The sequence below is a fragment of the Deinococcus planocerae genome (assembly GCF_002869765.1).
Taxonomy (GTDB): Bacteria; Deinococcota; Deinococci; order Deinococcales; family Deinococcaceae; genus Deinococcus; species Deinococcus planocerae.
The window spans coordinates 1-55675 of sequence record NZ_PNOR01000004.1 but is presented as its reverse complement, the minus strand read 5'-3'; the positions used below and the strand labels follow the sequence as shown (position 1 = coordinate 55675).

Annotated in this window: 51 protein-coding genes, 11 tRNA genes, 1 other RNA gene and 1 pseudogene (1 of these 64 cut by a window edge); 41 read left to right on the top strand and 23 right to left on the bottom strand. The window is 70.4% G+C overall.

What is annotated here, in order from left to right; all coding sequences use genetic code 11:
• The 7 genes from zwf to A7B18_RS03105 all read left to right on the top strand — a co-directional run.
• Window positions 1-456: the 3' end of a glucose-6-phosphate dehydrogenase gene (zwf, locus tag A7B18_RS03135; RefSeq protein ID WP_102125201.1), read on the top strand. Its footprint begins 1236 nt before the window's first position; 456 of the gene's 1692 nt are visible here — the last part of the coding sequence; its start codon lies off the left edge, out of view; it ends in the stop codon at window positions 454-456.
• Between the two features lie 103 nt (window positions 457-559).
• Entirely contained in the window at window positions 560-1516 is a 957-nt protein-coding gene (locus A7B18_RS03130) for a glucose-6-phosphate dehydrogenase assembly protein OpcA (protein WP_102125200.1), read from the top strand.
• A gap of 40 nt (window positions 1517-1556) precedes the next feature.
• On the top strand, window positions 1557-2234 hold the full coding sequence (pgl, locus tag A7B18_RS03125; RefSeq protein ID WP_102125199.1) for a 6-phosphogluconolactonase: 678 nt from the start codon (window positions 1557-1559) through the stop codon (window positions 2232-2234).
• A gap of 185 nt (window positions 2235-2419) precedes the next feature.
• Entirely contained in the window at window positions 2420-5203 is a 2784-nt protein-coding gene (locus A7B18_RS03120) for a M16 family metallopeptidase (protein WP_102125198.1), read from the top strand.
• Window positions 5204-5458: 255 nt separating this feature from the next.
• The gene (gene queG, locus A7B18_RS03115; RefSeq protein WP_102125197.1) at window positions 5459-6562 is read left to right on the top strand and encodes a tRNA epoxyqueuosine(34) reductase QueG; all 1104 of its coding nucleotides are present in this window, start codon (window positions 5459-5461) and stop codon (window positions 6560-6562) included.
• A 59-nt stretch (window positions 6563-6621) separates the two neighbouring features.
• Complete coding sequence (locus tag A7B18_RS03110) at window positions 6622-7002, top strand: nuclear transport factor 2 family protein (RefSeq protein ID WP_102125196.1); 381 nt, start codon at window positions 6622-6624, stop codon at window positions 7000-7002.
• Between the two features lie 149 nt (window positions 7003-7151).
• A complete protein-coding gene (locus A7B18_RS03105; RefSeq protein ID WP_102125195.1) occupies window positions 7152-8030 on the top strand; it encodes a glutaminyl-peptide cyclotransferase in 879 nt (292 codons plus the stop codon).
• A gap of 1 nt (window position 8031) precedes the next feature.
• On the opposite strand, the gene tmk is transcribed toward A7B18_RS03105, so the two are convergent.
• The 7 genes from tmk to A7B18_RS03065 form a co-directional block, all read right to left on the bottom strand.
• On the bottom strand, window positions 8032-8652 hold the full coding sequence (gene tmk, locus A7B18_RS03100; protein ID WP_102125194.1) for a dTMP kinase: 621 nt from the start codon (window positions 8650-8652) through the stop codon (window positions 8032-8034).
• A 97-nt stretch (window positions 8653-8749) separates the two neighbouring features.
• Entirely contained in the window at window positions 8750-9541 is a 792-nt protein-coding gene (locus A7B18_RS03095) for a Nif3-like dinuclear metal center hexameric protein (RefSeq protein ID WP_102125193.1), read from the bottom strand.
• Between the two features lie 504 nt (window positions 9542-10045).
• Window positions 10046-10122: transfer RNA gene (locus tag A7B18_RS03085), tRNA-Met, on the bottom strand.
• A gap of 34 nt (window positions 10123-10156) precedes the next feature.
• A tRNA-Ala gene (locus A7B18_RS03080) sits at window positions 10157-10232 on the bottom strand.
• Between the two features lie 37 nt (window positions 10233-10269).
• Window positions 10270-10956 (bottom strand): TrmB family transcriptional regulator, encoded by a 687-nt coding sequence (locus A7B18_RS03075; protein WP_102125313.1) that lies wholly within the window; start codon window positions 10954-10956, stop codon window positions 10270-10272.
• Window positions 10957-11175: 219 nt separating this feature from the next.
• A tRNA-Val gene (locus A7B18_RS03070) sits at window positions 11176-11250 on the bottom strand.
• A 16-nt stretch (window positions 11251-11266) separates the two neighbouring features.
• Window positions 11267-11342 (bottom strand) — tRNA-Ile (locus A7B18_RS03065).
• A gap of 105 nt (window positions 11343-11447) precedes the next feature.
• Between A7B18_RS03065 and A7B18_RS03060 the strand changes: the two genes are divergently transcribed.
• On the top strand, window positions 11448-12797 hold the full coding sequence (locus A7B18_RS03060) for a glycogen synthase (protein ID WP_102125192.1): 1350 nt from the start codon (window positions 11448-11450) through the stop codon (window positions 12795-12797).
• Here A7B18_RS03060 and A7B18_RS03055 read toward each other — a convergent pair.
• Window positions 12794-13504 carry an alpha/beta fold hydrolase gene (locus A7B18_RS03055; protein WP_102125191.1) on the bottom strand — a complete coding sequence of 237 codons (711 nt, stop codon included), beginning with the start codon at window positions 13502-13504 and terminating at the stop codon, window positions 12794-12796. The genes A7B18_RS03060 and A7B18_RS03055 overlap by 4 nt on opposite strands.
• A 67-nt stretch (window positions 13505-13571) precedes the next feature.
• On the bottom strand, window positions 13572-14075 hold the full coding sequence (locus A7B18_RS03050) for a DinB family protein (RefSeq protein WP_102125190.1): 504 nt from the start codon (window positions 14073-14075) through the stop codon (window positions 13572-13574).
• A gap of 36 nt (window positions 14076-14111) precedes the next feature.
• On the opposite strand from A7B18_RS03050, the gene A7B18_RS03045 reads away from it, so the two are divergent.
• Genes A7B18_RS03045 through A7B18_RS03040 form a run of 3 tightly spaced genes read left to right on the top strand, consistent with a single transcriptional unit; the run spans window position 14112 to window position 17200 of the window.
• The gene (locus A7B18_RS03045; protein WP_180969995.1) at window positions 14112-14861 is read left to right on the top strand and encodes an RNA methyltransferase; all 750 of its coding nucleotides are present in this window, start codon (window positions 14112-14114) and stop codon (window positions 14859-14861) included.
• Complete coding sequence (locus A7B18_RS21225) at window positions 14854-15423, top strand: hypothetical protein (protein WP_146009444.1); 570 nt, start codon at window positions 14854-14856, stop codon at window positions 15421-15423. The genes A7B18_RS03045 and A7B18_RS21225 overlap by 8 nt, the downstream gene beginning before the upstream one ends.
• 46 nt (window positions 15424-15469) lie before the next feature.
• Window positions 15470-17200 carry a sensor histidine kinase gene (locus A7B18_RS03040; RefSeq protein WP_102125189.1) on the top strand — a complete coding sequence of 577 codons (1731 nt, stop codon included), beginning with the start codon at window positions 15470-15472 and terminating at the stop codon, window positions 17198-17200.
• A gap of 123 nt (window positions 17201-17323) precedes the next feature.
• Here A7B18_RS03040 and A7B18_RS03035 read toward each other — a convergent pair whose 3' ends face one another.
• Window positions 17324-18115, bottom strand: coding sequence for an IS982 family transposase (locus tag A7B18_RS03035; RefSeq protein ID WP_102125188.1), 792 nt, complete (start codon window positions 18113-18115; stop codon window positions 17324-17326).
• On the opposite strand from A7B18_RS03035, the pseudogene A7B18_RS23065 reads away from it, so the two are divergent.
• Window positions 18030-18491 (top strand): annotated as a pseudogene (locus A7B18_RS23065) (SUKH-3 domain-containing protein); the annotation flags it as partial. The gene A7B18_RS03035 and the pseudogene A7B18_RS23065 overlap by 86 nt on opposite strands.
• Before the next feature lie 215 nt (window positions 18492-18706).
• Here A7B18_RS23065 and A7B18_RS03025 read toward each other — a convergent pair.
• A complete protein-coding gene (locus A7B18_RS03025) occupies window positions 18707-19945 on the bottom strand; it encodes an MFS transporter (protein WP_102125187.1) in 1239 nt (412 codons plus the stop codon).
• Window positions 19946-20081: 136 nt separating this feature from the next.
• On the opposite strand from A7B18_RS03025, the gene A7B18_RS22810 reads away from it, so the two are divergent.
• Window positions 20082-20213 carry a hypothetical protein gene (locus A7B18_RS22810; RefSeq protein ID WP_281260136.1) on the top strand — a complete coding sequence of 44 codons (132 nt, stop codon included), beginning with the start codon at window positions 20082-20084 and terminating at the stop codon, window positions 20211-20213.
• Window positions 20214-20256: 43 nt separating this feature from the next.
• Here A7B18_RS22810 and apaG read toward each other — a convergent pair whose 3' ends face one another.
• Entirely contained in the window at window positions 20257-20667 is a 411-nt protein-coding gene (gene apaG / locus A7B18_RS03020; protein ID WP_102125186.1) for a Co2+/Mg2+ efflux protein ApaG, read from the bottom strand.
• 36 nt (window positions 20668-20703) lie between these two features.
• Between apaG and A7B18_RS03015 the strand changes: the two genes are divergently transcribed.
• Window positions 20704-21753 carry a M42 family metallopeptidase gene (locus A7B18_RS03015; protein WP_102125185.1) on the top strand — a complete coding sequence of 350 codons (1050 nt, stop codon included), beginning with the start codon at window positions 20704-20706 and terminating at the stop codon, window positions 21751-21753.
• Between the two features lie 122 nt (window positions 21754-21875).
• Complete coding sequence (locus A7B18_RS03010) at window positions 21876-23129, top strand: TCR/Tet family MFS transporter (protein ID WP_102125184.1); 1254 nt, start codon at window positions 21876-21878, stop codon at window positions 23127-23129.
• 3 nt (window positions 23130-23132) lie between these two features.
• Here the strand turns inward: A7B18_RS03010 and dusA are convergent, their stop codons facing one another.
• Both dusA and A7B18_RS03000 read right to left on the bottom strand, forming a co-directional pair.
• Window positions 23133-24158, bottom strand: a complete 1026-nt coding sequence (gene dusA, locus A7B18_RS03005; RefSeq protein ID WP_102125183.1) for a tRNA dihydrouridine(20/20a) synthase DusA — start codon at window positions 24156-24158, stop codon at window positions 23133-23135.
• A gap of 55 nt (window positions 24159-24213) precedes the next feature.
• Window positions 24214-25464, bottom strand: coding sequence for a glucose-1-phosphate adenylyltransferase family protein (locus tag A7B18_RS03000; RefSeq protein ID WP_102125182.1), 1251 nt, complete (start codon window positions 25462-25464; stop codon window positions 24214-24216).
• A gap of 89 nt (window positions 25465-25553) precedes the next feature.
• On the opposite strand from A7B18_RS03000, the gene A7B18_RS02995 reads away from it, so the two are divergent.
• Window positions 25554-26279 carry an NUDIX hydrolase N-terminal domain-containing protein gene (locus A7B18_RS02995; protein WP_146009442.1) on the top strand — a complete coding sequence of 242 codons (726 nt, stop codon included), beginning with the start codon at window positions 25554-25556 and terminating at the stop codon, window positions 26277-26279.
• On the opposite strand, the gene A7B18_RS02990 is transcribed toward A7B18_RS02995, so the two are convergent.
• On the bottom strand, window positions 26276-26782 hold the full coding sequence (locus A7B18_RS02990) for a GNAT family N-acetyltransferase (protein ID WP_102125180.1): 507 nt from the start codon (window positions 26780-26782) through the stop codon (window positions 26276-26278). The two genes, A7B18_RS02995 and A7B18_RS02990, sit on opposite strands and share 4 nt — an antisense overlap.
• An 83-nt stretch (window positions 26783-26865) precedes the next feature.
• Between A7B18_RS02990 and A7B18_RS02985 the strand changes: the two genes are divergently transcribed.
• Window positions 26866-27117 (top strand): hypothetical protein, encoded by a 252-nt coding sequence (locus tag A7B18_RS02985; RefSeq protein WP_102125179.1) that lies wholly within the window; start codon window positions 26866-26868, stop codon window positions 27115-27117.
• A gap of 13 nt (window positions 27118-27130) precedes the next feature.
• On the opposite strand, the gene A7B18_RS02980 is transcribed toward A7B18_RS02985, so the two are convergent.
• From A7B18_RS02980 to topA, 4 genes are all read right to left on the bottom strand, one after another.
• On the bottom strand, window positions 27131-27472 hold the full coding sequence (locus tag A7B18_RS02980) for a hypothetical protein (RefSeq protein WP_102125178.1): 342 nt from the start codon (window positions 27470-27472) through the stop codon (window positions 27131-27133).
• Window positions 27473-27586: 114 nt separating this feature from the next.
• Window positions 27587-28801, bottom strand: coding sequence for a cyclic dehypoxanthinyl futalosine synthase (gene mqnC / locus A7B18_RS02975; RefSeq protein WP_102125177.1), 1215 nt, complete (start codon window positions 28799-28801; stop codon window positions 27587-27589).
• Between the two features lie 169 nt (window positions 28802-28970).
• Complete coding sequence (locus A7B18_RS02970) at window positions 28971-29324, bottom strand: hypothetical protein (RefSeq protein WP_245872720.1); 354 nt, start codon at window positions 29322-29324, stop codon at window positions 28971-28973.
• A gap of 1 nt (window position 29325) precedes the next feature.
• Window positions 29326-32274: a type I DNA topoisomerase gene (topA, locus tag A7B18_RS02965; protein WP_102125176.1), complete on the bottom strand. Its 2949-nt coding sequence runs from the start codon at window positions 32272-32274 to the stop codon at window positions 29326-29328.
• Between the two features lie 134 nt (window positions 32275-32408).
• Between topA and A7B18_RS02960 the strand changes: the two genes are divergently transcribed.
• A complete protein-coding gene (locus A7B18_RS02960; protein WP_102125175.1) occupies window positions 32409-32981 on the top strand; it encodes a YdcF family protein in 573 nt (190 codons plus the stop codon).
• A 370-nt stretch (window positions 32982-33351) separates the two neighbouring features.
• On the opposite strand, the gene murJ is transcribed toward A7B18_RS02960, so the two are convergent.
• On the bottom strand, window positions 33352-34935 hold the full coding sequence (gene murJ, locus A7B18_RS02955; protein WP_102125174.1) for a murein biosynthesis integral membrane protein MurJ: 1584 nt from the start codon (window positions 34933-34935) through the stop codon (window positions 33352-33354).
• A 96-nt stretch (window positions 34936-35031) separates the two neighbouring features.
• Between murJ and A7B18_RS02950 the strand changes: the two genes are divergently transcribed.
• The 8 genes from A7B18_RS02950 to A7B18_RS02915 all read left to right on the top strand — a co-directional run bounded on the left by A7B18_RS02950 (window position 35032) and on the right by A7B18_RS02915 (window position 41445).
• Window positions 35032-35121, top strand: a tRNA-Ser gene (locus A7B18_RS02950).
• Window positions 35122-35270: 149 nt separating this feature from the next.
• The gene (locus A7B18_RS02945) at window positions 35271-36191 is read left to right on the top strand and encodes an aminoglycoside phosphotransferase family protein (protein ID WP_245872719.1); all 921 of its coding nucleotides are present in this window, start codon (window positions 35271-35273) and stop codon (window positions 36189-36191) included.
• A gap of 234 nt (window positions 36192-36425) precedes the next feature.
• On the top strand, window positions 36426-38135 hold the full coding sequence (hflX, locus tag A7B18_RS02940) for a GTPase HflX (RefSeq protein WP_180969994.1): 1710 nt from the start codon (window positions 36426-36428) through the stop codon (window positions 38133-38135).
• A gap of 83 nt (window positions 38136-38218) precedes the next feature.
• On the top strand, window positions 38219-39133 hold the full coding sequence (locus A7B18_RS02935; RefSeq protein WP_102125172.1) for an endonuclease/exonuclease/phosphatase family protein: 915 nt from the start codon (window positions 38219-38221) through the stop codon (window positions 39131-39133).
• Window positions 39134-39187: 54 nt separating this feature from the next.
• Window positions 39188-40132: a diacylglycerol/lipid kinase family protein gene (locus A7B18_RS02930; RefSeq protein WP_102125309.1), complete on the top strand. Its 945-nt coding sequence runs from the start codon at window positions 39188-39190 to the stop codon at window positions 40130-40132.
• Between the two features lie 52 nt (window positions 40133-40184).
• Window positions 40185-40868, top strand: a complete 684-nt coding sequence (locus A7B18_RS02925) for a PHP-associated domain-containing protein (RefSeq protein ID WP_102125308.1) — start codon at window positions 40185-40187, stop codon at window positions 40866-40868.
• Between the two features lie 94 nt (window positions 40869-40962).
• Window positions 40963-41310, top strand: a transfer-messenger RNA (tmRNA) gene (gene ssrA, locus A7B18_RS02920).
• Window positions 41311-41359: 49 nt separating this feature from the next.
• Window positions 41360-41445 (top strand) — tRNA-Leu (locus A7B18_RS02915).
• 121 nt (window positions 41446-41566) lie between these two features.
• On the opposite strand, the gene A7B18_RS02910 is transcribed toward A7B18_RS02915, so the two are convergent.
• Entirely contained in the window at window positions 41567-42238 is a 672-nt protein-coding gene (locus A7B18_RS02910; RefSeq protein ID WP_146009441.1) for a hypothetical protein, read from the bottom strand.
• 456 nt (window positions 42239-42694) lie between these two features.
• On the opposite strand from A7B18_RS02910, the gene A7B18_RS02905 reads away from it, so the two are divergent.
• From A7B18_RS02905 to rsr, 8 genes are all read left to right on the top strand, one after another.
• Complete coding sequence (locus A7B18_RS02905; protein WP_102125170.1) at window positions 42695-43027, top strand: Asp23/Gls24 family envelope stress response protein; 333 nt, start codon at window positions 42695-42697, stop codon at window positions 43025-43027.
• A 37-nt stretch (window positions 43028-43064) separates the two neighbouring features.
• A complete protein-coding gene (locus A7B18_RS02900) occupies window positions 43065-44636 on the top strand; it encodes a DAK2 domain-containing protein (RefSeq protein WP_102125307.1) in 1572 nt (523 codons plus the stop codon).
• A gap of 446 nt (window positions 44637-45082) precedes the next feature.
• Window positions 45083-45157 (top strand) — tRNA-Gly (locus A7B18_RS21820).
• A 224-nt stretch (window positions 45158-45381) separates the two neighbouring features.
• Window positions 45382-45468 (top strand) — tRNA-Tyr (locus A7B18_RS02895).
• 8 nt (window positions 45469-45476) lie between these two features.
• Window positions 45477-45606, top strand: a tRNA-OTHER gene (locus tag A7B18_RS21815).
• A 21-nt stretch (window positions 45607-45627) separates the two neighbouring features.
• Window positions 45628-45762, top strand: a tRNA-OTHER gene (locus A7B18_RS21810).
• Window positions 45763-45877: 115 nt separating this feature from the next.
• Window positions 45878-45954 (top strand) — tRNA-Arg (locus A7B18_RS02890).
• A gap of 86 nt (window positions 45955-46040) precedes the next feature.
• Window positions 46041-47636, top strand: a complete 1596-nt coding sequence (gene rsr, locus A7B18_RS02885; protein WP_102125169.1) for an RNA-binding protein Rsr — start codon at window positions 46041-46043, stop codon at window positions 47634-47636.
• Window positions 47637-47690: 54 nt separating this feature from the next.
• Here the strand turns inward: rsr and A7B18_RS02880 are convergent, their stop codons facing one another.
• Window positions 47691-48674 carry an acetamidase/formamidase family protein gene (locus A7B18_RS02880; protein WP_102125168.1) on the bottom strand — a complete coding sequence of 328 codons (984 nt, stop codon included), beginning with the start codon at window positions 48672-48674 and terminating at the stop codon, window positions 47691-47693.
• Window positions 48675-48703: 29 nt separating this feature from the next.
• Between A7B18_RS02880 and murF the strand changes: the two genes are divergently transcribed.
• Window positions 48704-49984 (top strand): UDP-N-acetylmuramoyl-tripeptide--D-alanyl-D-alanine ligase, encoded by a 1281-nt coding sequence (gene murF / locus A7B18_RS02875; protein WP_102125167.1) that lies wholly within the window; start codon window positions 48704-48706, stop codon window positions 49982-49984.
• A 49-nt stretch (window positions 49985-50033) separates the two neighbouring features.
• On the opposite strand, the gene A7B18_RS02870 is transcribed toward murF, so the two are convergent.
• Complete coding sequence (locus tag A7B18_RS02870) at window positions 50034-50948, bottom strand: SDR family oxidoreductase (protein ID WP_102125166.1); 915 nt, start codon at window positions 50946-50948, stop codon at window positions 50034-50036.
• Window positions 50949-51156: 208 nt separating this feature from the next.
• Here A7B18_RS02870 and A7B18_RS02865 point away from each other — a divergent pair, with 208 nt between their 5' ends.
• The 6 genes from A7B18_RS02865 to A7B18_RS02840 form a co-directional block, all read left to right on the top strand.
• Window positions 51157-51477 (top strand): winged helix-turn-helix transcriptional regulator, encoded by a 321-nt coding sequence (locus A7B18_RS02865; protein ID WP_102125165.1) that lies wholly within the window; start codon window positions 51157-51159, stop codon window positions 51475-51477.
• A gap of 57 nt (window positions 51478-51534) precedes the next feature.
• Window positions 51535-52296 (top strand): hypothetical protein, encoded by a 762-nt coding sequence (locus A7B18_RS02860; RefSeq protein ID WP_102125164.1) that lies wholly within the window; start codon window positions 51535-51537, stop codon window positions 52294-52296.
• A 321-nt stretch (window positions 52297-52617) separates the two neighbouring features.
• A complete protein-coding gene (pilM, locus tag A7B18_RS02855) occupies window positions 52618-53799 on the top strand; it encodes a type IV pilus assembly protein PilM (RefSeq protein WP_102125163.1) in 1182 nt (393 codons plus the stop codon).
• Window positions 53792-54478: a fimbrial assembly protein gene (locus A7B18_RS02850; RefSeq protein WP_102125162.1), complete on the top strand. Its 687-nt coding sequence runs from the start codon at window positions 53792-53794 to the stop codon at window positions 54476-54478. Before pilM ends, A7B18_RS02850 begins: the two co-directional genes overlap by 8 nt.
• Entirely contained in the window at window positions 54468-55109 is a 642-nt protein-coding gene (locus A7B18_RS02845) for a type IV pilus inner membrane component PilO (RefSeq protein WP_102125161.1), read from the top strand. Before A7B18_RS02850 ends, A7B18_RS02845 begins: the two co-directional genes overlap by 11 nt.
• A partial coding sequence (locus A7B18_RS02840) for a hypothetical protein (RefSeq protein WP_219722086.1) occupies window positions 55106-55675 on the top strand: 570 nt, incomplete at its 3' end. The genes A7B18_RS02845 and A7B18_RS02840, both read left to right, overlap by 4 nt.

Here is a 55675-nt window from a genome sequence, read left to right as displayed (position 1 = left end):
TTTTACCTGCGGACGGGCAAGCGGCTGCCGAAAAAGGTCACCGAGATCGCCGTCGTCTTCAAGCGCCCGCCGCTGGGCATCTTTCCGGGCGGCCTGGAGCGCAACGTGCTCGCCTTCCGCATCCAGCCCGACGAGGGGGTGAGCCTCAAGTTCTCCTCCAAGTCGCCCGGGCAGGAGATGGTGCTGCGCGAGGTCGTCATGGACTTCCGCTACGACGCCTTCGGGGCGCAGCTCGAGAGTCCCTACTCCCGCCTACTGCTGGACGCCATGCTCGGGGACGCCACCCTCTTTCCGCGCGAGGACGAGGTGGATCACGCCTGGCAGATCGTCTCGGGCATCCTGGAGGCCTGGGACGGCACGGCGGCCCCCGAGTTCCCCAACTACCCCTCGGGCACCTGGGGCCCCGACGCGGCGGACGAGCTGATCGGGCCGGACCGGCGCTGGAGGAGGCTGTGAGGGGAGCGCCTGTGGCCCGCAGCCCGTGGCCCGTGGAAGAATGCGGGCCTCTCCCCCACAAGTCGCAGGCCACCAGCGACGAGCCCCAATGCAGAGGTGCCCCATGACCACCGCTACCGACCTCCGTCCCCTCGGCCCCGTGGACACCACCGTGCGGCGGGCGCAGGCCACCCTGGATGAACTGTGGGCGCAGACGGACGTGGAGACGCGGGCGTACACCGGCAATATCGTGGCGCTGACGGTGAAGAAGCACCGCGAGCGCGTGGAGGAGGCGCTCGCCGGGCTAGAGGGGCGCTACGCGGGGCGGCAGATCATCGGCGTGATGGACGGGCAGCAGGAGGTGGTCGTGCAGGCGAGCCTCGTGCCGCAGCGGGGCGGGCTCTACATCGAGCGGTTGACGCTGGAGGCGAGCCCCGAGCAGCTTCAGGGGGCGATCCTGCCCCTGCTGCGGCCCGCGACCGTCAATCACGTGTGGTGGGGGGCCGACACCAAGCCCGAGGGGGTGCTGCTGCGCGAGCTGACCGACATCGCCGATCAGGTCATCGCGGACAGCCTGACGCTCGACATTCCCCCGGCGCGGCACTACGCGCTCGCCGACCTGGGCTGGAGCCGTTCGGCGGGGTGGCGTGAGGCGCTGGCGCAGCTCTTCGACTCGCCCGACGCCGCGCGGCAACTGCCGAAGGTGGACCGATTGGTCGTGCGCTACGCGGGGAGGAACGAGCTGCCCGCCCGCCTCTTCGCGGGGTGGGTGGCGAGCACGCTGGGCTGGCGGGACCTGAGCGGCGCCGAACTCCGACCGGCCCGCTGCGGGCGTGAGAACGGCGACCTGTGCAGCGTCGAACTCATCGGCGAGGGGGTGCACTTCTCGCTGGCGGCCTCGGAGGGAGACATCGCCCGCACCCGCTGCGAGTGGCCGGACATGAGCCGCGCGACCGAGATCAACGTGCCGCGCATGACGCTTGCCGAGGGGCTGGCCCGCGTGATGGCCCGCCCCGAGCGCCGGGAGGTCTTCGAGCGCGCGTGGACGCTGGCGAAGGCGAGCCTGGAGGGGAAGGGATGAGGGACACGGGCAGCGGGGCGCGGGACGCGGGAGGAAGGCGGTGAACCTCCTCGTCTTCCCCACCCCGGAGGCGACCGCCCAAGCTGCCGCCGAAGCCTTCGCCGACGCCGCGCAGGAGGCGGTGAAGGCACGCGGCGCCTTCCACGTCGCCCTCTCGGGGGGCAGTACCCCGAAGTTGATGTACCGCGCCCTGCGGGAGATGGTGGCGGACGTGCCGTGGCGGGCTGTCCACGTCTACTTCAGCGACGAGCGGAGCGTGGGCCCGGAGAGCCCGGAGAGCAACTCCCGGCTTGCGTACGACGAGTTGTTGGCACACGTCCCGGTTCCTGAGACTCAGATTCACCGGATGGAGGGCGAGCGCCGACCACTGGAAGAGGCCGCGAGCGCGTACGCCGCCCTCCTGCCCGAACGGCTCGACGTGGTGCTGCTGGGCATGGGCGACGACGGGCACACCGCGAGCCTCTTTCCCGACACGGCGGCGCTGACCGCGGGGGGGCGGGTGACGGCGAACTGGGTCCCGAAGCTGGACACCGGGCGGCTCACCTTCACCTATGACGAGATCAACGCGGCTCGGGAGCGCTGGCTCCTCGTGACCGGGGCGGGCAAGGCGGACGTGCTGCGTCAGGTCGCGGCGGGTAAGGGCGACTCCCCGGTGGCGGGCGTGCGCGATCCGGTGTGGTTCGTGGACGAGGCGGCGGCGGGCGAGTTGGCGCGATAGGTCCGTGTTTCGACCGCGAGGAGGCTCGGGCCGCGTGCCTGAGCCTCTTCTCATTCAGAGTGGCCCAGCCTCCCCTCCCCGCGGCGGACGTGCCTTCCACCGGGAAGCTCATCTGCCGACACGGTAGCCTCCGGAGCAGACTCACCCCCAGCCCCCACCGAACGCGCCCCGTCCCCGGAGGACCCATGCGAACCCCTTCCCCGCGCCGCACCCTGCTCCTCACCCTCGCGCTGCTGACGGGCCCCGTCGCCCTCGCGCAGACGCCTCCCGCTGCACCCGCGCCCACCACGACGAGTGCGCCCGCTCCTCAACCCGCCCTCCCAGCGGGCGTGACCTTCGTGACCGAGGTCGAGGGCGTCCGCGAGTATCGCCTGCAAAACGGGTTGCGGGTGCTCCTCTTCCCCGACACGTCGAAGACGACCTTCACGCTGAACGTGACGTACCTGGTCGGCAGCCGCCACGAGGGCTACGGCGAGACGGGCATGGCGCACCTGCTGGAGCACATGGTCTTCAAGGGGACGCAGACGAGCGGCAACATCCTCGAAGGGCTCGGCAAGCGCGGCGCCGACTTCAACGGCACGACGAGCCAGGACCGCACCAACTACTTCGAGACGCTGACGAACACCGGGGATAACCTCGCCTGGGCCATCCGCATGGAGGCCGACCGCATGGTGAACTCGAAGATCAGTGCGGACGACCTCAAAACCGAGATGACGGTCGTGCGCAACGAGTTCGAGTCCGGCGAGAACAGCCCGCTGAGGGTCCTCCTCAAGCAGACCCAATCGGTCGCTTTTGATTGGCACAACTACGGCAACAGCACCATCGGCAACCGCTCCGACGTGGAGAACGTGCCGATCAGCCGCCTCCAGGCCTTCTACCAGCGGTACTACCAGCCCGACAACGCGGTGGTGACGCTCGCCGGGAACTTCGAGCAAGGCGCGGCGCTGCGGCTGATCGCCGGGAGCTTCGGCTCGATTCGCCGCCCGTGGCGCACCCTGCCGCCGCTGTACACGGTCGAGCCCCCGCAGGACGGCGAGCGCAGCGTCACCGTGCGCCGGGTGGGCGACGAGCAGATTCTCCTCGCGGCGTACCACATGCCCAGCATCCGCCACCCCGACATGCCCGCGCTGATGGTGCTCGACCAGATTCTCGCCGACGAGCCCGCCGGGCGGCTCTACCGCGCCCTGGTGCAGACCAAGCAGGCGACCGCCATCGGCAGCCTCACGAACAGCGCGACCGACCCGGGCCTGATGATGTACGGCGCCATCCTGGGCAAGGACGACAGGCTCGCCCCCGCCCAGGCGACCCTGCTCGCCACGCTGGAGGGGGCCAGCAAGACGCCCTTCACGGAGGAGGATGTGGCGCGCGTCCGCACCCGGGTGGTGAGCGGCTACGAGCAGCTCCTCACCAAGCCGGAGGAGGTCGGCGTGACCCTCTCCGAGTACATCGCGGCGGGCGACTGGCGGCTGCTCTTCAAGCTGCGCGACGACATCGAGAAGGTGACGCCCGCCGACGTACAGCGGGTGGCGGCGGCGTACCTGAGGCCCACGAACCGCACCCTGGGCACCTTCCTGCCGACCGCCCAGCCCGACCGGGTGACGATCACCCCCGCGCCGAGCGCCGCCGAAGTGCTCAAGGGCTACCAGGGACGGCAGGGCCTCGCGGCGGGCGAGACGATCCCCCCCGAGCCCGCCGCGCTGGAGGCCCGGGTCACGCGAGAGAAGGTGGCGGGGGCGGACGTGGCTCTTCTCCCCAAGAAGACGCGCGGCGAGCGGGTGGAGTTCGTCCTCAGCCTCAATTTCGGCAACCCCGACACCGCCCGCACGGGCAAGGACGCGGCGGACTTCATCGCGCCCCTGCTCACGCGCGGCAGCACGGGCCTGACCCGGCAACAGCTCGCCGACCGCCTGGAGGCCATCCGCACCCGCCTGAGCGTGACGGGCAGCGCGACGGGCGCCACCGTGCGGGTGAGCACCGACCGCAAGAACCTGCCGGAAGCGCTCGCCCTGGCACGCAAGGTGCTGCGCGAGCCCACCTTCCCGCAGGGCGAGTTCGAGGAGATCAAGAAGTCGAGCCTCGACAGCCTGGAATCGGGGCGCAGCGACCCCGAGACCGTCGCCAGCCAGGCGCTCGGGCGGGCCTTCATGCCTGCGGGCGCCAAGCGGGGTGACCTGACCTACGTCCCCACCCTCGACGAGGAGATCGCGGACACGCGGGCCGTAACGCTGGCGCAGGTGCAAGATTACTACCGCCGGGTCTGGGGGGCGGCCAGGGCGCAGGTCTCGGTCGTGGGCGACTTCGATCCGGCGACGGTGCGGGCGGCGATTCCCGAGATGCTGGGCGGCTTCGGAAGCGGCGTGCCCTATCAGCGGGTGATCCTGCCGCTGACGAACCCGAAGGCGCAGGACCTCGTGCTGAACGTGCCCGACAAGGCGAACGCGATCTACCTCGCGCGGCTGGCCTTCCCGCTGCGCGACGACAACCCCGACTACGCGGCCCTCACGGTCGCCATGCGGGTGTTCGGCTCGGGCACCGACTCGCGGCTCTTCAACCGGCTGCGGCAGAAAGAAGGCCTGAGCTACGGGGCGGGCGGCGGCGTCAGCGTCTCCAGCGAGGACGAGAAGGGGAACTTCACGACCTACGCGATCTTCAACCCGAACGTGACGGGGCAGGTCGCCACCGCCATGCGCGAGGAACTGGGCCGCGCCCTGAAAGACGGCTTCACCGCGCAGGAGATCGAGGCGGCCAAGTCCGCCATCCTCCAGGAGACGCGCGTGGCCCGCAGCGACGACGCCAACCTCGCCTCCGGCCTCGCCCGCCAGCTCTACCTGGGCCGCACCTACGCCTTCAGCGCCGACTTCGAGACCAAGCTCAAAGCCGTCACTCCCGAGATGGCGCGCGACGCCCTGCGGAAGTACGTGAACCCGGCGAACCTCGTGGTCGTGCGGGCGGGGACGTTCGGGAAGTAGGGGAACGCCTCCTTTCAGCTCCTCCCCCCTCGTGGGGGAGGCTGGGAGGGGGGAAACGCAAACGGCCACCAGCGCGGCCCGAGGAAGACGGCCTGGACATCCCATTGGTCTTGGGCCGCCCTGCCCGCTCACCCCCACCTCACCTCCCCCCTCTGCAAGCCGCCCTGCAAGTCAAGGGGGAAGAACTTTTTGCCCCGGGTATCCCGCCCGCCAACGCTCTCTTTTCCCCTCCCGTTGCCGCGTCATACTCCCCCCGTGAACGCCGCCGAACTCCTCGCCGACCTCGCCGTCTCCCTCGGGGCAGACGCGGTGGGGTGGGCTCCGGCGCAGGTTCCGGGGACTTCGGTGGAAGAGTACGCCGGGTGGCTGGGGGCGGGGCGGCACGCGGGCATGGGCTATCTGGAACGGCAGCTTCCGGCCCGCTCGGACCCGTCTTCAAGGCTGGAGGGGGCGGGCAGCGTCCTCGTGCTCGGCGTCTCGCACGCCTTCGAGGAACCGCCCGTGCCGACTGGGGGAGTGCGGGTGGGGCGGGTCGCCCGCTACGCCTGGACGCCCGACTACCACGACCAGCTCCAGCCCGTGCTGACCCGGCTGGAGGAGGAGGCCGCCCGGCTGAGGGTGCGGGCGCGCGGGTACGTGGACCACGGCCCGGTGATGGAGCGCCTCTTCGCGGCGGGCGCTTTCCTGGGCTGGCGCGGCAAGTCGGGCATGAACGTCAGCACGCGGCTGGGCGCTTTCGTGACGCTGGCGGTGCTGCTGACCGACCTGCCTTTCGGGGGAACGCACGCGGCCCACCCCGACCGCTGCGGGCGCTGCCTGCGCTGCGTGGCTGCCTGCCCCACGAGCGCCATCGGGGACGACCGGGCCATCGACGCGCGGCGCTGCATCTCGTACCTGACCATCGAGCACCGGGGGCCGATCCCGGATGAGTTCCGCGCCGGGGTGGGCGACTGGCTCTTCGGCTGCGACGTGTGCTCGGAGGTCTGCCCGTGGTCGCAGAAGGTGGGAGCGCTCGCCCGGCTCCTCCAGCCGCACGCGGAGCTGGCCCACCCCGACCTGGGCGCCTTTTTCGGGATCGGCGAGCGCGAGTTCGAGCGGAGACACGCGGGCACGGCCTTCCTGCGCCCCCGCCGCAAGGGCATGGCGCGCAACGCCCTGACGGTGCTAGGCAACACCCACGCGCCGGAGGGCTGGCCCCTCCTCCTCGCCGGAACGCAGGACCCCGCCTGGGAGGTGCGCGAGGCCGCCGCCTGGGCGCTGGGCCGCTGGGGGGAGGGGGAGCACCTCCAGAGGCTGCTGGACGATCCGCACGGGGCGGTGCGCGAGACAGCCTCCCGAGCCTTGACCGAGGCTTCATGAGGGAAAACGGGCGGGTTTTCCCCCTCGCATTCGGGGCGGGAACGTGGTCAGGTGAGGACATGGCGAACATGACCGAGACGTTCATGCAAAGGCTCCAGACCATCGAGGCGAGCGGCGATCCCGGGCCGCTGGTGGAACTCTTCGCGGATCAGACGACGCTGCGCAACATGACCACCCAGGAGTGGAGCGGCGTGGACGGGGCGCAGGACTTCTGGACGCGTTACCTGGCGAACTTCGACCAGATTCGCAGCGAGTTCTTCCACCACGCCGACGACGGCCACACCGGAGTCATGGAGTGGGAGGCGACCGGCAAACTCCCGGACGGGGCCGACATCGCCTACCGGGGCAGCAGCGTGATCGAGCACGACGGCCAGAAGGTGCAGGCCTTCCGCACCTACTACGACTCCGCCGCCTTCGTGAAGCCCGCCGTGGAGTCCTGAACCCCGCAGTCAAGACGAAGACCGGCCCGGCGCCCGGAGGAGACTCCAGGCGCTTTTGTTTTGCCGCCGCTCCGGTCACCCGGGGCCGCCCACGCGGGTGAACGCGCGCCCAAGACATGCCCTCAGAGACGGCGCATAGCATGGGGAGGATGCGCGCCCGACTTCCCCTGCCCGCCTGCCTGGCCGCCGCCCTCACCCTGAGCCTCGTGCTGCCCGGGGTGCGGGCAACTTCGGCCCCGGCCCCGGCGGCCCAACCCGCCCCCGTGCTCCTCACCCCCAGCGTCACGGCCCGTTACCGGCACGACCGCGCGGCCTTCACCCAGGGGTTGCAGTACGTGGGGCAGGGGACGCTGGTGGAAAGCACCGGACAGGTCGGCGAGTCGGGGGTGCGGCGGGTCGAGCTGCGGACGGGGCGGGTCCTCGCCCGGGTGCCCACGCCCATCTCCACCGCCTTCGGGGAGGGGGTGACGGTCCTCGGCGGCGTGGCCTACCACATCACGTGGCGCACGGGCGTGGCCTTCGCCTTCGACGCGGCGACCCTGCGCGAGGTCGGACGCTACCGCTACGGGGGCGAGGGCTGGGGCCTGACCCACGACGGCAAGGCCCTGATCATGAGCGACGGCTCGAACGTGCTGTTCTGGCGCGACCCGAAGACCTTCGCGGTCACGCGGACGCTGCGGGTCACGGACGACGGGCAGCCCGTCAAGAACCTCAACGAGCTGGAGTACGTGCAGGGCAGCGTCTACGCGAACGTCTGGCTCACCAACCGCATCGCCCGCATCGACCCGAAGACCGGCAACGTCACCGCCTGGATCGACGTGGGCACCCTGACGCAGGAGGTCAGCGCCGCCGCAAGCCGGGCCGGGCGTCCCCTCACCTTCGACGACGTGCCCAACGGCATCGCTTTCGTCCCCGAGCGCGGCACCCTGCTCCTCACGGGCAAGCGCTGGCCCACCGTGTTCGAGGTGCGGCTCCCCGGCGTGAAGGCCGAGCCGGGCACGGCGGGTCAGGCCAGACCGCGCCGCTGAGTCAGGCGCCCAGCCTCTCCCCCACCGCCGCCCAGACGGTTTCCTCCAACGCGCCGGGATCGCGGGTCGCGTCCAGCACCAGAAAGCGCCCCGGCTCCCGGGCGGCGAGGGCCAGGAACCCCTTCCGCACGCGGGCGTGGAAGGCGAGGTCGGCCCGTTCGAGGCGGTCGGGCTGCCCACGCGACGCGGCCCGCGCGAGACCGGCGGCGGGGTCGAGGTCGAGGAGAACGGTGAGGTCGGGGGCGAGTCCCCCCGTCGCCTCCCGGGTGACCGCCTCCAGAAAAGAGGCGTCCAGCCCCCGTCCCGCCCCCTGGTAGGCCCGGCTGGAGTCGGCGTAGCGGTCACACACGACGACCTCTCCGCGGCCCAGGGCCGGTCGGATCACCTCCCGCACGAGTTGCGCGCGGCTCGCCGAGTACAGCAAAAATTCCGGCAGCGGGTCGATGTCGAGCGCCGGGTCGAGCAGCACCCCGCGCACCCGCGCCCCCAGCCCCGTGCCCCCCGGCTCCCGCGTGACGAGGTGCGGCCTCCCCAGCGCCGCCAGCCGCGAGGTCAACCGCTGGACCTGGGTGCTCTTGCCCGCGCCCTCAGGCCCCTCGAAGGTGAGGAAAAGGGGGGTCATGCGGCCTTGCCGCCGCGTGTGGCGTGTGGCCCGTGACGTGGAGAAAAAGACGACTTCCCTTTCCTACGGGCGACGGGCCGCGGGCGATCAGCCCCCCTCACAGCCCCGTCGGGTGGTGGAGGAACTGCCACGGCAGCCCGAATTCGTCCTCCAGGCGGGCGGCCAGCGCGCGGACGCCGAAGACCTCCGTCTCGTAGTGCCCCGCGAAGACGACGTTCACGCCGTACTCGAAGGCCTCGTGGAAGTGCTTGTGCTCGGGCTCGCCGGTGAGCAGGGTGTCGAGGCCCGCCGCCGCCGCCTCGGCGACCGCGCCCGCCCCGCCGCCGCTGAGGATGCCCAGGCGGCTCACGTTCGGGCCGCCGCCCCCGTGGACGAGGCAGATTTCGCCCGTGAGCTTCTGCACCCGGTCGGCGAAGTCTTGCAGGCTCTGGGAGAAGGGCAGCTCGCCCGCGAGGCCGATCCTGTGCCCGTTTGCCTCCCCGAAGGGCCGCGCGCCCTGCAGGCTGAGCGCGCGGGCGATCATCGCGTTGTTGCCGACCTCGGGGTGCGCGTCGAGGGGCAGGTGGGCGGCGTAGAGGTTGAGATCGGCCATGATCGCCGTGCGCAGGCGCTCGCGGTGGGGTCCCACGACGGGCAGGGGCCTGCCCCAGAACAGCCCGTGGTGGACGATCAGGAGGTCGGCCCCGCCGTCGGCGGCGTCCTGAAGGGTCTTGACGCTGGTGTCCACGCTCGCGGCGATCCGGCGGATGACCGGCGTGCCCTCGATCTGGAGGCCATTGAGGCTGGCGTCGGGGTAGGCGCCGACATTTAGGTACTCGTTGAGCCAGCGCACGAGCGTGTCGCGTTCGACCTCGGCGCGGCGGGGGGTGGTGTCCGTCATGCGGCCCATTCTAGGCGGGCGCCTCAGGGGGCAGGGTCGGCGGGGACGCTTTCGTGTCCCCCCATGCACGACCTCCAGCCGGTGGCCGAAGGGATCGCGCAGGAAGACGCGCGGCACGCCCGCCTCGTCGTCCGCGCGGTGAGGAACGCCGTGCGCCTCGCAGTGGGCCCGGAAGGCCGTGAGGTCCGCGCATCGCAGCGCCGGGTGCCCCTTCTCACGCGGCACGAGGTCGGGCGTCACGCCCACGTGGAGTTGCCGCCCGTCCGGCAGGCCGAACCACACCCCGCCCCTGGAGCGAAGTGCCTCTGGCTTGGCAAGTTCGGGCAATCCCAGGAAAGCCCCGAAAAAGGCCCGCGCCCGCGCCTCGCACCCGGCAGGAGCCTCGACCTGCACGTGGTCCAGACCGACGATAAGGGACGTCATGGGGCGAGCATAGGTCCGGCCAGTGCCCGAATTGTCGTTCCTTCCCCGGGAACAAAGGGAAAGAACCCCGCACGCAGCCGGGTTCCCTGTTGGTGGCGATGGACGGACTTGAACCGTCGACCTAACGATTATGAGTCGTTCGCTCTAACCAGCTGAGCTACATCGCCTAGAAGTTTGCCCCGCGCTGAAGCGGGGCGTCCTTGGTGGAGCTGAGGGGATTCGAACCCCTGACCTTCTGAATGCCATTCAGACGCGCTCCCAACTGCGCCACAGCCCCGAAGGCTCCGGTAGGTTAACAGCGCTTCTCACTCTTGTCAACGGCCCACCGGCGCCTCGGCGGGGGTGCGCTCAGCGGCCAGCCGCACGTACCCTTCGATCAGGTGGACCACAACCGGGTTGTGGGTATGCACTCCGTGCGCCTCACCCACCCCGCCCTCCTCAATGAAGTGGGCGATCAGGGCCGCCTCACCGTCGCGGGCGAGCAGGAAGGCACGCTGGCCCTCGGCGGCGATGATGGGCAGCCCGGCCAGGGCGGCGCGGTGCACCTCCACCCCGCGCGGGGTCAGGCGCTCCAGGCGGTCGGCGAGGGCAGGCTCCCCCGCGAGGAAGACGCTGCGGCGGGCGTTCAGGGTCAGGTCCTCGCACAGGCTGCGGATGGCCGCCTCGCCGTAGAGGTGGTACACCGCCTCGGGCGCCGGGTCGGGTGCGAGGCGCGAGAGGTCGCGGTCGAGGGCGCCGAGGCGGTCGTCGAAGGCGCGGCGGGCCCGGGCGAGGGACTCGCGGGCACTCAGCGGCGCGTACTCCAGCGGGTTCTGGCCCACGCGCGCCGCCAGCCCCCGGCCCTCCAGCCGCTCGAGCGTCTCGTAGATCTTGGGCCTCGGAATGCCCGCCTGCCGCGCCACCCGCGCTGGAACGGCGCGTCCGAGGGCCAGCAGGGCCGTGTAAGCGCGGGCCTCGTACTCGGTCAGCCCCAGGGCTTGCAGGTGGATCACGGCGCTCATGTGCGCAAGCATACGGGAAAAGCCAGGATTGTAGGCCATCCACCGAGTTCGGCCTCCCGCTCGGGGGACAGCGGACACCTGCTGGGGAACACCTCGTCCAGAGTGCGGGGACACTCCCCCCGCCCCACGGGGCGCCGGACCGCGGCCCGGCTTCCAGGTCCCGGGGCATCCCTTTGGCCAGGTGCAAAAGAGAAAACCCCGGCCATGCCGAGGCTTGTCTGGTGGGCGGTATAGGATTTGAACCTACGACCCTTCGCGTGTGAAGCGAATGCTCTACCGCTGAGCTAACCGCCCGTGCCGCCTGCTGGGTTGGTGGGCCCTGCCGGATTTGAACCGGCAACCAATCGGTTATGAGCCGACTGCTCTGACCGTTGAGCTAAGAGCCCAGGGCTCAGGGGCGCCCCCTTACGAGCGAGGGGAAGTGTACCAGCGCTCCTCGCGCCTTGTCAAACCGCTCGGCTCAGGGGCCCGGGCCGGGTAGGATGCCCACCATGCGGGCCGTACATGTGGGGTCGGAGGTGTTCCCGTTCTCGCGGACGGGCGGGCTGGGGGACGTGCTGGCGGCCCTGCCCGCCGTGCAGGCGAGGCTGGGCGCGGAGGTGACGGTCGTGTCGCCGTGGTACGCGAGCCTGAGCGGCGAGCCGCTTGAAATCTGGCAGGGCGAGGTGCCCGGCGTGGGCCCGGTCCGCGTCGGCGAACTGCGGGAGGGCGACGTGCGCTTCCTCTTCGTGGGGCTCGCCGAGTTCGAGCGGCCCGGGCTGTACCACCCGGACGACGTGTGGCGGTTTTGCGCTTTCGGGCGGGCCGTGCTGCCGGTGCTTCAGGTCCTGGAGGTCACCCCCGACGTGCTGCACGGGCACGACTGGCAGGCGGGGCTGGTCGTCGCGCACGCCCGCCTCACGGGGTGGCGAACGGCCTTCACCGTCCACAACCTCCAGTACCAGGGGCGCTGGAACCTGGCGGAGGCGCGAGGGTGGACGGGGTTGCCCGACTCGGCCTTCGGGCCGGACGGGGTGGAGTTCTACGGCGACCTCAACCTGATGAAGGCGGGGCTGACCTTCGCCGACCACGTGACGACCGTCAGCCCCACCTACGCGCAGGAGATCACCACCCCGGGGTACGGGGAGGGGCTCGACGGCCTGCTCGTCCGTCTGACGGTGGAGGGGCGGCTGAGCGGCATCATCAACGGGCTCGACCAGGAACGCTGGGACCCGCGAACGGACCCCGACATCCTGCCGTACGCGGACCCGGCGGGGAAGAGGGCGAACACCGAGGCGCTGCGGGCGGAGTTTCGCCTCGACGACCTCCCGATCCTGGGCACGGTGAGCCGCCTCGCCGACCAGAAGGGGATGGACCTCCTGATCGAGGCGCTGCCCCACCTCGTGAAGGACTGGAACGTGGTCGTCCTCGGCGGGGGCGAGCCGCTGCTGACCGCCGCGCTCCAGGGCTGGGCGCTGCACCCGCGGGTGGCCTTCACGCAGGGGATGAACGAGCCGCTCGCCCACCGCATCTACGCGGGCGCCGACGCCTTCGCCATGCCCAGCCGCTTCGAGCCGTGCGGCCTCTCGCAGATGATCTCCATGCGCTACGGCACCCTGCCCGTCGTCCGGGAGACGGGCGGCCTCGCCGACACCGTGCCGCACGACGTGGGTTTCCGCTTCGGGGAGGCGACCCCGCAGGCGCTCGCGGCGGCCTGCGGGGTCGCCCGCGCCGCCTTCGACGACCCCGGGGGCTGGCAGGAGCGCATGGCACGCGGGATGGAACTCGATTTCAGTTGGGACGGCCCGGCGCGGCAGTATCTCGCCCTGTATGCCCACCTCCAGCCGCGCGGCCAGGGCTAGCGCAGGAAGCCGAGCAGCGCGGCGTTGAAGGCGTCCGGGTTGTCGAGGTTGGAGAGGTGCGCGGCCTCCGGGATGACCCGCAGCTCACCGCGCCCCGCGTCGGCGATCTCCTGGGCGAGTTCGGTGGGCGTGATCTCGTCGACCTCGCCCACCAGGACGAGGAGGGGCGCCTCCAGCGTCCGCAGGGTGTCGCGGTGTTCTCCCCGCACGGCCATCGCCCGCAGCGCCCCGGCGATCCCCTCGCGGGTGGCGGTTTCGATCATGGGGCGCACCCGGCGGAAGGTCGCGGGCGAGTGCTCCTTTTCGGCGGCGTGGACGATGAAGTCCCGGCCCTCCGCCTCCACCCGGTCGGCCTGATCGCGGCGGTCCCCGGTCTTTTCGGGGCCGTCGGTCCGCAGGGACGTGTCGGCCAGCACCACGCGGGTGAACCGCTCCGGGGCCTGCCGCAGCAGTTCCATCGCCAGGTAGCCGCCCATGCTCAGGCCCACCACGGCGAGGGGTTCACCCGGCGGCAGGGTGGCGAGCAGGTCACGGGCGGCGTCCTCCAGGGTCGTGATCGCCCCCGGCTCTCCCCCGAAGCCGGGCAGATTGGGCGTGAGGACGCGAAAGCCCTCCGCCTCCAGCGCCGCGCGCTGGTCGTCCCACATCGCGCCGGAGAAGGGGTAGGCGTGGAGGAAGAGGACGGTGTGGGGGGCAGGGGCAGTCATGGGCCCAGGCTAGGGCGGAGGGGACGTGGTGCACCTTGAGGCTTGCTTGAGAGGGAGGCAGCGGCAGCTAAAGTTTCGCCCCGGCTCTCGATTCTTCCCAGCTCAGCACGTCGCCCTCGATCACGTCCGGCACGCCCAGCCTCTTCAGCATGTGGATGAGCTGCGCGCGGTGGTGCATCGAGTGGGTGACGACGTGGGCGAGGGCACCGCCAAAGGTGAACTGAACGAAAGGGTTCGCGCGGAAGGTCCAGAGGTCGTCCAGCCGCCCTTCCGCCTGAATGCGGCGGGCCAGGTCGGCAAGCCGGGGGGCCACGGTATCCAGCCGTTCTTGCAGGGCGTCGAGCGTAAGCCACCGCTCGGCGGGTTCAGGGAAGGTCCGCTCCGGTAGACCGTTCATCAGGTTCGTCCAGACCTCCATATTCCCGATGATGTGGCCGAGGGTCGCCCGGACAGTGCGCCACCCCAGGTCGAACTCCTGGTCGAGTTGCGCGTCGGTCAGGCTTCGGCTTTGCTCGATCAGGCGGCCCGTGGTCCACGCGTCATGCCCGAGCAGGCGGTCGAGAAGGTCCATAGGCCACTCTATGTCCCGCGCGCTAGCATCCCGGGCGTGAACCTCGCCGTCGTCCTCGTCTCCCCCAAGACGCCCGGTAACATCGGGGCCGCCGCCCGCGCGATGCTGAACATGGGGGCGCGCGACCTGCGCCTCGTCGCCCCGCGCTGCGACCCCCTCGACGGTCAGGCGGTGGCGATGGCCGTCCACGCGGAGGAGTTGCTGCGGAGCGCCCGGGTCTACCCCACCCTGCGCGAGGCGCTGGCCGACCGGGACGTGAGTGTGGGCACCTCCGCCCGGGTGCGCGCCGACCTCGCCCCGCCCCGGCACCCCTCGCAGGTGCGCCCGCTCGTCCGCGCCGCCGCTGCCCCCGCGCTCGTCTTCGGGCCGGAGGAGACGGGGCTCGTCAACTCCGACCTGGAGCAGTGTCAGGTGACGGTGCGGGTGCCCACCGGGGATTACGCGAGCCTGAACCTCGCCCAGGCGGTGCTCCTCGTGTGCTACGAGTTCTTGCAGGCGCAGGAGGAGGTGCCCGTGGGCGAGCGCAAGACCGCCACCCGTGAGGAGATGGAGGCGCTGTACGGCCACCTCCACGAGACGATGCACCTGATCGGCTACACAGACGCCGTGCGCGCCCGCCACACGCTGCGACTGTGGCGCACCATGCTCGACCGCGCGCTGATGAGCAGCGCCGAGAGCCGCCTCTTCCGGGGCTTCCTGCGCCAGGTGGAGTGGAAGGTGCAGGACGCGGCGAGAAGAGGTGTGGTGGGCCCTGACACAGAGGGGAAGGTGGATCAAGATGCCTGAAATGGCGGAGTTGTTCTACGAAGTCGAGCGTCTTGCGCGGCTGCCTCTACCTCCGGCTGAGGCGTTGAAACACTTGCTTAAGTTTCGCGGGGGCGGAGACACACCAGAGGACACACGTCTCCTCGCCCTGCCTTTGAATGAGGCCATCTTGGATGCACAGCATTGGCTGAACGCGGTGCTGATTGCGGACCCGCCTCCACGTCTTGAAGTTCTCTGGTTCGGTCTATTCAATACTGCCGAAGAAGATGACACCGAGCCCCTAAACCTCTACGTTGGTGGAGCAAGCAGATGGGACGATTCGGAGCCGGAACTCGACTACCTGCCAGAGGGCCGACATCTCTCCACCGATATTTTTCAGCGATTAGCTCAAACGAGCGGCAACGACAATGATTACGAGGTTGGGCTGCTAATCGCCGCAATCCTTGTTCGTCACGCACTTGAGGCTCTGAACCCCGTCGCTCTTACGCAGGTTGCCTCATGCGCGGTCTATGTTGGGTTCGACTCAGGGGATTACACGCACTTGGGAACATTGGACCAAACAGGTTTCACCGTCCTGACTTGAGCATCCCATCACGGCGCCTCCTTCCGCCCCTCCCTACACTGTCCCTATGACGGACCTGCCCGCCTCCTTACCCGCCGCGCCGCCGCCCAAGCCGCGCGAGGTGCCGCTGTCCGACCGGGTGCGGCTGGTGCGCAATGTCCTGCCGCCCCTGATCGTGCTGGTCGTGGCGGTGGTGGAGTACTTCATCGCGGGGCTGCGGGACGCCGGGCGCGAGGTGTGGGCGCACCTGCTCTTCTACGGGCTGGTGGGGCCAGCGGTGACCTTCTTCTCGGTGGAGTGGATCGCGGAGGGGACCCGGGCGCGCGAGCGGGCCGAGCGAGAGTTGCGCGACCTGTACGGGCAACTGCGGGCCTCGCACGGGCGGCTTCAGGCGGTGCAGGAACTCATGCGCGACCTGAGCGGCGCCGCCGACATGGGCGCCGTCGTGGAGGTCGCCGCGCGGGGAGCGGTGCGGACGACGGGAGCGGTTCAGGCCACCCTGACCGTGCCCGGGGGCTTAAGCGGCACGGCGCGGGGAGAGGGGCCCGTGTCCACGCCCAGCGCCGAACTCCACCCCCTCAAGGTGAGCATCCCGGGGGGCGGCGCCCTCGCCCTGCACTTCGAGACGCCGCCCGGCCCGGAGACGGAGGCCCTCGCCCAGGCCCTCGCGGCAGAGGTGGCGACCGGGGTGGAGGCCGCGCGGCAACGGACCCTCGACCTGATGACCCTGTACTCGGTGGACCAGTCCATCCGCGCCGAGCGCAACCTGCGACGCCTGCTCGCCCGGGTGACCCGCAATATGGCCGAGCGGGTGCGGGCGGGGGCGCGGGCCGCGTACCTCAGCGACCAGGACGGCGTGCTGCGGCTCGAATACCGACAGGACGCCACCGGCGAGGGCATGGGCGGCGGCACCCTCGCCCCGCCCTTCGCGCTGCGGGTGGCGGAGGCGGACACGCCCCTGAGCGCCACTCCCGAGGAGGCCGCCGAGGTCTTCCCCGGCGCGGCGAGTGCGCTCGGCTTCCCCATGCGCGACGAGGAGGGGCTGGTCGGCGTCCTCGTGCTCGGCGACGCGCGGCCCGACGCCTTCACCGACGCGCGGGTCCCGCTGCTCGCGCTGCTGGCGGCGCAGGCGGCCCTGGGCGTGCGCAATGCCCGCGCCTACCTCTACTCCGAGGAACTGGCGATCAGCGACGAGCGAGCCCGCATCGCCCGCGAGATTCACGACGGAGTGGCCCAGTCGCTCGCCTTCTGCGCGCTGAAGCTCGACCTCGTGGCCCGGCAACTGCACTCCGACCCCGAGCGGGCGGAGGCCGAGGTCCGCGCCGCGACCGCCTTGCTCCGCGAGCAGATCAAGGAGGTGCGGCGCTCGATCTTCGCGCTGCGGCCCATCGACCTCGAACGGTACGGGCTGCTGGAGACCGTGCGGCGCTACGTGGAGGACTTCGGGCAGCAAAACGGCGTCCGCACGACGCTGAACATCACGGGGGAGATTCACCTCGCGCCGGGAGACGAGGCGGTCGTCTTCCGCATCCTGCAAGAGAGCCTGAACAACGTCGCCAAGCACGCCCGCGCCCGGGAAGTGACCGTCACCCTGCACGGCGGCGACCGGGTGACCCTGCGCGTGCAGGACGACGGCGCGGGCTTCGACCCCGCCCAGGTCTCGGGCCGGGTGAGCAGCGCCGGGGGCCTCGGCCTGATGCAGATGCGCGAGCGGGTGGAGAGCCGGGGGGGAAAATACCGGGTGCTCAGCGAGCCGGGGCACGGGACGCTGGTGGAGGCGGAGGTGCCGCAGGCGTGAGGGGACCCCTCGACCCAACCGGCGCAGAAAGATTCCATATCTCTATCCAGCCGCTTCAGGATGAGCCGACATGCTGCTTCCGCCTGTAAGTCACCGCGAATAGGGGTTGCTGGTGGGGAGGTTTCAGGCTAAGGGGCTGAGGTCGCGGAATTTGAGGTTGTAGGCCAGGACGATGAGCGCCACTTTGAGCCGCAAGGTGACGAGCGTCTTGACCTGCCCCCAGCGCAGTCCCATGGTCACCAGGGCGGAGAACGCCGACTCAACGATTTTGCGTGCCGCCCCGTCTTCCGCCTTCCAACGCGGGTCCGGTTGTTTGGCGTTCTTCTTGGGTGGGGTGAGGTAGGTGCCCGACTGGTAGCCCTTATCCCCGATGAGTTTTGGCCCGCCATAGGCGGGCCAGTCGTGGTTCATCGCGCAGCCCACGGTGAAATCGTGCTCGTTGGCCGGGCGCAGATCGTATTTGACGACTTTGCCGTTCAGGGCTGTCCAGGCATGGAGCTTGAAGCCATACACCATGCCGGAGGTACTGAAGCCGTGTCGTGCGCCCTTGAACTTGCAGCGGGGCGCGCGTTTGAAGGTGCAGACCGGGAGAGGTTCGGAGTCGATGACCGCGAAGTCCAGCCTCTGGACTTCGCTCGCCAAGCCCTCGATCACGGGCAGGAGTCGTTTCAGCCTCACCCTGGCCTGTACCTCCGAGGGGAAGTGAGGGAAGGGGTTGAGCTTGACCAGCCGCCACCAGCGGCTGAAGTACGGCACCTTGTGCAGCCGCTGAAGGAGGGCGACTGCGACCAACTCGCCATCGCTTATTTTCTCGTGAGCGTGGACGAGTTTGGGCGGCATCTGCGGGCTCAGCCACGCCGCGAGGTGTCGAAAAGCGTCGGGGATCGGGAGTACACTGAGGTCGGGACGGCCCATAAGCACCGTCCCTTTCGCATTTTTGTCCCCTCCCCGTCAACCCCTATTCGCGGTAAGTCATCCAGATGTACTCCATGCTTTGAGAAAAAATGGATGGACCCCCGAACGAAAAGTTGACTTGTCGAGACAGCGTGCATATTTCAGAAAAAGCGGTTGGACGATTTTTGGAATAGCAGAAGTCTTCCTATTAAATTTCGACCAACTTCCCATGCTCTGTCACCCATTCATAAAACACTCTATTTTGTTCAATTGTTTATACGCTGATGATACCCGGGACTACATCTCAAGGTGGGAGATGCGGTGGGGCTCCCGTATTATACCAGTAGGAATTTTAGATCAGCTTCTTACCTTGTATATAGACGAGAGTGGAAAGCTACTGTATTCCCTTGACGGCAAGTGGGTGAGGGTCTTGGAAGGAGACTTCAATGAATCCTCCACCGGCTTTTCTTTGAAAGTCACGAAATTCATCCAAAATACTTTCTTGAGAGGTAAAACATTTCCCGTGCAGCCTACCGTCTCTCAACTTAACGTCCGCTCCCCCACCACTTCCAGCACGAAGGGGGAACAGGCACCCACACCCACCGCCGGCACTCACGCGGAAGCAGATGTCTGTCCGTCCACCCGCTCCTGGGCGCAGGCCACCGCCCGGTTGTTCACGCGGTCCACGAACAGCACCGCCACCACGAGGGCCAGCCCACCCGCCATCGCAAAAGTCCCGCGCAAGCCCAGGGTCTGGCCGAGCACCCCTCCCAGCAACGCGCCGAGCGGGGCCGCACCGGCGACGATGAATCGGTACGCCCCGCCCACTCTCCCGCGAAGTTCCGAGGGCACGAGCCGCTGACGCAACGCCACCTTCACGACCCCCGACAAGCCCAGGTTGAGGCCGTCGATCACCAACAACGCGGCCAGCAGCGGCGGCGCGTGAAGGAGGCTCAAGCCGAGGTACACGAGCCCCAGGACGAACACCGAGCCGAGCACGGTCCGCCCCGCCCCGAAGCGCCGTGAGAAAGACGGCGACAGCAGGCTGCCGAGGATGTGCCCGACCGCGCCCGCCGTGAGCAGCAGGCCGTAGCCCACCGGACCGACGCCGGGGAGCGCCGTTGCAAAGAGGACGAACAGCGCGAACACTGCCGCGTCGAGCAGCGTCGTGAGGGCCATCAGCAGCGCCACGGAGCGCAGCAGCGCGTGCGACCACAGCCACCTCAGGCCCTCCACGACCTCGCGCCACCATGATTCGCGCATCACTCCCCGCCGCGCGGGGCGACTGGGCAGGGTCGAGATCAGGGCCGTGCTCCCGAGAAAGCTCAGCGCATTCACGAGAAACGGCAGGCCGGGAAAGGCGGCGAACAGCAGCCCCCCCAGCGGTGGGCCGACGAACTCGTTGCTCGTCACGCTCGTGGCGTACAGCGCGCCGCCAGCGTCCTCCAAGTGATCACTGCCGACGAGCGACGGCACCAGGGTCTCGGCGGTCCCGTCCGCCAGCGTTTCCGCCGTGCCGAGGACGAAGGCGACCCCGTACAGCAGGGCCACGTGAAGGTGCCCCGTCAAGACGGCGAGGGCGAGCAGACCGAGCAGCAAGCCGCGTGACATGTGCGCGAGCACGAGCAGGGTGCGGCGGTCGAGACGGTCGATCAGAGCGCCGAAGGGAAGCGTGAATACCAAGCCGGGCAGCGCGGCGAAAGCGGAGAGGCTGGCGACGACGATGGGGTCGCGGGAGACCGACGCGACGAGCAGCGGCAGCGCCGCCCTGCCGATGCCGTCCCCGATATTCGCGCTCGTGCTCGCCAGCCACAGCCGCCGGAAGGTCGGTCCCGCCCGCCACGCCCGCATGGCTGAGCCTAGCGTGCTCTCGCCGAGCAGGCATCTTATTCAGCGTCCGCTCCCCCGGCACTTCCGCCCCCTCTGGAGGTGCCGCAGGCGTGAGGAAAGCAGAGTTCAGTAAGAGTTCGCCTGCCAGGATGCTCCCATGAAGCGGCGCGTTCTGGCCTTCGGCGTTCTGGCTCTCCTGCTTTCCTCTTGCGGGTTCTCGACCAACCCGGCCCGCTGGGAGTGCCCGTGGTCGCTCATCGCGTGCGATATGCCGCCCGCCGACCGCTGACGCTGTATTCACACATCACCACAGTCGCCCCCAAAACCTCCTCCTAATTCAGCGTCCTTTCCCCCGGCACCTCCAACACGAAGGGCGGGATGGGCACGCGCGCCCTCTCTCCCCAGGCGTCCTGCATGACGTAGTGGCCGCCCATGCGTCCCGGCGTGTCCTGCACGGTCACGAAGGAGTCGTACACGAAGACGCCGCCCGGCGCGATCAGGGGCTGCTGGCCGACCACGCCCTCGCCGTCCACGACCGTCTCGCGGCCAGAGGCGTCCACGATGTCCCAGTGGCGGGCGAGGAGTTGCCACGTCTCGCCGCTGTGGTTCTCGATGCGGATGACGTAGGCGAAGACCTGACGTTCTGGGGTCGAGTGGGACGGAAAGTGCTGCACCTCCACAGTGACCCGCACGTCGGGCGTGAGGCTCGCCGGGTCGGCGTCCGGTCTGGGGGGATGGGTCATGCGGGCAGCATAGCCGCGTGGCGTAGACTTCCCCGCATGGTTGAAATCAATCAGGATTTCCTCTTCGCCCTGCTCCGCGAGGCCGGGCCCAGCGGCTCCGAGCGCCGGGCGGCGGACGTGTGGAAGCGGGAGGCGCAGACCTTCGCCCGGGTGTCGGAAGACCATTTCGGCAACGTGTACGCCGAGCTGGGACCGGAGGATGCGCCCACGATTGCCCTGATGGGCCACCTCGACGAGATCGGCCTGATGGTGAGCTACGTGGGCGACGAGGGCCTGCTCAGCGTGGTCGGCGTCGGCGGCTGGGACCCGCAGGTTCTGGTGGGCCAGCGCATCCGCCTCCTCGCGCCGGAGGGGGACCTGACCGGCGTGGTGGGCAAGAAGGCGATTCACCTGATGGAGCCCGAGGAGCGCAAGCAGGCGAGCAAGATGGAGGACCTGTGGCTCGACGTGGGCCTGAGCAGGGAGGAGGCGCAGGCCCGCATCCCGGTCGGCACCGTCGGCGTGATCGACCAGGGGCCGGTCCTGGTGGGCGAGCGAATCGTGGGCCGGGCGCTCGACAACCGGGTGGGGGCCTTCATCGTGCTGGAGGCGCTGCGGGCCCTTGCCGGGACGGAGCTGAGGCACCGCGTCGTCGCCGTGGGCACGAGCCAGGAGGAGATCGGTCTCTTCGGGGCGCAGGTGAGCGGCTACCGCCTGAACCCCGTCGCCGGGGTCGCTGTGGACCTCACCCACGAGACGAAGCAGCCCGGCGTGAGCGAGAAACGGAGCGGCGTGAAGCCCTTCGGCTCGGGTGCGAACCTCAGCGTGAGCGCGCGGACGAGCCCGGTCATCCGGCGGCAGATGATCGCCGCGGCGCAGGCGGAGGGCATCCCCTACACCCTCAGCGCCAACCCGCACTCCACGGCCACCGACGGCGACGCCCTCAGCCTCGCGCGGGCGGGCGTGCCGAGCGCGGTGGTGAGCGCCCCCGCCCGCTACATGCACTCGCCCAACGAGATGGTGGACGCGCGGGACGTGAAGGCGTGCATCGATCTGATCGCGGCGTGGATTCGCGGGCTGGAGGCCGAGCCGGACTTCACGCGCTGAGGCCGGACGGGAGGGTGGCCGGGGTGAGGGTGCCTCGGCGGCCCTTCTCTGTGCCCAAGCTCAAGACACGCCTCGCTCAAATGGCTTACCGCCCCTCCCGGCCTCCGCCGTAGACTGCCCGGATGCGCGCTCCCCCCGCCTCCCGCCGTCCCGCCGCGCTCGTGTTCATCCTGCTCACCGTGCTGCTCGACGTGATGGGGCTGGGGCTGATCATCCCGGTCTTTCCGCCCCTGGTGACCCAGTTGGCCGGGTCGGATACTTCCGGGGCGCAGTTCGTCGGCCTCTTCACCGCCGTCTACGCCCTGATGCAGTTCGTGTTCGCGCCGATCCTGGGGGCCTTATCCGACCGCTACGGGCGCCGCCCGGTCCTGCTGGCGAGCCTGACGGGAATGGGCCTCGACTACATCCTCCTCTCGCTCGCGCCGAACCTGTGGTGGCTTTTGCTGGGCCGGATCATCGCGGGGATGACGGGGGCGAGCATCACCGTGGCGAACGCCTACCTGGCGGACGTGACGCCCCCCGAGAACCGGGCGCGTTCCTTCGGGCTGCTGGGGGCGACCTTCGGGGTGGGCTTCATCCTGGGCCCGGCGCTGGGCGGGGTGCTGGGGGACATCGACCTGCGGCTGCCCTTTCTGGTGGCGGCGGGGCTGGCGCTCCTGAACGCCCTGTACGGCTTCTTCGTCCTGCCGGAGTCGCTGGCGCCGGAGAACCGCGGGGGCCGTCCGGGCCGGGGCGTGCTCAACCCCCTCGCGCCGCTGACGGTGCTGGGGCGCTACCCGCTGGTGCGCAACCTCGCCGCCGCCTTCATCCTGATCGGGCTGGCGCAGCAGGCCATTTTTAGCACCTGGGTCCTCTTCACCGAGCGGGTGCTGGGGTGGACGCCCCGGGACAACGGGGTGGCGCTCGCCGTCATCGGCCTGCTCTCCGCCATCGTGCAGGCGGGGCTCGTCGGGACGGCGATGCGGGTGCTGGGGGAGCGGGGCGCGATCATCACCGGTCTCCTGCTCGGCGTCGGGCAGTACGTGCTGCTGGGGGCGGCGCGCACGGACGCGACGCTCTACGCCTCCATCCTGCTCGGGGCGCTTGCAGGCATCGCGGGTCCGGCCATCCAGGGCCTGATCAGCCGCACGGTCGATCCCAGCGAGCAGGGCCGAGTGCAGGGGGCGCTGACGAGCGTGAACAGCCTCGTGGGGATCGTCGGCCCGATCCTCGCCACGAGCGTTTTTGCCTACTTCACGAGGCCCGGCAACACCTTCAACGAGCCCGGCGCGGCCTTTTACCTCTCCGCCGTGTTCAGCCTGCTGGGCACCCTCGTCGCGGGCGTAGTGCTGCGGCGGGCGGGGAAGAATCCGGCTCCGGTGCGGCTTCAGGAGTAGAGGTCAGGCGGGCTGAGCCTCCCCCACCCCTGGTCGAGCGTCCAGCACGCTCTCCGGCACCTCCGCCAGCGCCTCACGCACGACCTCCAACCCCGCGCCGGGGCGGTGGCCCTGCTCGCTCAGCGTCCGCTTCCAGTGGCGGGCGCCGGGTTGGCCTGCGAAGAGGCCGAGGGTGTGGCGCATCATTCGGTTAAGGGGTTGCCCCGCCTCCAACTGAGCCGCGACGTAGGGCAGGAAGGCTTCGACGACCTCGCGCCGGGTGGGCGGCGTCATGGCCTCCCCGAACACGTCCCGGTCGGCGGTGGCGAGGATGTACGGGTCCTGGTAGGCCGCCCGCCCGATCATCACGCCGTCGGCCCAGGCGAGATGATCCCAGGCGGCTTCGAGGCTCAACACGCCGCCGTTGAGCACGACGGTCAGCCCCGGGAAGTCCTCTTTCATTCGCCGCACGACCTCGTACCTGAGGGGCGGAATCTCCCGGTTCTCCTTCGGCGACAGGCCCGAGAGCCACGCCTTGCGCGCGTGGACGACGAAGGTCTCGCAGCCTGCCCCGGCGACCGTGGAAACAAAGCGGGTCAGGTGTTCGTAGCTGTCGAGGTCGTCGATGCCGATGCGGTGTTTGACCGTGACGGGGAGGGTGGTCGCGCCGCGCATCGCCTCGACGCCACGGGCCACCACGTCGGGCGTGCCCATCAGGCAGGCACCGAAACTCCCGCTTTGCACCCGGTCGCTGGGGCAGCCGCAGTTGAGGTTCACCTCGTCGTAGCCCCGGTCCTCGGCGATACGGGCAGACTCGGCGAGGGCGGCGGGGTCGGAGCCGCCAAGCTGGAGCGCCACCGGGTGCTCGGCCTCCCCGAAGCCCAGGTGCCGCTCCCGGTCGCCGTGCAGGATCGCGCCCGTTGTCACCATCTCGGTGTAGAGCAGGGTGCGGCGGGTCAGGGTGCGGTGGAAGGCGCGGCAGTGCCGGTCCGTCCAGTCCATCATCGGGGCGACCGACAGGGTGTGGGGGGGGCGGGGGGCGGCGCTCATCTCAGCCGGGCAGTCTACCCGGAAGGGGACGGCGCAAAGGTGGCCGGGGTGGAGGTCACTTCCCCGCCCGGGCGTCCCTCTTCGCCGAGGACACGACCTCCTCCTCCTGCCCGGCACGCACGGTTTCGCGCGGCTCGACGATCAAGCCGCCGCCGACCCTCGCCCCGGCCTCCACGGTGGCGTGGGCGCCGACCACGGTGGGGTCACCCTCCCGGGCACCGACCTCGGCCCCCTCCCCGACCGTCGCGTGCAGGTCGATGATGGCGCGGCTGACCCTAGCCCCCGCGCGCACGACCGCCCCCGGCTGCACGATGCTGTCGAGGACGACGGCCCCCGCTTCCACGACGGCGTTGGGACCCACCACGCTGCCCACCACCTCGCCCGCGATCACGGCGCCGCCGCAGACGAAGGCGTCGTCGAGGCGGGCCGTGCCCTCGATCCGGGCGGGCGGGCGCGAGATGCTGCTGGTGATGAAGGGCCAGTCCCGGGTGTCGAGGGGAAAACCGAGGCCGTCGAGAAAGTCGCGGTGGGTCTGGAGGTAGGCGTCGAGGGTGCCCACGTCCATCCAGTACCCCTCCAGCGGGACCGCGTAGGCGTCTCCCCGCGCGACGAGGGCGGGCAGCAACTCCTCGCCGTAGTCCCCCAGGTCACCCTGCCGTTCCAGTTCCTCCAGGGTGTCGAGGAGCACCCCGGCGTCGTAGGCGAAGATTTCGGCGGTGACCGTCCCCCCCAGCGGCTCGTCGGGCTTGTAGGCGAACTCGGTGACCCGCCCGTCCTCCCCCGCCCGCACGTTGCCGAAGCGGGTGGCCTGCTCGGGCTCGACCTCGGTGGTGACCATCGTGACGCTCGCGCCGTGCCGGGCGTGGGCGCGGATGAGGTCCGAATAGTCGAACTTGTAGATGTGGTCGGCGCTGAGCACCAGCACCACGTCGGGGCCGAACTCGCGGATCAGGGCCGCGTGCTGGGCGAGGGCGTGGGCGTTGCCCTGGGCGAACTCGCCGTCCTCGTTCTCGGGGCTGGAGAAGGGGGGCATCACCACCAGGCCGCCCCGGGTGCGGTCGAGGTCCCAGGGGCGCCCGCCCGAGAGGTGGTCGTTGAGGCCGTGCGGGAGGTACTGCTCGATCACCCACACGTCCTGCACGCCGCTGTGCACGAGGTTGGAGAGGGTGAAGTCGATCAGGCGATAGGTGCCCAGAAAGGGCACGGCGGGTTTGGCCCGCTCGGTCGTCAGCGGCGCAAGGCGACTGCCCTTGCCCCCCGCGAGGACGATGGCGAGAACTTTCTGACCGGCGATCCGGGTGCTCATCGCCCAAGAGTCTGGGGGGGGAAAGGTCCAGAGCCGTGAGGCGCCCCTGCACGCCGCTTCATGAGCAAGGAGAGGGCCAAGATGGCCGGGTGACCCACCCTCATCTCATCGCCGACGAGCTGCGCGCCCTGGCGCTCCTGGGCCTCTCCTACGTCCGCGACCCCTACGACCTGGACCGTTACCGCCGCGTGCTGATGCTGAGCGCCGAGCTGGCCGCGCAGGACAGCCCCGCCCGTCTGAACGAGGTCAGGGACGCATACCTCAGGAACCTCGCCCACGTGTCGCCGCTGCTCGGCGTGGAGGCGGTAGTCACGCGGGGGGACCGGGTGCTGCTGATGCGCCGCGCGGACAGCGGATTGTGGGGCCTGCCCGGCGGCCTGGCGGACGTTGGGGAGACCGTAGCCGGGGCAGCCGAACGTGAGTTGTTCGAGGAGGTGGGGCTGCGGGGACGGGCGAATCGTCTCCTCGGGCTGCTCGACGCGCGGTACTCGGGTGCTCGGCACGGCCTCCATATCGTCACGGCCATTTTCGATATGGAGGCGGAGGGCGAGCCCCGGCCCACCCTGGAGGCACGCGAGGTGGGCTGGCACGCCTGGGACGCCCTGCCGGAACTCCACCCCGGGCACGCCTCATCGCTGCGGGTGGCGCAGTCGGCGCTGGCGTCAGGTACGCCCTCCTTCGACCCCGAGCCCTCCCGCGAGTTGCACGCGCAGGCCCACCCCGGTGGCACGCCGCGCTCCCCGCATCAATCCCTCCGCGTGAGGTTCGTGCGGCTCCTCATGCGGACGAGCCTGGGGGCCCTGTTGCGGGGTTAGCGCCCCAGCTCCCCCAGCTCCAATTCCATCACGTGCTGCGGCCCCACACTTCCGCCCAGGTACGGCGCCCCCCGGATCACGAAGCCCGCCTCGCGGTAGGCGCGGGTGGCGGCGGGGTTTTTAAAGTTCACCGTCAGGATCACGCGCCGCACCTCGGGACGGTGTTCGCGCAGCCACGCGGCAAGGGCGAGCATGGCCGCCGTGCCGAGCCCCCGCCCCTGCCGCTCCCGGTCGATGAAAAAGGCACGTACCCCCACGCTGCCCGGCCCGAAGTCCCGCCGGGCGACGGCGCCGGGGGTGGGGTCCAGGCGAAAGTACCCGACCACCTCCCCACCTTCGAGAACACACATCGCCACGCTGCGGGGGTCGGCCTCGGCCTGGGCGAGCAACTCCGGCATCTCGCCGCTGAAGACCGCCTGCCGGGGGTGAACGCGCAGGGCCAGGACGGCGGAACGGGTTGCCCCGGAGACGGGCTGCACGGCGACGGGAGGGAGGGAACTCACGGACCCATGATGCCCGCCCCCACCCTGAACGCCTCATCATTTTGGTCGATGTGGGGCTCACGCCCGCTTTCTAAGCTGGGGACATGAACACGGCCCGGCACTTCAGCGACACGCGGACGGGTCAGGGACGCGTGCGCTTTCTCCTCGCGCCCGGCGGGGTGCGCCTGATCGCCGAGGGGCCGGGCTGGCACCACGACAGCCTCCACGCCACCCTGGAGGAGGCCGCGACCTTTCTCGCCGTCGTGCCCTCCCTCGGCCAGGACCTCTACGAGCAGGCGCTGGACGACCTCGAACATCGGGCGCGGGTGGATGAGCGGATGGACGGGGCGGCGTAGGTCCCCTCTCCCCTCACCCCACGAACCAGAAGATCAGCCGCGCGGGGCGTCCGGCGTCCTCCAGCGTCTGCGCGAAGGCGTGCCAGGCCAGGAGCTGGGCCCGCTCGTTCGGCTCCGCCATCTCCGCGAGCCGGACGACCTCCTCCGTGGTCAGCACCGTGCGCCCGCTGACCCGGCGGTCTTCCATGAGCAGGTCACCCCGCACGGTCACGCTCACGTCGGGCTCGTGACCCCGGTCGCCCAGCCCCGCCGAGGCGAGCAGCGCCCGCAGGTCGCGGGCCGAGCGCACCAGAAACCGTGCCTCCGCCTGCCACGCCTTACCGTCCAGGGCCTCGCAAATTACGAACGCGAGCAAAGGCCCTCCCCCGAGAAAGACGACACCCGTCTGGCCGGGTCCTCCCCTCCTCCGTTCATCAGCGGGAGGAAACGCCCGGTCAACCCACAGCACATGCACCCATTGTTAACTACTTCACCTTAAAGGTAAAGGCTGGGCGGGGAACTGCCCCGCTTCCTCCACCTGCCCTACCGCTCCGACGGCCCGCTCCGCCTCCGGGTTCGTCTCCGCGCGGTTCAGGAGGGCGTCCGCATCCGGCCAGGCGATGATTCTAAAGCGGCTGTTGCGGATGGCGGGGGTGTACCCGGCGTCCACAGCGATGCGGACGAGTTCGCGCACGGTGGCGCTGTGCCGCCCGTGCCCGCCCGCCGCCGAGACCACGTTCTCCTCCAGCATGGTGCTTCCGAGGTCGTTCGCCCCGTAATACAACGCCGCCTGCGCCACCTTGAAGCCCTGCGCGGGCCACGAGGCCTGGATGTTGGGGATGTTGTCGAGGGCGATGCGCGCCACCGCGAGCTGCTGGAGGTACTCGTGGGCGGTCGCGCCGGGCGCCTTACCGTGGAGGCGCGTGTGCTCGGTCTGGAGGGTCCACATGGCGAAGCCCGAAAAGCCGTTGCCCCCGTAAAGCGCGTTCGCCCGGTCCTGCTGCTCCCGGATCTTGAGGAGGTGGGCCGCGCGCTGGGCGTACGTTTCCCCGAAGCCGATCACCATCGTCGAGATCGTGTAGAGCCCCTTGCGCTGCGCCGCGTCGATGATGCGGAACCAGTCATCCGAGCGGATGCGCGCGGGGGCCGCTCCCTGACGCACCTCGTCCTCCAGAATCTCGCCGCCCGCGCCCGGCAGGCCGTCAAGTCCCGCCTCGATCAGGGTGTTGAGGAGCGAGTCGAGGCTCAGCCCGAAGGTCTTCTCCATGAAGAGAACCTCCTCCGGCGAGAAGGCGTCGATGCGGATGGTGGGGTGGTGCGCCTTGACGTGCCGCAGCAGCCCCGTGTAGTAGTCCAGCCCCAACTCGGGGTTCACGCCCCCCTGGAGGAGGATGCGGGTGCCGCCGACCGCCTCCAGGTCCCTGATCTTGGCGCTGATCTCCTCGTAATCGAGGGTGTAGCTGTCCTTTTGGCGGCGGGTGCGGTAGAAGGCGCAGAAGTTGCAGCCCACATTGCAGACGTTGGTGTAGTTGATGTTCCGGTCGATCAGGAAAGTCACCACGTCGGGGTCGCGCCGCTCCAGACGCAGCCCGTGGGCGACGGCGGCCACCTCGGGCAGCGGGAGGTGGTACAGCGCCTCGATCTCGGCGGCGTTCAGGCGCTCGCCGGAGGCGGCCTTCTGGAGGGGCTCGGCACCGGAGGTCATGGGGTCACGCTAGCACCGGGAGGGGGCGGCAAGCGTCCCGGAAGGCGCGATTCAGGGGGAGCGGTATTGACTTGTTGGACACAACCAACGAGGTCATGCTGACTTGCAAGGCTGCGCAGCGGGGCGGAGCGAAACAACTCTAAGCTGTAGGCGAGACCCTTCGCTCCGCTCAGGGTGACAACTCTTCTTTCGTCAAACGCTCTGGCTCCCCGTCCGGCGCGAGGAGGAGCACTGTTCCCTCCCGCACGGGCAGCGCGGTCCACGGCTCCCCCGGCGTGACCCGGTAGGTCTCGGCAGGGCGCAGGCGGACGAACTCGCGCTCCGGCAGGTCGAGGATGGCCTCGCCTGTCAGGCAGGTCAGCCAGCCCGCCGCCGCGGGGCCGTCCACCTTGCCCCCCAGCGCGAGGACCCGCAGGAGGCCGCCCGGCAGCGCCACCCACTCGCCCGGCGTGCCCTGCGCCAGCCGCGCGAGGTGCAGGGTCTGGGGCGGGGGCCTGCGCTGGAGGGGCAGGCGTCCTGGCAAGCTACTCCCCGCGCGCCGCCTGATTGAGCTTCTTGCTCGCCTGGAGCGCCATACCCTTCGCCTTCTTCACGTCGAGGCCGAGGGTGAGGGCGACCTCCTCCACCTTGCGGCCCTGGTCGCGGGTGGCGGTGACGAGGGCGCGTTCCTGCTCGCTCAGCACGCCGAGGTGCGGCTTGAGGTCGGCCCAGGTGAGGGCGGTCTTGGCGGGAGCCTTGGCCCGGGTTGGAGTGGCCTTCGCAGCGGGTTTCCTCGTGCTGGTCTTGCTCGCGGGGGCTTTCCGGGCAGGAGTCTTCGGCGCTGCGGTTCGGGCCGCCGTACTCTTGCGGGCCGTGGACTTCGCACCGCTCGCCTTCGTCCCGCTGGCCTTCGCGGTCGCCGTCCTGCGGCCCGGTTTCCCCGCCTTGCTCTTGGGTTCCTTGCCGCGCTCCTCCAGAATCTCCAGGGCACGCTCGGCGGTGAGGTTGCCTTCCTCCTCCCCCTTGCGCAGGGTCGCGTTGCGCTCGCCGTCCGTCAGGTAAGGCCCGTAGCGGCCCGACTTGAGCTGGACGGGGGCGCGGCCCTCGTACTCGAAGGTCTTCAGGGGACCGGCGGCGGCACCCCTCGCCCGGAAGCGCGGCTGCATGAAAAGGGCCTCGGCCTCGGGCAGCGACACGGTGAACAGTTGCTCGTGGGCGGCGAGGCTGCGGCTGTCGTTGCCGCGCTTGAGATACGGCCCGAACTTGCCGTTCTGCGCCCAGATTTCCTCCCCCTCAGAGACGCCCACGAGGCGCGGGAGGCTCAGGAGGCGCAGGGCCCGCTCTACGGTGATCGTGCCTAGGTCGTCGCCAGGAAACAGACTCGCCGAGCGAATGGGCGGGTTGCCGTCGCCTAGCGTGACGTAAGGCCCATAGCGACCCGCACGCGCAACCACGGGATGCCCGGTCGCCTCGTCTGTCCCGATCACCCGGTCGCCGGTCGGGCGGCTCATGAGTTCGGCGGCCTTTTCGGCAGTCAACTCGTCCGGCGCGAGGTCGTCGGGAAGGTTGGTCTTCTCCTCGCCCCGCTGCATGTACGGCCCGTAGCGGCCCACCCGCACCTCGATGCCCGAGCCGTCGAGCTTGGGAACATGGATGGTGGCGATGCCCCGCGCGTCGATCTCGCCCATCTTGGAGTCGATCAGGGGCCGCAGCGCCATCCCCTCCCCGTTCTCGCCCAGGTAGAAGCGGCGCAGGTACGGCACCCGCTGCGCCCGCCCCCCCGCGATGTCGTCGAGGTCTTCCTCCATCCGCGCCGTGAAGTCGTAGTCCACCAGCCGCCCGAAGTGGTGCTCCAGCAGCGCGGACGTGGCAAAGGCCGTCCAGGTGGGCACAAGCGCCTGCCCCTTCTTGACCGCGTACCCGCGCTCCTGAATGGTGCCGAGGATGCTCGCGTAGGTGGAGGGGCGACCTATACCGGCCCCCTCCAGCGTCTGCACCAGTGAAGCCTCGGTGTAGCGGGCGGGCGGCTGGGTCTCGTGGCCTTCCGGCTTGGCGGACTCGGCATTCACGTGGTCGCCCTCCTTGAGCGGGGGCAGAGGCGTCTCGCGGTCCTCCAATGCGGCGTTCGGGTCGTCGCGGCCCTCGACGTAGGCACGCAGGAAGCCGGGGAAGTCAATGGTGCGGCCCGAGGCGCTCAGGCCCACCTCTTCCCCACCCGTCGCCTTGCCAGCCAGGCGCACCCGCAGGCTCCGGCCCCGCGCGTCCGCCATCTGGGAGGCCACCGTGCGCTTCCAGATCAGGTCATACAGCCGCCACTCGTCGCCGCTCAGCTCGCCGCGCAAGGACTCGGGCGTGCGGAAGCTCGACCCGGCGGGTCGGATCGCCTCGTGGGCCTCCTGGGCGTTCTTCGCCTTCTTCGCGTATACCCGCGGCTGGGGGCTGAGGTAGGGCTGCCCGTACATCGCCTTGACCTGGGTTCTCGCCGCGTTGATCGCCTCCTGCGAGAGGTTGGTCGAGTCCGTTCGCATATAGGTGATGTATCCCTGCTCGTACAGCCGCTGCGCCGCGCGCATGGTGCGGGTGGCGGCGAAGCCCAGCTTGCGGCTTCCCTCCTGCTGAAGGGTGGAGGTGATGAAGGGCGCGTAGGGCCGCTGGGTAAAGGGCTTCTCCTCGGCGGAGGTGACGGTCAGCGTCTGCCCCGTCAGGCCGTCAGCGAGGGCACGAGCCGCCGCTTCGTCCAGCAGCCGCACCTCTGTCCCCTTCTTCACCTTGCCGGTGAGCGGGTCGAAGTCCTTGCCCGTCGCCAGCCGCACGCCCTCCACGTCAGTGAGGCGGGCGGGGAAAGTCTCACCGCCCCTCGTCGCCGCCGTCACGAGCAGGTCCCACCACGTCCCACTGACGAAGCGCATCCGCTCGCGCTCGCGCTCGACGAGCATCCGGGTCGCCACCGACTGCACCCGGCCCGCGCTGAGCTTGGGGGCGACCTTCTTCCACAGGACGGGGCTGACCTCGTAGCCGTAGAGGCGGTCGAGCGCCCGGCGGGCCTCCTGCGCCTCGACGAGGTTGGTGTCGATCTGGCGGGGGTGGGCGATCGCGTGCTGGATGGCGTCCTTGGTGATCTCGTGGAAGACCATCCGCTTGACGGGCACCTTGGGCTTGAGTTCCTGGTAGAGGTGCCACGCGATGCTCTCGCCCTCGCGGTCGTCGTCGGTCGCCAGGATGATCTCGTCGGCCTCGGAAGCCAACTTGCGGAGCTTGGCGACCTGCTGGCGCTTCTCGGGCGAGACGACGTAGAGGGGCTTGAAGTTGTCCTCCACATCGAGGCCGAGCCGGGCCCAGGCCTTGCCCTTGTACTTCTCGGGAACGTCGGCGGCGCTCCTGGGCAGGTCGCGGATGTGCCCGATGGAGGACTCCACCGCGTACCCCCTGCCGAGGTACTTCTCGATGGTTTTGGCCTTGGCGGGCGACTCGACGATCACGAGGGTTCTGGACATAACGAAGGCTCCCCTGAAAAACTTGCGCGGAGCGTAGCACAGCCCCCCGCACGGTACGGCGCCGCATGTCACCGAAACCTCCCAGCCTATTCTTTCCCACCCAGCCGCCTTTTCTCCGTGCTAGGCTCGCCGCGATGCGCGCCACGGGCTCGGGCCTCCCCCTGCTGCCGCTCGCCCTCTCCGGGCTGCTGGTGGCCGCCTTCCTGCTGGCCCCCGGCGCGCGCGTGCCCCCCGCCCAGCCGCCCCACCCCGTCCTGGTGGTCCTCGGCGCCGCCCAGTACGCGGGCAGACCCAGCCCCGCCTTCCAGCGCAGGCTCGACCACGCTCTGAGCCTCTACCGGGCGGGCGGGATTCAGACCGTCGTGGTGACGGGAGGCCGCCAGCCCGGCGACCCCCACAGCGAGGGCGAGGTCGGCGTGACGTACCTGCACCGCCAAGGCGTGCCGTCCGCCGCCCTCCTTGCCGAGACACGCAGCCGCACGACGGTGGAGAACCTGCGCAATGCCCGCGCGTCCCTGCCCCCCCACACCCCCGTCACCCTCGTGACCGACGAGGCCCACGCACCGCGCGCCCTGGCCCTGGCGCACGCCCTCGGCATGAACGCGAACGCGAGCCCCAGCCCGCTCAGCGACCGACCAGACCCCCGCTACCTGCTGCGGGAGAAGCTGGCGCTCTTGGCGTACTCGTTGCTGGGGGTGGGGAGGTAAGGGTGTGGCCTTCGGGAAGGTGAGTCAGGGGCGGTGGAGTCGCCGACAACCCCCCTCCCAGCCTCTCGCGGTGCGAGCTGTACCAGTCCCCCACAGGGGGGGAGGGGCAAAGAGCGCGAGCTTTTGCTCCTTCAAAACGTCGATCCGAACGCCCCATCAGTGGCAGAGGCTGAACGCTCCTGGCCCACGGCCACGCCTTGCTCGCGCAGCGAGACGGTGGGGTAGTGGCTGGGACGCGACAAAATCAAACCTTGCGTGTAGAAAGACCCGACCCCCCGCGCCGCCCCTTTGTCCTTGCCCAGCGCAGCGCCGCTCCCCCTACCCCCAAAGGGGGCAGGGGGTGGGGGTAACGCCTTCCACCTCCACCGCCCTACCGCCTCAACCGCCGCACCACCCCTGCCACCTCCGGCATCCGCAACGCCAGCGCCCCGACCAGATACACCCCCAGCCCGACCCCACCCGCCACCGCCAGCCCAACCACCCCCGGCACGACGAACCCCGGAGCGGGCATCAGCCGAGAGACGAGCCAGGCGACACCCCCCGCGACGAGGGCGAGCGGCACGACCCGGATCAGGTGCGAGACGACCGCCCGCGAGGGAAAGCCCAGAGCACGCCGGTACAGGAAGATCAGCGCCCCCGACATCAGCAGACCGCTCAGCGTCGTGCTGATCCCGAAGCCCAGCAGCCCGAACCTGGGCACGAGCAGGCGGTACAGGGCCACCTCCAGCAAGAACCCCAGCGCGCTGACCGTCACGGCCTCGCGGGCCCGCTCGCGGGCGTAGAAGGTCCGCAGCAGCAGGGTGACGACCGCCCACGGCACGAGCGCGAGCGCCCACCCCCGCAGGATGCCCGTGCCCGCCGCGAACCTCGCCGCGTCGAACTCCGGGCGCAGGTTGAAGATGCTGACGGCATAGGGGGCGAGCGCCACGAGCAAGGCACTCATCGGCGCGGCGAGGAAGGTGGTGGTGCGGATCGCCTGCACGGTGAGGTTTTTAAACTCCAGCCAGTTCTTCTCGGCGGCGTGCTGCGAGAAGCGCGGGAAGAGGGCGAGGGCAGGCGAGACCACGAAAAGACCGTTGACCATCGTAAAGAGGGCCTCGGCGTTGGCGTACCCGGCCTGGGTGCCCGCCGGAAACAGTTGCCCGTTGCTCAGCAGGCGGGTGACGTAGACGTTGAGGACCTGCCGCGCCCCCGCCGTCAGCGTGAAGGGGGCCATCTGCCGCAGCACGCGCCCCAGCGCCGGGTGCCGCGCGAGCGCGGGCGTGGGCAGGAGCCCGAACCGCCGCAGGGCCGGAAGCTGCACGACAAGTTGCGCCACCCCGCCGATCAGCCACCCGAAGGCGAGCCATGTCGCCGTGTCGGGGAGCAGCAACAGGGCGGTGATGGAGGCGAGGTTGAAGGCGACGGGCGCGAAAGAACTCTCGCGGAAGTGCTCGTCGGCGTTGAGCAGTCCCATCGCCACCGACGCGAGGCTGATCAGCATCAGGAAGGGCATGACGAGTTGCGTCATGTAGATCGCCAGCGCCCGGTCCACGTTGGACTGCCCCGCCAGCAGCAGGTCCACGATCCACGGCGCGGCCAGGATGCCCAGCGCCATCAGGAGCAGGTTGACCGCGATGAGCACGCCGCTAAAGGCCGAGGCGAGCGCCCGGCGCCCGGCGGCGTCCAGCGTCTTGTACACCGGGATGAAGGAGTTGACGAGCGCGCCCTCCGCGAGCAGTTCCCGCAACAGGTTGGGAATACGTACCGCGACCAGAAAGGCGTCGAGCAGCGTGTTCCCGAAGAGGTTCATGATCTGCTGCCGCACGATCCCGGAAAGCCGCGACCCCAGCGTCCCCGCCATCACGATCAAGGTGTTTACCCGCAGCGAGCGGCGAGGGGCCGGAGCCGGAGCGGGCGAGGCCGGGCCCTGCGGCGGGAGGTTGGGATCGGGCGCGGCGGGCGGGACGGTCACGCGGTCAACTGTAGCGCCTCCCCCCTCCCCACCTTCCCGGCGGACGTGCTACACTCCCGACTGCCCACCGGCCCCGCGCCGGTAGCAACCACACGCGGAGAGGTGCCAGAGTGGTTGAATGGGTCGGTCTCGAAAACCGAAGTAGTCGCAAGGCTACCGTGGGTTCGAATCCCACCCTCTTCGCCAAAGCACAGCCGCCGACTCGCCCCTGACCTCCCCGTCGGGGGCGGCGGCTTTTGGGGAAGGATCGACGGGAAGGCTGTGCGGATGGCCCGGGGGCCGTAGGCACGTTGACCGATGTGCCTGCGCCCCGCCGACGCTTACCCTTCGTGGGAATGACGAAGCCTCCAAACACCGGGAAGATGCACGAGGGCGAGGTGGAGACGAGCGCCGCGCTGGTGCGCAGTCTGTTGACGGCGCAGTTCCCGCATTGGGCCGACCTTCCGCTCAGCCGCGTCCAGTCGGCGGGAACGGACAACGCGATCTACCGGCTGGGGGACGACCTCGCGGTGAGGCTCCCGCGCATCCACTGGGCGACCGGGCAGATCGACAAGGAGTTCCGCTGGCTGCCGAGGCTGGCTCCCCTCCTGCCCCTGACCCTCCCGGTGCCGATGGCGAAGGGGGAACCGGGTGAAGGCTACCCCTGGCCGTGGGGCGTCTACACGTGGCTGCCCGGTGAGAACGCCACACCCGCACGTCTCGCCGACCCCAATCAGGCCGCCGTGGACCTCGCCGGGTTCATCCTGGCCCTCCAGCGAATCGACCCGGCGGGCGGACCCCTTCCCGAACCGCTTGGCCGGGGCGTGCCCCTCGCCACGCGGGACGCCTTCACCCGCGAGCACATCGCCCGGCTGCCCGGGGACCTCGACGCGGGGACCATCACCGCCGCCTGGGAGCACGCCCTCCGCGCCCCCGCCTGGGACCGCCCGCCCGTGTGGATTCACGGGGACCTTCAGGCCGGGAATCTCCTGGCCGCGCATGGTCGCCTCCGCGCCGTGATCGACTTCGGGGCCTTGCAGGTCGGCGACCCCGCCTGCGAACTGGCCGTGGCCTGGAGGATGCTGGACGCCGAGGCCAGGGAGGTCTTCCGCGCCGCCCTGTCCTGCGACGAGGCGACCTGGGCGCGGGCCCGGGGCTGGGCTCTCTCGGTCGCGGTGGTGGAAGTGGCGTACTACCTCCACACCAACCCCGTCATGGTGGCCGCTGCCCGGCACACCCTCGCCGAGGCGCTGTCCGACCACGAACGCGGCGCGTAAGCCACCCGGCGGATGCACCACGCCCACCCCTCCCCCTAAGCTGAGCGTACCGTGATCAACTTTCTTAAGTAAAGGCACACCTTCCCTGCGCGGACTCGGCTAAACTGGGGGCAATGTCAGGACGCTCCCCTGCCCCGCCGCGCGGACTTTTTCCGGGTGGCCCGGCCTGCATGTCCGGCAACCCACATCCCGCCTCCCACGACCCGCAAAAGGAAGTGACTCCCTATCGATAAAGTGCATGGCAACACCTCGGGCCTGCGCCCGGCGCAACTGAAGTCCCTGGGCAACCTCTACCGCCGCCGCATCGAGCCGGGGCGGGTGGGTTCGCCCGAACTCGCGCGCAACCTCGCCGAACTCTCGGACGACGTGCGGCGTGAGGTCAGCGTCCTGATCGACCGACGCGGGCGCGTGATCAGCGTGTCGGTGGCGGACGCGAAGGGCGCCGAACTGCCCGACCTCCGCCTCGGCGAGAACCGGCTGGCGGGCTTCCACCTGCTGCACACGCACCCGCGCGGCGGCGGGCTGAGCAAGGGCGACCTCTCCACCCTCTTCCTGAGGCGGCTCGACGCCGTGAGCGCCATCGAGGTTCGGAACGAGGGGCAGCCCGGGCTCGTCCACACCGCGCACCTCACCCCGCCCGGCACAGTCGGCGAGGAGGAGGACTGGCGCATCCTCGACCCGGTGCCGAGCTTCCAGATCGACAGCTTCGACCTCGGGGCGCAGGTCTCGGCGCTGGAGGAGGAGATGGCCCGCGCCGGGCGCACCCGCGAGGCGAAAAAGGACCACGAGCGCGCCATCCTCGTCCAGATCGACCAGGGCGAGTTCGACGCGGAGGAGCGGCTTTCCGAGCTGGCCGAACTCGCGCGCACGGCGGGGGCGGAGGTCGTGCACAGGGAACTCGTCTACCGCCGCCACCTCAAGGCGGGCACCCTGGTCGGCGCGGGCAAGCTCGAAGAACTCACGAGCCGGGCGTACCACCTCGACGCGGACCTGTTGATCTTCGGGCAGGAACTCGGCCCGGCCCAGGCACGGGAGATCGAAGCGGCGACCGGGCTCAAGATTCTCGACCGCACGCAACTGATCCTCGACATCTTCGCCCTGCACGCGCAGGGGGTGGAGTCGCGGCTGCAAGTCGAACTCGCGCAGCTCCGGTACATGAAGCCCCGGTTGCTCGGCGCGGGGGCCCAACTCTCGCGCATCGGCGGCAGTGCGGGCAGCGCGGCGGGCGGCTCCATCGGCACGCGCGGTCCCGGTGAGACGAAGCTGGAGCTCGACCGCCGCCGCATCAACGACCGCATCTCCTTCCTGGAAAAGCAGCTCGAAAGCGTCGCCGTCCGCCGCGAGGAGCGCCGCAAGGGCCGCGCCCGCAACGACATCCCGGTGGTCTCCATCGTGGGGTACACCAACGCGGGCAAGTCGACGCTTCTCAACGCCTTCACCCACGCCGCCGAGGAGCCGCGCCGGGTGCTCGCCGAGAACAAGCTCTTCGCCACCCTGCGCCCGACGAGCCGCCAGGGGTATATCGAGGGCGTGGGCCCGGTGGTCCTCACCGACACGGTGGGCTTCATCCGCGACCTGCCGAAGGACCTCTCCCGCGCCTTCCGCGCCACGCTGGAGGAGATCGGGGACGCCGACGTGCTCCTGCACGTGGTGGACGCGGCGGGCCCCGGCGCCGACACCCGCTACGAGGCGGTGAACCGGATTCTGGAGGACCTCGGCTTCCGCGACATGCCGACCGTCGTCGCGCTGAACAAGGCCGACGCCGCAGGGCCCGAGGCGCTCGACCGCGAGCGCGAGCGGCTGAGCGGCGTGCCCGTGAGCGCCCTGCGGAACATCGGCCTGACGGACCTCAAGGACGCCCTCGCCGAGGCCATCGGTCAGGTGCAGCGCCAGGAACTCGCCCAGCGCGAGGAGGCGCAGGTGCGGGCGGCGGAGTACCGCTGAGGCTCCCCGCCTCCCCCTTTCCTCCGATGACGCCTCTCGCCTCCGGGTGAGACTTGCAAAGCTGCGGAGCAGAGGCTTCTTCTATGCGGCTGGCGTGGGCGTACCTGTTGACCGTGGCCCTCGCGTGGCTCCTCGGGGAATTCGTGGGCGAGCGGACGGTGCCCACCCTCCTGCTCGCCTACCTCCCGGCGGTGGGGTGGGTGCTGCCCGCGCCCTTCGTGCTGGCCTGGACGGTGTGGAGACGGCGGGGCGTGGGCGTCGCCGGGGCGGGGACGCTGCTCGCGCTGGCGGGGGCGGGCTTCCTCCACTGGCGGCCCCAGGAAGGCGGCACGCTGCGGGTCGTCACCTACAACGTGGCGCGGGGGACGCTGGGCACGCCGGGCCAGATCGCGGGGGCGCTGCGGGCGGCGGACGCGGACGTGATCTTGCTTCAGGAGACGAATTTCGTGAGGCCGGGCTTCGGGCCCGAGCTGCTCGCCGCCCTGCCCGGCTACCGGGTGACGGCGGCGCGGGAGGTGACGACCCTGACGCGCCTGCCCGTGCTCGCCACGCGGACCCACCCGGTCCCAGGCAGCGGGCGGGCCTTCCTCGAAACCGAGGTGCGTTGGCGGGGGCAGAACGTGAGGGTCGTCAACGCCCACCTGAGCACCGTCCTCGTCTCCAGCGCCCTGCGCGGCGACCTCGCCACGGTGCGGCGCACCCGGGACGTGCGGGCGGCGCAGGTGGCCCTCCTCACGGAGATTGCCGCGCGGCAGCCGGGCCCGCTCCTGCTGGGCGGCGACCTGAACACTCCTCCCCGCGGGCCGATCTACCGCCAGCTTCGTGGGACCTTCGGCCCGGACGCGCACGGGGTCGCCGGGCGCGGCCCGGGCTGGACCTTCCCCAGTCTCTTCCTGCGCATTGATCACCTGATGGCGCGCGGCCTGACGCCCACCCGCGCCCGCGTCCTGCCCGGGGCGGGGAGCGACCACCGCCCGCTGCTCGCCGAGTACCCCTGACCTCCCCCGGCGGCCTGCTGTCGCGCTTCCTGCGCGGTGGGCTACAGTTTTTCCATGACCCTCGACTCTCCGGCGGCTCCGCGGGTGGCGGGCGCGGACGTGACGGACGCCACGCTGATCTTCAACCGGGGGGCGGGCGGCAGCGAGCACGCCAGCCCCGACCTCCTCGTGGAGGCGCTGCACGGGCTCGGCTACCGGCCCGTCTACCGCGCCACCGACGACGAGGCGGACCTCGCCTCTGCCCTGGAGGGCGTGCGCGGCACCGTCTTCGTGGCGGGTGGGGACGGCACGGTGCGCGCGGTGGCGTTGCACCTCGCCGGAAAGGGGGGCGTGCGGCTGGGCATCCTGCCGATGGGCACCGCGAACAACATCGGGCGGACGCTGGGCATCGAGGGGGCACCGCCGGACGTGCTCGCCCGGTATGGGCGGGCCCGAACCGTCCCGTTCGACCTCGGGCGGGTGACGGCCCCCTGGGGCGAGGACCGCTTCGTGGAGGCGTGCGGCTGCGGCGCCTTCGCCGACGTGCTCGCCGAGTACGACCCGGAAGGGGGCAAGAGCCCGCTGCGGGCCGTGCAGGCGCTGGCCTCGACCCTGCGCGGTTTCGAGCCGCCGCCCCTGGCCCTCACGCTCGACGGTCAGGCACACCCGGAAGCGGCCTGCGCCCTCGTGGAGGTGATGAATACCAGGGCGACCGGCCCCCGCCTGCGTCTCGCCACGACCGCCGATCCCACCGACGGGCGGCTGAACGTGATCCGGGTGGACGCGGAGCAACGCGACGGGATGCTCGCCTCCCTCGCGGCCCTGGCACGGGACGAGTTCGAGGCGTTGCCCAGCGTCCTGAGCGACGAGGCGCGGGTGGTCGAGGTGCCCTACGTCGGGCAGGCCTTCCACGTCGACGGCGAGGTGCGGCCCGCGCAGCCGGGCGTGACGGGCACCGTGAGGATCGAGGTCTGGCCGGGCGCCCTTCAGGTCCTCGTGCCGCCGAACGAGGGAGGCTAGGACCGTGCCCACCCCGATCAACAACGTCGTCTTCCGGGGCGGCGTGCAGGTCATGCGTTTGGACCTCCACACCCACACCGAGGTCAGCCACGACTGCCGCACGCCGCTGCGCAGCGTTCCCGCCTGGATGCTGCGCACAAACACGCGCGTCATCGCCGTCACCGACCACGACCAGCAGCGCGGCGGCCCCGAACTCGCCCGCATCGTCGCCGACCTCGGGCTGGACGACCGCCTCAGCGTCATCCCCGGTGAGGAGGTCACCACCCGCGAGGGCGAGCTGATCGGCCTCTTCCTGAGGGAACGCGTCCCGCCGGGGCTCACCCCCGAGGAGACCGTCCGCGAGATCAAGGCGCAGGGCGGCCTGGTGATGCTTCAGCACGGCTTCGACCCCCTCAAGCGTTACCGCCTGAGGCCCGAGGCGACGGCGCGGATCGCGGACCAGGTGGACCTCGTGGAGACCTTCAACTCCCGCCTCTCGCGCCACCGCTGGAACCGGGTGGCCGCCGCGTGGGCGCGCGAGCGCGGCCTGCCGGAGTGTGCCGGGAGCGACGCCCACACCCTGCGCGACATCGGGGAGGCGTGGGTGGAGACGCCCTTCCGGCTCATCCGCACGCCCGGGGATCTGGTCGCCGCCCTGCGCGAAGGGGTGGTCGCGGGGCGCTGGACCCACCCCCTCTACGCCTACGGGCGCAAGCAGTGGCGGGTGCTGAACGGACGCCTCAGGCGAGGGGAATAACCGGATGGGCGGACGGCCCGCCCTCTGCGCATGAGGAGAGATCGTGGGAAGGCTCAGGATGCTCGGGGCGGCGTTCTGGTACACTTTTCGGGCTGGGGGTGCCCCGGTTTCGACAGGGGAACTGAAGGTGATGTTGCGTGTCGAGGTGCCGTTGGCCTCGTAAACAAACGGCAAAGCCATTAACTGGCAACCAGAACTACGCTCTCGCTGCTTAAGTGAGACAGTGACCGCCTAGCCCGGCCTTTGGCGCGGCGCGAACTGCAAAAAAAGAAGGCTAGCCCAGGCGACGTTCCATAGCTGACGGCGAAAACCAATGGAACTACGGTCAAGGGAAACCCGCCCGCTGGTGGCCTGCGACCCGACAATCAAAGAGCGGGATACACACGTAGACGCACGCTGGAAGGACCTTTGGACGGCGGTTCGACTCCGCCCACCTCCACCACCGCAGGCCCCGCCACCCCCGGCGGGGTTTTTCCCTATACTCCCCCCGGGCCGGGATGGCGGAATCGGTAGACGCATCCGACTTAAAATCGGCTGGGCCCAGCCCGTGCGGGTTCAAGTCCCGCTCTCGGCACCACAAACCCCGCTCTAGACGGGGTTTTTTTATGGCTGCCTCGGCAGGCTGTGCAGGGGCTACGTGCCCCTTTCAATCAAGCACCCCCAGCGCACAGGGGCTGGGGGCGCGGGCAAGGGACAAGTCAATCGCCGAACAGCAGGGCGAACTGAGTCTTGGGGTACTCCAGGAAGTCCCGGATGTAGATCAGGAGGCCCTTCAAGAGGACGGCCACGCCGAGCATCTCCAGGGTCTCCTGGCTGTTGGTGAGCAGCAGCCCCGAGAGGCCAAGCTCGCCCTGCACCTTGCGGTTCACGGCCTCCACGTATTCCAGGCCCACGGCACCGCCCACGAACAGGATGAACGAGAGGATGAGATACCTCCTGACAATCCCCGGCAGACTCCTGAAAAACCGGGAGAACGACCAGACGAACCACAGCACCGCCAGCGTACCGGGAATGACCCAGGCGTACACACCGGCAGTTTGGAAGGGCTTGTCCAGGAAACTTCCCAGGGTTTCGTGGAACATCAGCAACTCGTCGCCGCCCATCAGGATCAGGATGACGCCGAGCAACCGCCACGAACCGGCCCGGGACGGGGTGGGGCCCGGACGCGCACCCGCCCGCGCGATGAGCAGGCTCAGACTCCCAGCCAGCAGCAGAAGTCCTGTGGAGAAAAACGTCGGGATGTTGGCCTCCTCGTCCAGGTCGAAGGCGTGGTGAAGCCATCCACCGCCGGGAAAGTTCGGAGCGAGGCTGTCGAAGATGTCCAGAAACAGACTAAGCAGGGCCAGCAGGACGATGATCCTGAACAGCACGGAGGTGAGCTTCTCTATGGAGACGTGGAGCCGCCCTTCGAGTTTTTCCGCGCTTCCTGACAGGTGAAAGGAGACGCCCTGATCCCGCGTGGCCCTCCTGGTTTGGGTCTCTCCTCGATTGATCATGGTCGCCTCACGAAAGGTCCGTTTGCCAGAGTCGGCTTGGATAGCTGCTCGTCCGCTCAGAATGCTCATGCTTTTTGAGAAGTATGACACAAAAATGACATATTAAGGCCTCTTCATGTGTGAGGGGGGGACGACTTCGCGCGTCGGCGGAACATGGCTGAAACAGGGTGCGGCGCCGTTGGGAAGGCCTTCTTCCGTTCGGCAGGACAAGGGGCGAGGCAGAACGCGGAACCCCGGCTGGGCAGGCTGTCCGGAGGGGGCCTCTCTTCGCGCGCTGGGAGCGAGGCATCGGTGGGGGTCCGCTGGGGCTCGCGTATACTGCCCTCTACTGTGACTGGCACCATCAACATCACCGAGGCGGCGCTCGCCTCTCTCATCGGCCTGACGGCGCACGAGGTTCCGGGCGTGGTCGGCATGGCTCCCGCCAACCTCAAGGAGGGGCTCTCGCGCGTGCTGGGCCGCGCCAACGCCCGCGAGGGGGTGGTGATTGGCCGCGAGGGGCCCGAGTACCTCGCCGACCTGTATGTGGTGGTCGCCTACGGGGTGAGCATCCCCACGGTGGCGCGCAACATCGTGGAGCGGGTGGAGCACATCGTGCGGACCCAGGCGGGCATCACCCTCAAGGCGACGCGCGTCCACGCGGTGGGGGTGCAGCGTGCCTGAGCATGTCGAGAGCCTCCGACCCTCCGACCTCGCGCAGATGCTGCGGGTGGCGACCGACTGGCTGGGCGTGTACCGCGAGCAGGTCAACGCCCTGAACGTCTACCCGGTGCCCGACGGCGACACCGGCACGAACATGCACCTGACCATGCAGTCGGTGCGGCGCGAACTCGACACCTGCGACGAGAACAACATGACGTCCGTGGCCCGCGCGATCAGCTACGGGGCGCTGCTCGGGGCGCGGGGGAACTCCGGCGTGATCCTCTCGCAGCTCCTCAAGGGCTTCGCGGAGGTCGTGCGCGAGCGGCCCGCCGTGGACGCGCGTACGCTCGCCGCCGCCTTCCGCGCCGCCCAGAAGGCCGGGTACGGCGCCGTGATGAAGCCCGTGGAGGGCACGATCCTGACCGTGGCGCGCGGGGTGGCCGACGGGGCGGAGGGCCCGCGCGAGCGCGAGACGGTGGACGCGGTGCTGGAGCAGGCCCTCTTCGAGGGACAGCGGCTCCTCGACCAGACGCCCGAGATGCTCCCGGCGCTGAGGCAGGCGGGCGTGATCGACTCGGGTGGGCAGGGGTACCTGTACGTGGTGCAGGGGATGCTCGCGGCCCTGCGCGGCGACGCGCTGCCCGAGGCGCCCGAGATCACGAGCTACGCGCAGGAGGGGTTCGAGACCGAGGAGTTCGGCTACTGCACCGAGTTCCTGATGTCGGACTCGACCAAGCCCATCGAGGAGATCCGCGAACTCGTCTCGCCCTTCGGAGACAGCCTGCTCGTGGTGGGGGCGGAGGGCTACGTCAAGGGCCACATCCACACCAACGAGCCCGACGAACTCCTCGCCACGGTGGGCCGCTACGGGCGGATGCTCAAGACCAAGGTCGAGGACATGTCCGAGCAGCACACCGAGATTCTGGGCATGGCGGGCGCCGCCGCCCGGGCCGAGGAGGAGGTGCCGCCCTCAGGCCTCGTGGCGGTCGCCAGCGGGTACGGGCTCGTCAAGCTCTTCCGGTCGCTCGGGGCGCGCATCGTCAGCGGCGGGCAGACCAGCAATCCCAGCGTGCAGGACATCGTGGACGCGGTGCGCAGCGTGAGCGCCGAGAAGGTCCTGATCCTCCCCAACAACAAGAACGTGCTGATGGCCGCCGAAAAGGCGATGGAGCTGATGGAGGGCCGCGCGGTCGTCGTGCCCACCCGCACCCTCGGGCAGGGGATGGGCGCCGCGCTCGCCTTCAGCGCGAGCGATGACGCCGAGAGCCTCAAGGCCGAGATGGAGGAGGCCGCGCGCCGGGTCACCACCTTCGAGGTCACCCGCGCCAGCCGCACGACGAGCATCACCACGAAGGACGGGCGCACGCTGGAGATCGCGGAGGGCGACGTGATCGGCCTGCAAGACGACGAACTCGTGCAAGCAGGCGGAAGTCCCGAGGATTCGTTGATGGAGATGCTGGGCCGGGGCTACGGCGGCCAGGAGATCGTCACCGTGTTCGGCGGGCCGCAGAAGACGCAAGAAGACCTCCAGGCCCTCTCGTGGCGCGTCCGGGAGGCGTTCCCGGACGCCGAGGTCGAGGCGCACCCCGGCGGGCCGGACCTGTACGACTACCTCGTGACGATTGAGTAGGGACGCAGAAAGTTGAAAGCGAGGGCAGAAGGCCGGGGGGGTTAAGGCGAAAGCGTCTCCGGCCTTCTGCTTTCTGCCTCCTGCATCACTTGGCCTAGTTCTCCCCTGCGCCATGCGGCGAATGTGCCCCGCCCGGCCCCGCCCCTAGACTCTGCCCCAGGTGAGGGCGAGGCCACGCGCCGCGCCGCCGCCGACCGGGCCGGAGACGCTGGGTTCTCTTGAAAAGAATCTCCCAGCGCCACCCACTTGCCCGGTCTCCCCACCCTGATTCCGTCGCCCTGGCGGCCAAGGTGCCCGGTTGTCTGCCGGGTGACGCGGCCCCCTCGTCACGCTGGGATCGCCAACGCTCAGGGCCGAAGGGCAACGGTTATTCTTCACCATCCCGAGGAAACCGTGCTTCGCGCACGTGCACATCCCGTGGCCCACCCCTTGCCCTGAGCCCTCACGCAGGTTTCGTCCAAGAGCAAGACGGCCCGCGACCAGTGGGGAGACGGCGGTGCGACTCCGTTCAGCCTGCTCCACGGGGAATGCTTCCCCTTCCGCCCCCCTCGCCTGGTTCTCCTGAGCCGAAGCGAGAGGATAACGCTTCCCCGACCTCTCATGGTGGGTGTTCAACCCTTCCGCATCCCTTGTCCCCGTCAAGCACGGCGGGCCGGCGCGCGAGGGTTCTCGGTGAAACTTGGTTCGACTCCAGACACCCACCCCACATCGCCCCGCTGGAAGGCGTCGTATTCCAGCACCACTTGGATGGGCGGCGACGATGGCGAGTCGCGCCGGTCTGTAAAACCGGAAACTTCGGTTTGTGTGGGTTCAAGTCCCACCCCATCCACCAGTCTCGACGCGGCGCGGTAGCTCAGTTGGTAGAGCAAACGCCTGCCTTCCACACCACCTTGCCCCCGGGGACGGCGGGCCGCAGCGGAAGGCTTACCGATACTCGTTGGGTCGCAGGTTCAAGTCCTGCCCCGCCGCGCAGAGACTCTTTTTCAGCATGGGAACGGTAGCTCAGCGGACAGAGCACTTTGCCTGACCACCCCTTGCCCCCCGTTTCGCCGAAATGAGTGGGCCGAAGGTCCAGGCTTACCGACTCCGGATCGAGAGGTCGCGGGTTCGAATCCCGCCCGTTCCCACCTTCTTTTCTTCGCACTCTCCTCGCCGAGCCCTGGGCCGAAGCGAGGCGGCGACCTCCTTGCACGTTGGGTCACGGCCTCGAGTCCCGCCCGCCTCACCCCTCATAACCCCAAGAAGCGGTAGCTCAGACGGAAAGAGCACCCGGTGGCGAACCGGGAGGCCGCAGGTTCGACCCCTGCCCGTTTCTCCACTCGGCACCAAGCGCGGTGCCCGGTCGCCGCTGGCGAGCCCAGCGTCCCTCTCCCCCCCCTCGCCCCTGAAAGGAGGGCCGAAGCCGTGAAGAACCTCCTGAACACCATCTCTCCGAAGGGCCGCAAGCAGACCGAGCGCCTGGACGCGCGACAGGTCAAGAACAACGCGGGCGGATTCGTGTATGCCCTGCCGGATGAGGGCCGCCTGACCCGCTTCCTGGTGCTGGGCGTAGGCGGCGGCACCTTCTACGCGGGCGAGCGGGCGCACACGGTGCAGGCCACCGACTTCGTGCGCGAGTTCGTGGGGCGCGACGCGGCCACCGCCCTGCGCGTGACGCTGGACGTGGTGCGCGGCAACCGGGCGCCCAAGGCGGACCCCGCGCTGCTCGTGCTCGCCTTGATCGCCAAGACGGCGCCGAACGCGGCGGACCGCCAGGCGGCCTGGAACGCGCTGCCCGAGGTGGCGCGCACGGGCACGATGCTGCTGCACTTCCTGGCCTTCGCGGACGCGCTGGGCGGCTGGGGTCGCCTGACCCGCCGGGGCGTGGCGCGCGTGTACGAGGACGCGCCCCTGGAGCGCCTGGCGCTGTGGGCCGTGAAGTACAAGGCCCGCGACGGCTGGCACATGCGCGACGCCCTGCGCCTCGCGCACCCCAAGACCACGGACGAGGCCCGCAACGCGGTGCTGCGGTTCATGGTGAATGGCGTGCTGGAGGGCGCCTCGGACCCCGCCCTGCGCGTGATCGAGGGCCACCTGCTCGCCCTGAACGCGGCGACGGACACCGAGGCGGCGCGGCTGATGCGCGAGTACGGCCTGCCCATCGAGGCGGTGCCCACCCACCTGCGCGGGGCGGAGGTCTACCGCGCGGCGATGGAGACGAACGGCCTGACGTGGCTGCTGCGCAACCTGGGCAACCTCGGGCGCGTGGGCGTGCTGAGCGTCAACGACCCCGAGGTGACGCGGGCGGTGATCGAGCGCATCACCGATCCCGTTCAACTCAAGCGTGGCCGCATCCACCCCCTCGACGCGCTGAAGGCCCGCCTGGTGTACGGCCAGGGGCGCGGCGTGAAGGGCGGGGGCGAGTGGGTGCCCGTGCCCCAGGTGGTGGACGCGCTGGAAGACGCCTTCCACACGGCCTTCGGGAACGTGCGGCCCGCCGGAACGCGGCACCTGCTCGCACTCGACGTGAGCGGCAGCATGACCTGGGGCCAGGTCGCGGGCACGCCCGGACTCACTCCCCATATGGCCGCCGCCGCGATGAGCCTCGTCGCCCTGCGCACCGAGCCTCAGGCGCTGACGATGGGCTTCGCGGACCAGTTCCGCACGCTGGGCATCACGCCGGGGGACACGCTGGAGAGCGCCATGCGCAAGGCCCAGGCCGCGAGCTTCGGCGCGACCGACTGCGCCCTGCCCATGCTGTGGGCGGCCCAGAACGGGGTCAAGGTCGAGACCTTCATGGTCTACACCGACAACGAGACCTGGGCGGGCAAGGTCCACCCCACCGTCGCCCTCGACCGCTACCGCCAGAAGACCGGCCTCCCCGCGCGCCTGATCGTGGTCGGCCTGACGGCGACCGGGTTCAGCATCGCGGACCCCAACCGGGCAGACATGCTCGACGTGGTGGGCTTCGACTCGGCGGCGCCGGGGGTGATGGCGGACTTCGCGCGGGGGGAGGTGTAGCAAAAGCCGAATGACGAAGGGCAGAGGGCAAATGACGCCTTCTGCCTTCTGCTTTCAGCCTTCCGCAAACACATCCAGCGGCAGGAACGCGCTCACCGTGTAATTCGGCGCGTCCACGACCTGGCTGATCTTCAGGTCCACGCACACGCTCGACAGCACGTAGGCTTCCTCCAGGCTCAGGCCGCGTGCCTGAAGACGGCGCAGGAGGGCGCGCAGGGCGATTCGGGCCGCCGTCATCAGGTCGGGGTCGTGGCCGGTGGTGGCGTGCCAGCGCCGACTCGTGCCGCCGTGGGTTGGAGTGACGAATTCCGGAGTAGAGAGCCCCGCGCCGCGCTCCAGGTTGAAGCGAAGCGTTACTTGCCCAGCACACTCGATGCCCGTGCCGCTCAGCTCCCCGTCCCCCTGCGCCGCGTGCAGGTCACCGACCGAGAAGAGGGCGCCGGGAACCTCGACGGGCAGATACAGGGTGCTTCCCGCCACGAGTTGCCGGATGTCCATGTTGCCGCCGACCTGACGGGGTGGAGCGGTGGGGTGTGGGCCGGGCTCGGCAGGGGCCACGCCCAACACGCCGGGAAAGGGCGCGAGTGGGATGCGGATGCCGGGGCGGAAGTCGGCGTGGGTACCCGCGCGCAGGTCCCAGAGGTGGGTGTAGGGTTGCAGGCCCTCCCCGGCCAGCACGGCGTCGAGGAGGCCGATCCCGTTCGGGCGGCAGGCGGTCCAGCCCCAGGGGGCGGTCCGCACGTCCAGCAGTTCGACCACCAGCACGTCCCCGGGCTCGGCCCCTTCCACGAACGCCGGGCCCGTCAGCGGGTGGCCGCGCGGTCCCTCCCGGGCAGGGAAGGCGTCGGCGGCGACCAGGGCAGCCAGCTCGGCGCGCGCCTCCACCTGCCCTGCCACCACCCGCCGGGCCACCCCGCCGTCCGAGGCGTCGAGCGTCCCGAAGGTCACCGTGTCGCCGGGCTGGATGCTGAGGGCGGGCGGCAGGTCGCGGCCCCAGACGGTGTGGATGTGCGTGGTACCGAGGTGGTGGTCGCTCATGGGCCCCAGGGTACGGGTATCCTCCGCCCATGCTCGACCCCCACGCCGCCCTCCCCTTCCCCGCCGCCGTCCATCCAGCCGCCCGACCCGCCGCGCGCCTGACCTGGGACTCGCGGCAGGCTGGCCCCGGAGTGGCCTTCGTGGCGTTGGCGGGGGAGCGGATGCACGGCAACAGCTTCGCGGAGGCGGCGCTGGCGGCGGGTGCCCCCTTCGTCCTCACCGACCTCGACGTGGAGCGGGCGGTGCGGGTGCCGGATGCTCGGGAGGCCCTCTTCACCTGGGCGCGCTCGGAGCGGGCGAGAAACCCGCTCGTCGTGGGCATCACCGGCAGCGTAGGCAAGACGACGGCCAAGAGCTACGCGGCGGCGGCGCTGGACGCGCACTTCATGCCCGTGTACAACACCATGCCCGCCATCGCCTGCTTCCTGATCGAGTTCGGGGGGAGTGATCGTCCTCTCGTCGTGGAGATGGGCATCGACCGGGTGGGCGAGATGGCCGAGCTGGTCGACCTCGTGCGGCCTGGCGTCGGCGTGGTGACGAGCATCGGGGAGGCGCACCTAGAAGCGCTGGGCAGCGTGGAGGGCATCGCGCGCGAGAAGGGCGTGATCTTGCAAGGTCGGCGCGGGCTGGTGAGCACGCAGGCGGCGCCCTGGTTCCCAGGGGTGGACACCTACGGCTTCGGCGAAGAAGCGACCTTCGCGGGGGAAGGCTTAGAGGTCACGCCGGAGGGAGCGCGCTTCTCCTTCCGGGGGGTGGTGCCCGTCACCCTGCCCCTCGCCTCGCGGGTGCAGGCGGAGGCGGCGGTGCTCGGCCTGGCGCTGGCGGAAGGTGCGGGTGTCTCCCTGGCCGGGGCGGCGGCGCGGATGGCGGAGGTGCAGGTGCCGGGCGGACGCTACCGGGTTCACCCTGGCCGCTTCACGGTGATCGACGACGCCTACAACGCCTCGCCGCTCGCCGTGAAGGCCGCGCTCGACGCCCTCGCCACCTTCCCGGGCCGCCGGATCAGCGTGCTGGGGCGGATGCTCGAACTCGGCGAGACGGAGCGCGAGCTGCACGCAGGAGTCGGCGCCCACGCGCGGAAGCGGGCCGACCTCACCTACGGGGTGGGCGCCTTCGCCCAGGAGCTGGGCGACCGGGCCTTCCGCAGCGTGCCCGCCCTCCTCACCGATCTTCTCTCCGAGGTGCGTGAGGGGGACGTGGTGCTCGTCAAGGCGAGCCGCGGGATCAGTTGGACCCCCGAACAGCGGGCCGAGGAGGGCGTCGGGCTGGACGTGGTGGTGGACGCTCTGCTGCGGCACCGGGACGGTTAAGGGCGCGGCCACCGAAGACCACGCCCTTCCCCGTCCGAGTCGGCGGGCCTCAGCCTACCCGCTCGGGCTCTCCTGCCGGGCTGAAGGCCGCCGCGTGCTCCCGCACCCACTCCTCGACGGTCGTGAGGCGCACGGGCAGCTTCGCCAGGGCCGCATCGAGGTCCACATGCGTCGAGGCCATCTCGGGGTTCGCGTAGGCCATCTCGTAGGCCCGGGTCACGCCCTCGCCCATGCCGGGAAACACGCGGTCGAGCCTCTCACCGAACTCGCGCGGGGGCATGGGCCGGAAGGTCACCTTGCGACCCAGCGCGCGGCTGAAGCGCTCGGCGACCTCCTCGCCGCTGAGTCTCTCGGGGCCGCTGACCTTGAGGTTCAGGGGCGCCAGCTCCGGGTGGCCGAAGGCGGACACGGCGAAGGTGGCGACGTCGGCGGTGGCGATCCACTGGATGCGGACCTCGTTGGGGGTGGGGTAGGCGAAGGTATCCGAGTCCGCCACCTCCTCCCGGGTCCAGGGCCCCAGCAGGTTTTCGAGGTAGGCGGTCGGTTGCAGCACGACGTACGGCACGCCGCTCGCCTCCAGGTCCGCCAGCAACTCGCGCCGCAGGTCGAGGGCCGGGTTCCCGGTGGGGACCGGGGGAATCTCGCCGGTCGGATTCCAGACGATCAGGCGCACGCCCGAGTCCCGCGCCGCCCCGATCACGTTCCGCCCGTACTCCAGCGCCGCCCCCGGCTCGGAGAAGAAGGGCACGAGCAGGAACACACCGTCCACGCCCCGCACCGCCGCGCGCACGGCCTCCGGGTCGCCCAGGTCGCCCGCGTATCCCCGGGCCCCCTTCTCCGTCAGGTCGCCTGCCCGCTCGGGGTGACGGGCGAGCATCCGCACCCCGTACCCGGCCTCCAGCAGCTTCTCAACGACCGGCCTGCCCTGCGAGCCCGTGGCTCCCGTCACCAGAATGGTCTGCATGGTCACTCCTCCGGGAGGGCGCGCGGGCCGGAAACAGGCCGGAGGCGGAACGTGGGTCCGTCGCCCGCGTCCTGTGTGCCTCCTGTACGCTCCTTCCCCCGGCTGGGTGGACGCACTTCCGGCGTCCCCGCGCCTCTCCGCACCCCCACCCTAGCAGCCGCGCATCCCCAGTTGAAGAAGGCACCAAAAAGGAACATAGTTTCAGGAAATGAACTACGAGCAACGGGTGCGTCGCAAGGAATGCAGCGTCGAGCGGACAGTGGACGTGATCGGGGGCAAGTGGACCACCCTGATCGTGCGCGAGTTGCTGCGGGGGACCCGGCGCTACGGCGAGTTGCGCGCGGCCCTCGCGGGGGTCAGCCCCAAGACCCTGACGGACAAGCTGCGCGAGCTGGAGGAAGGGGGCGTGCTCACCCGCACCGTCTACCCGGCGGTGCCGCCCCGGGTGGAGTACGCCCTGACCCCCAAGGGCCGGGCGCTGGAGGGCGTGATTCAGGCCATGCACGTCTGGGGCGAACGCTGGACCTGAGCGGGACCGCGGGGGAGGCTTCACGCCCCTCAGCGGCAGCCCGGCGAGAATTCCACCATGCGCCGCCTTCTGCTTTCTGCCTTCGGCCTTCTGCCCCTGGTGGCCTGTGCCCCGACGACCGCCCGCGTGACCAACCCCAACACGACCTTTGGGCCAGTCACCGCCACTCCCATCTTCGACGCGGCCTTCGGGGTCGAGGGCGTGGCCTGGGTGGACGGGGGAAGGGCCTGCGTGGCGCGCGCTCCCTCATACCGAGTGGTCTGCCCCCCGCTCCCCCCGGTGGTCGCGGTCGCCTGGAACGGCGGGGACGCCTGGGCGGGGGTGCCTGCCGCCGGGGTCGTCGTCACGCTCGACCGGGCCGCGCGCTCGGTGGCGGCGGGGCGGGTGGTGGCGCTCTCGAACACGCGGGCCTACCGGGAGGACGGCAGCGCCGTGACCTTCGCGGGCGCGGCGGCCCCGGGCGTGGCGGGCGCCCCCACGGCGGCCCTCACGGGGGGGGACGGACAGGACTACGTTCTTCTGGCCGGAACGCTGCGCCGGGTGGACGACGGGGTGATCCTCGACCGCGCACCCCTCCCCTTCCTGCGCCTCACCCCCAGGGGCGTCACGACGGCGAACACGCCGGGCGTGGTCACCCTCTCGGGCAGCTACCGACTGACGGGCGCGGCGCTCGAACGGGTGGACATCTCGGGCCGGGTGCTGGCGAGCGTGCCCCACGGGCCGGGCCGGGTCGGGGTGGTGGGCGCCGACGTGGTGACGGTCTCGCCGGGGGGCCGGGTGCGGGTGTTCGACGGGAGTCTCAGGCCGCTGACTCCCTGAGTCGGCCCGGGCCCCGCGCCGGGAGGTGAGCCGGGGGCGAGGAGCCCCGCGCGGGAAGCTTCACGCACCGGGGGTGTCTTTCCCGGAACGTCGGGCACGGGTCCGCTCGCCTCGGCGGAACGCGAGATTGCCCGCCTGGCGCGGCAAAAAAAGAGGGCAGACCCCGAGAACTGTCAGAGTTCCGTAAGTCGGCGGGTGGTTGCATGAGCCGTTGATGCACCCCCGCCCTCACCCGTCTTGGCCCTCACGGCCCCCACCGCCCCCGCCCCGGCCCGCCCGAGCATGAGCAAACACTAAAGCCTGCCGAACCCTGGAGGGAGAATGTCGAGCCTTTTACAACGCCTACTCAGCCCGCGCCCGGCGGCCATCGGGGTGGAGATCGGCACGAGCGCCATCAAGGTGGTGGCGCTGCGCCCGGGCTCACCCCCGGTCCTCTCGCACGCGGTGATGGTCCCGACGCCCATCGGGTCCATGCGCGACGGGCTGGTCGTGGAGCCGCAGGCGGTGGCGGGAGAGCTGAAAAACCTCCTCGCCGAACACCGCATCACGGCGCGGCACGCGGTGACCGCCGTGCCCAACCAGTCGGTCGTGACCCGCAACATCATGGTGCCCCGCATGGAGCGCAAAGACCTCCAGGAGGCCATCAAGTGGGAGGCCGAGCGCTACATCCCCTACCCCATCGACGAGGTGAGCTTGGACTTCGACCTGCTCGACGACCCCGCCACCGTGCCTGAGGACGGGCAGATGGAGGTCGTGATCGCGGCGGCCCCCAGCGAGGCGGTCACCCGGCAGGTCGAGGTGCTGCGGCTGGCGGGGCTGGAACCCACGGTGGTGGACCTCAAGAGCTTCGCGGCGTTGCGTGCGCTGCGCGCCACCCTGCTCGGCGAGCCGCTGGCCGCCGAGAACACGGCGAGCGGCACGGTGGTGGGCGGGGGCAATGACGTGGCGCTCGTGCTGGAGATCGGCGCGAGCAGCTCGGTGATCAACCTCGTGCGCGGCGAGCGGGTGCTGATGGCGCGCAACATCGGCGTGTCGGCGGACGACTTCACGACCGCGCTGCAAAAGGCCTTCGACCTCGACTTCGGCGCCGCCGAGGAGGTCAAGCTCGGCTACGCGACCGCGACCACTCCCACCGAGGACGAGGAGGACCTGCTCAACTTCGACCTCGCGCGCGAGCAATACTCCCCGGCGCGCGTCTTCGAGGTCGTGCGCCCGGTGCTGGGCGACCTGATCACCGAGATCCGGCGCTCGCTGGAGTTCTACCGGGTGCAGTCGGGCGACGTGGTGATTGACCGGACCCTGCTCGCCGGGGGCGGGGCCAAGCTGCGCGGGCTGAGCAGCGCCATCGGGGACGCGCTGGGCTTCCGGGTGGAGGTCGCCAGCCCCTGGCTCGCGGTGCAGACGGACGCGGCGAACGTGGACGGCGGTTACCTCCAGACCCACGCGGCGGAATTCACCGTGCCGCTGGGGCTCGCGCTGAGGGGGGTGCCGGGCCGTGGTTGAACTCAACCTCCTGCCCCCGCAAGACCGCAAGCGCGGCGAGCCCAACGTCTGGAAATACGCGGCCTTCGTCCTCCCGCCCGTGACGGTCCTCGCGCTGCTCGTCCCCGAGGCGCTGGTGGGCCGCCAGCTCGGGCAGCTCCGCGCGGAGCAAGACCGTCTGAACGGTGACATCGCCGCCCTCGCCCCCACCAAGGGCGAGTACGACCGCCTGACGGCCACCCAGCGCACGCTGGAGGAGGTCACGGCGGTCTCGGGGAAGCTGCGGGAAGGCAAGACGTACTGGACGAACGACGTGGCGGCCTTTTCCGCGCAGCTTCCGGCGGGCGGCGGGGTCGCGCTGACCTCGATGAACGTCAAAGCCCTCGACGCGGGCGCCCTCGCGAGCCTGCAACAGGGGGGCGTGTACCTGGGCAAGAACGTGGTGCGCGAGATCGACCTCTCGGGCACGGCGCGCAGCCAGCAGGCGGTGGTGAACTTCTTGAACGTCTACGAGAACGACCCCGGTTTCGCGGTCAACTTCCGCAGCCTGGGCCAGGAGGGCGAGACGGGCCGCTACACCTTTGCGGCCTCGGTGGGGCTCGTCGGCCAGGGCGCCGCCGCACCGGAGGAGGGCGCGGCGGCGGCAGGGACCCCCACCCCGGCCTCCGCGGGAGAGACGGGGGGCGAGAATGTCCGTTAAGCTCGCGCCGCGCTCCATCTTTTTCCTCACGCTCGCGGCCTGCGTCCTCGCCGCGATGGGGTGGTACTTCCTGCGCTTCCAGCCGCGCCAGCAGGAGATCACGCTGCTGCGCGGCGACCTCGAACTCACCCGCAGCCGCGCCGAGACGTACCGCGCGGCCCAGCGGGCCCTGCCCGAACTGCGCCAGACGGTCGCGGGGCTCGAGGTGGAACGAGACCAGTTCCTGCGCGCCCTGCCCGCGACCGCCCAGTTCGGCACCGTCCTCGACGAGGTGCGGCGCAACGTCACCGCGGCGGGGGCAGAGCTGACCTCCTTCACCGTGCAAAGCGGCAACGTCGCGGGACTCCCGGGGGGCGTGCGGCCCATCAACCTCAGCCTGAGCGTGCAGGGCCGCTTCGCCGAGGTGTTCCGGGCGCTGCGGTCGCTGGAGACGCAAAACCGCTTCACGACCGTGGGTGCGCTGGGCCTGCAACTGCCCCAGGCGGACGCCCTCGACCCCCGGTTGCAGGGCACGCTCAACCTCACCGTCTACACCTTCGACCAGACGCAACCGGGCACCGCGGGCGCCGCCCCCCAGGCCCCCGAGGCCGCCCCCGCCGCGCCGCCCGCTCCTCAAGGGGGAACCCAGTGAAGAGCCCCGTGATTCGTGCCCCCCAGGGCCTCAAGCTCTCCCGCGAGATGAAGGTCTTGCTGCTGCTCGTGCTGCTCGTCGCCCTGATCGGGGGCGGGTACCTGGGGCTGAGCAATCGCTCGCAGGCCCGCGCCCTCGCCCAGACCCCGCCTACCCCGGGCGGCGAGGCGGGCGGGACCCCGGGCGGCCAGACCGCCCAGGGCGAGGGCCTGCGCGTGCAGCAGGGCGGACAGGTGGAGGTGCCCTCCATCCCGGCCTTCGGCGCAGGCCCCGCCAGCCCGGCGACCGAGGCGGAGGCGGCGCCCCCGCCCGGCGGCATCAACCCCGACACCCCCCTGGCGGCCCTGCCGACGGGCAACCCCTTCCAGCCGCTCGAACTCGTGACGGACACGGCGAGCGCGGGTGAGAGCCGCGCGGCCCCCTCGCCGGTGGCGGCGGCCCCGATTCCGGCCTCACCCGTCACGGTGACCCGCCGGGCGGTCTTGCCCCCCACCTTCGCGGCCCCCGAGCCCCTGGAACGCGCGGCCCCCGAGGCCGACGAGGTGGCCCCCGCCGCCGCCGAGCCC

Excerpts from the sequence above, each read along its gene's own strand:
- A7B18_RS03130 (WP_102125200.1), top strand. The coding sequence starts at position 560 with ATGACCACCGCTACCGACCTCCGTCCCCTCGGCCCCGTGGACACCACC.
- A7B18_RS03120 (WP_102125198.1), top strand. The coding sequence starts at position 2,420 with ATGCGAACCCCTTCCCCGCGCCGCACCCTGCTCCTCACCCTCGCGCTG.
- A7B18_RS03110 (WP_102125196.1), top strand. The coding sequence starts at position 6,622 with ATGGCGAACATGACCGAGACGTTCATGCAAAGGCTCCAGACCATCGAG.
- A7B18_RS03105 (WP_102125195.1), top strand. The coding sequence starts at position 7,152 with ATGCGCGCCCGACTTCCCCTGCCCGCCTGCCTGGCCGCCGCCCTCACC.
- tmk (WP_102125194.1), bottom strand. The coding sequence starts at position 8,652 with ATGACCCCCCTTTTCCTCACCTTCGAGGGGCCTGAGGGCGCGGGCAAG.
- A7B18_RS03095 (WP_102125193.1), bottom strand. The coding sequence starts at position 9,541 with ATGGGCCGCATGACGGACACCACCCCCCGCCGCGCCGAGGTCGAACGC.
- A7B18_RS03075 (WP_102125313.1), bottom strand. The coding sequence starts at position 10,956 with ATGAGCGCCGTGATCCACCTGCAAGCCCTGGGGCTGACCGAGTACGAG.
- A7B18_RS03060 (WP_102125192.1), top strand. The coding sequence starts at position 11,448 with ATGCGGGCCGTACATGTGGGGTCGGAGGTGTTCCCGTTCTCGCGGACG.
- A7B18_RS03055 (WP_102125191.1), bottom strand. The coding sequence starts at position 13,504 with ATGACTGCCCCTGCCCCCCACACCGTCCTCTTCCTCCACGCCTACCCC.
- A7B18_RS03050 (WP_102125190.1), bottom strand. The coding sequence starts at position 14,075 with ATGGACCTTCTCGACCGCCTGCTCGGGCATGACGCGTGGACCACGGGC.
- A7B18_RS21225 (WP_146009444.1), top strand. The coding sequence starts at position 14,854 with ATGCCTGAAATGGCGGAGTTGTTCTACGAAGTCGAGCGTCTTGCGCGG.
- A7B18_RS03040 (WP_102125189.1), top strand. The coding sequence starts at position 15,470 with ATGACGGACCTGCCCGCCTCCTTACCCGCCGCGCCGCCGCCCAAGCCG.
- A7B18_RS03035 (WP_102125188.1), bottom strand. The coding sequence starts at position 18,115 with ATGGGCCGTCCCGACCTCAGTGTACTCCCGATCCCCGACGCTTTTCGA.
- A7B18_RS03025 (WP_102125187.1), bottom strand. The coding sequence starts at position 19,945 with ATGCGGGCGTGGCGGGCGGGACCGACCTTCCGGCGGCTGTGGCTGGCG.
- A7B18_RS22810 (WP_281260136.1), top strand. The coding sequence starts at position 20,082 with ATGAAGCGGCGCGTTCTGGCCTTCGGCGTTCTGGCTCTCCTGCTTTCC.
- apaG (WP_102125186.1), bottom strand. The coding sequence starts at position 20,667 with ATGACCCATCCCCCCAGACCGGACGCCGACCCGGCGAGCCTCACGCCC.
- A7B18_RS03015 (WP_102125185.1), top strand. The coding sequence starts at position 20,704 with ATGGTTGAAATCAATCAGGATTTCCTCTTCGCCCTGCTCCGCGAGGCC.
- A7B18_RS03010 (WP_102125184.1), top strand. The coding sequence starts at position 21,876 with ATGCGCGCTCCCCCCGCCTCCCGCCGTCCCGCCGCGCTCGTGTTCATC.
- dusA (WP_102125183.1), bottom strand. The coding sequence starts at position 24,158 with ATGAGCGCCGCCCCCCGCCCCCCCCACACCCTGTCGGTCGCCCCGATG.
- A7B18_RS03000 (WP_102125182.1), bottom strand. The coding sequence starts at position 25,464 with ATGAGCACCCGGATCGCCGGTCAGAAAGTTCTCGCCATCGTCCTCGCG.
- A7B18_RS02985 (WP_102125179.1), top strand. The coding sequence starts at position 26,866 with ATGAACACGGCCCGGCACTTCAGCGACACGCGGACGGGTCAGGGACGC.
- mqnC (WP_102125177.1), bottom strand. The coding sequence starts at position 28,801 with ATGACCTCCGGTGCCGAGCCCCTCCAGAAGGCCGCCTCCGGCGAGCGC.
- topA (WP_102125176.1), bottom strand. The coding sequence starts at position 32,274 with ATGTCCAGAACCCTCGTGATCGTCGAGTCGCCCGCCAAGGCCAAAACC.
- A7B18_RS02960 (WP_102125175.1), top strand. The coding sequence starts at position 32,409 with ATGCGCGCCACGGGCTCGGGCCTCCCCCTGCTGCCGCTCGCCCTCTCC.
- A7B18_RS02945 (WP_245872719.1), top strand. The coding sequence starts at position 35,271 with ATGACGAAGCCTCCAAACACCGGGAAGATGCACGAGGGCGAGGTGGAG.
- A7B18_RS02935 (WP_102125172.1), top strand. The coding sequence starts at position 38,219 with ATGCGGCTGGCGTGGGCGTACCTGTTGACCGTGGCCCTCGCGTGGCTC.
- A7B18_RS02930 (WP_102125309.1), top strand. The coding sequence starts at position 39,188 with ATGACCCTCGACTCTCCGGCGGCTCCGCGGGTGGCGGGCGCGGACGTG.
- A7B18_RS02925 (WP_102125308.1), top strand. The coding sequence starts at position 40,185 with ATGCGTTTGGACCTCCACACCCACACCGAGGTCAGCCACGACTGCCGC.
- A7B18_RS02900 (WP_102125307.1), top strand. The coding sequence starts at position 43,065 with ATGCTGCGGGTGGCGACCGACTGGCTGGGCGTGTACCGCGAGCAGGTC.
- A7B18_RS02880 (WP_102125168.1), bottom strand. The coding sequence starts at position 48,674 with ATGAGCGACCACCACCTCGGTACCACGCACATCCACACCGTCTGGGGC.
- murF (WP_102125167.1), top strand. The coding sequence starts at position 48,704 with ATGCTCGACCCCCACGCCGCCCTCCCCTTCCCCGCCGCCGTCCATCCA.
- A7B18_RS02870 (WP_102125166.1), bottom strand. The coding sequence starts at position 50,948 with ATGCAGACCATTCTGGTGACGGGAGCCACGGGCTCGCAGGGCAGGCCG.
- A7B18_RS02865 (WP_102125165.1), top strand. The coding sequence starts at position 51,157 with ATGAACTACGAGCAACGGGTGCGTCGCAAGGAATGCAGCGTCGAGCGG.
- A7B18_RS02860 (WP_102125164.1), top strand. The coding sequence starts at position 51,535 with ATGCGCCGCCTTCTGCTTTCTGCCTTCGGCCTTCTGCCCCTGGTGGCC.
- pilM (WP_102125163.1), top strand. The coding sequence starts at position 52,618 with ATGTCGAGCCTTTTACAACGCCTACTCAGCCCGCGCCCGGCGGCCATC.
- A7B18_RS02845 (WP_102125161.1), top strand. The coding sequence starts at position 54,468 with ATGTCCGTTAAGCTCGCGCCGCGCTCCATCTTTTTCCTCACGCTCGCG.